Consider the following 57,671-nt stretch of genomic DNA (forward strand, 5'->3'; position numbering starts at 1 on the left):
GGACGGGATGGATTCCGTATGTGTCTCGCACGGGCCGTGTCGTGCACCGCCGCGCTGCGTGCTCCTTTTGCGAGCACCGGCCGGATCCTTCGAGACCGAATGACCGGGGCCGGACGTCGTCAGTCTATCGGCTCGCGCGGGCGCGGCCCGGTCGCCGACGGGGCACGACGGCGGGCCAGAACATCACCGTCGTGATCACGAGCGATGCGCAGACGTAGGCGGCGATCAGCACGGGCCCGAGATGCGGGGAGCGGCCCGCGGTGAGGTCGAGCAGCATCCCGCAGATGAGGGCGGCCAGCAGCACCGCGTGCAGCGCGATGCCGACGATGAGCGAGCGTCGCTGGTGCATTGACCCGTCCTCTCCGACAGGGGATCACGCGAGCCTAGCGGCCGGCCGGCCTCGTGACGAGGCATCCTTCGCCCCCGGGCAAGTGGGGCGCGCTCGGGGTCAAGTCGATCTGCGTGACCGGACTCAGACTGGGAGAAACGACGAAGGAGACACCGATGTCCGATTCCACCCTTGACGTCCAGGCCACGGGTCTGGACGAGGCGGCGCTGCTGGCCCGCATCCAGGCCCCGGAGGGCGAGGGACGCGAGATCCCGGATGCTGCGACCCGCGAGATCATCGGGCGTGCCCCGGTCGACGGCGTGGCGGCGCTCGACGACGCGATCGCCCGCGCGAAGGCCGCGCAGCCGGCGTGGGAGGCGCTCGGGCACGACGAGCGCAGCGCGCTGCTGCTGAAGGCCGCCGACGCGATCGACGCGAATGCCGAGGGCCTCGCCCGCCTGCTCTCGCGCGAGCAGGGCAAGCCCCTGGGCGGCCCGAACGCCCGATTCGAGCTCGGCGCGTGCGGCGCGTGGCTGCGCACGGCCGCGACGACTCCGCTCGAGCCCGAGGTGATCGTCGACGACGGCCAGGTGCACGCCGAGCTGCACTACCGAGCCGTCGGCGTCGTCGGCGCGATCGGTCCGTGGAACTGGCCCCTCATGATCGCGATCTGGCAGATCGCCCCGTCGCTGCGCATGGGCAACACCGTCGTCGTGAAGCCGAGCGAGTTCACGCCGCTCAGCGTCCTGGCGCTCCTGTCGGTCATGAACGACGTGCTGCCGCCCGACGTGCTGATCGGCATCTCCGGCGACCGCGAGGTCGGCGCGCGACTGGCCTCCCACCCCGACATCGACAAGGTCATGTTCACCGGGTCGACGGCCACCGGCCGCAGGATCATCGAGGCCTCCGCAGGCAACCTCGCCCGCCTCACCCTCGAGCTCGGCGGCAACGACGCCGGGATCGTCCTGCCGGGCACCGACCCGCAGGCGATCGCGCAGGACCTCTTCTGGGGCGCGTTCATCAACACCGGGCAGACGTGCGCGGCGCTCAAGCGCCTGTACGTGCACGACTCGATCTACGACGAGGTCGTGGACGCGCTCGCCGGTGTCGCGGAGCAGATGCCGATGGGCAACGGCCTCGACGAGGGCAACGTGCTCGGCCCGCTGCAGAACCGCCAGCAGTTCGACATCGTCAGCCGCCTGGTCGACGATGCCAGGGCCCACGGCGGCCGGGTCGTCACCGGCGGCGCGCCCGCCTCGGAGCTCGGCGAGCTGTTCTACCCGATCACCCTCGTCGCCGACGTCGCCGACGGCATGGCGATCGTCGACGAGGAGCAGTTCGGGCCGGCCCTGCCGATCATCCGCTACTCGGACGTCGAGGATGCGATCGCCAGCGCGAACCGTCTGGACGTCGGTCTCGGCGCCTCGGTGTGGGGCGATCAGGATGCGGCGCGGGCCGTGGCCGCCCGCATCCAAGCCGGCACCGTCTGGATCAACTCGCACGGCGGCGTGCACCCGATGATCCCCTTCGGCGGCGTGAAGGGCTCCGGCTACGGCCTGGAGTTCGGCGTCGAGGGGCTGAAGTCGGTCGCGGTACCGCAGGTCGTGAGCGGACCGGGCCGCCGGTAGGCCGGTGCGGCGAGGGCCGGTGGGCGCGTCGCTCCACCGGCTCTGGCTCGCCTCAGTGACGGACCGGCACTCGGAAGCCGTCGAGCAGGGCGTCGAGTCCACGGGCGATGCGCCCGTCGCCTGCGACGTCGGGCAGCAGCACCGAGATCATCTGCCATCCCGCGTTGCGGGACGCCACCTCGCCGACGGCCGTGTCGATGTCCACGTCGTCGGCGAGCTCGCCGTCCTCGCGAGCCTCGATGAGGAAGCGACGGAACATGTCGCGCCAGCGCATGTTGTTCACGCGGTGGATCGCGCGCACCTCGTCGTCCTGCGAGGCGTGGTCCCAGAACGAGATCACCAGACGCGCGTGCAGGGGGCCGGCCTCGCCGAACGGCAGGATCTCCTCGCACATCTGACGCAGGCCGTGGAGTCCGCGCACGCCCCGGGTCCGTTCGGTGATCCGGTCGTTGGTGATCTGATACGACCGCAGGAACGCCGCGGTGAGCAGGCTCTTCTTGTCGGGGAAATAGCGGGCGATCGCGCCGTGGGCATAGCCGGCCTCGGTGGCGATCTCGCGCATGGTGACGCGGTCGAACCCGACCCGGATGATGACCTTCATCGCAGCGTCCGCGATATGCGTGCGGCGCTCGTCGTGGTCGACGATCTTCGGCATCCCTGCTCCCGTCCGGTTCGATCCTAAGTCCAGACTCTTTCGTAACCATGTGGTCAGAAAAAAGTCGGTCAGCTATTGCCTGAAATAAGGTTACGTCGTATCGTTTAAAAACACCACCTGGTGATTAAACGGTGTCCGAACCCGTCAAGGAAGACTCAACATGAACCGTTTGCTTCGACCCCGCCGCCTGATCGCGGCGCTCGCCGTCGCCACTGCGGCGGCCTCGCTCGCCGCCTGCTCCAGCGGCGGCACCTCCTCGTCGACCCCCGGCGTCGGCGGCCTCACCACGCTGAAGGTGGCGACCATCGGTCTCACGTCCGACGGCGGGCTCATGACCGGCATCGAGAAGGGCTTCTTCGCGGATGAGGGGCTCAAGATCGAGACATCCATCGTCGCCAACCCGCCCGCCGGCCTGGCCGCCGTGCAGAGCGGTCAGGTCGACATCGCGTACGCGCCCAGCATCCCGCTCCTGAACGCGCTCAGCCACGGCGTCCAGCTGAAGGTGGTGGGCGCCGCCGACGGCTATGCGCCGGGCGCTGCGCAGGGCTCGGACCCGGCCCAGTCCGACGACACCGGACTGTTCGCGAGCGCGAAGAGCGGCGTCACCTCCGTCGCCGAGCTCAAAGGCAAGACGATCGCCGTCCCCGCCCGCAAGGCGCAGATGGAGGTCGTGATCGCCCAGGCGCTCAAGAAGGCGGGCATCGATCCGTCGACGGGCGTCAACTGGGTCGTCCTCGACTTCACCTCCGCCGTCGCCGCGCTCAAGAGCGGGACGGTGGATGCGGCGGGCCTGGTCAGCCCCTTCACCGCGCAGGCCAAGGCCGAGGGAGCGAGGCAGATCTCGGCGCCCTCGATCGGGTTCTTCCAGGACGGCGCCGTCGGTCTGTGGACCAGCGGCACCTCGACGGTCGCAGCGAAGAAGTCCGTGATCGCGGCCTTCCAGCGTGCCATCGCGAAGACCAACGCGTACGCCGACGCCCACCCCCAGGAGGCGATCAAGGCCGGTCTCGCGTATACCAAGTCGACGCTGGCCGCCGATCAGGTGATCACCCCCTACTGGCCGACGAAGGTGGCTGCGGCGGACCTGCAGCGCGTCGACGACAGCATGGTGCAGCTCGGCTTCCTGCCCAAGGCCGTCGCCCTCGACGGCGTGATCGTCTCGGACTGACGATGCGCACCCGTCTGCTGCAGTACGGGATCGGCGCGGCCGGCGTCGTGGCGGCGCTCTGCGTCTGGCAGATCGCCGCCACGGTGGGCCCCCTGGCCGGGTCGCCGCTGCCCTCGGCGACGAGTGCGATCGCCGCGATGCTCCAGCTGACCACGACGTCGGCGATGTGGCAGGCGACGGCGGTGACGGTGGCGATGGCGCTCGGGGGGCTCGTGATCGCGATCCTCGTCGGAGTGCCCCTCGGCGTCGGGATCGGCACATCCCCCCTGGCGATGCATGCGACGCGGGTGCCGCTGGAGTTCCTGAAGCCCATTCCGCCGATCGTGATCCTCCCGATCGTGGTCCTGGTGCTCGGCCCGACGGCGGGGATGGGGGTCTTCCTGGTGTTCTTCGGAAGCTTCGTCGCCATCGCCGTTCAGGCGGCCGCGGGCGTCTTCGACACGGATCCCGTCGCGCGGGCGACCGCGCGCTCGTACGGCATGGGGCGTGGCGAGACGGTGTGGCGGATCGTCGTGCCCAGCGCACTCCCGTACATCGGCACGGCGGTGCGCGTCGCGGCGCCGACCGCCCTCATCATCGCGGTGGTCGCCGGCCTCCTCGGCGGCGGCCCCGGGCTCGGCCAGAGCCTTCTGCTCGCCCAGATCGGCGGCAACCGAGACGACCTGTTCGGATACGTGCTGATCCTCGGCATCCTCGGCCTCGTCATCCAGGGGCTCAGCCAGTGGGGCGAGCGTCGCCTGCTCAGCTGGCACCCGCAGTACCGGAAGGCGGTCGTCTGATGACCCTCACCTCGTCGATCCCGTCGCGCACCGCCGTCGCCCGCCGGCACGCTGGCCGCGCAACGCCGCGATGGGTGCTGGTGGCCGCCGAGATCGTGGTCCCGGTGCTGCTGGTCGCCTGGTGGTGGGTCGCGTCGGCCGACTCGACCAACCCGTTCTTCCCGCCGTTGCAGTCCATCCTCGCGCGGCTGGTGGAGCTCGCGCCGACGCCGGCCTTCCTCCGCGATGTGGGCTCGTCGGTGGGCAACCTCGTGCTGTCGTTCGTCCTCGCCTGCGTCATCGGCGTCGTGCTGGGGGCGGCTCTCGGCCTCGTCCGCGGCCTCGCATGGTTCGTCGAGCCGACGGTCCACTTCTTCCGGGCCATCCCGCCGGTGGCGCTCGTGCCGATCTTCGTCTCGCTGATCGGGTTCGGCAACGAGACGCGCATCCTGTCGATCACGATCGCCGCCGTCTTCCCGGTGCTGATCTCGACCATGGACGGCATCCGCGCGACCGAGCCGACCCTCGGCATGGTGTCGCGCGTGTACCGGCTCGGCCGGGCCGACCGGCTGTTCTCGGTGACGCTGCCGGCGGCGAGCCCCCGCATCCTGTCGGGCATGCAGGTGAGCCTCATGACGGCGTTCGTCGTCATGATCGCCAGCGAGATGCTCGGGTCGTCCACGGGACTGGGCGCCGCGACGCTGCTCGCGCAGCAGTCGTTCGCCATCACCGACATGTGGGTGGGGATCATCGTGCTCGGCATCCTCGGGTACGTCTCGACCGCCCTGTTCACCCTCTTCCGGCGCCGGGTGCTGCGCTGGTACATCGCCTCGCAACAGCAGGAGAAGAACTCATGATCGCCCAGACCGCCACCGAGGCCCCCGTCCGGCTCAACGTCCAGGGTCTCGCCAAGACGTACGACACGAAGAAGGGCTCCGTCCCGGTCATCGCGGACCTCACCTTCGACGTCCGCGTCGGCGAGGTCGCCTGCATCGTCGGCCCGTCCGGCATCGGCAAGACCACACTGCTGAAGTGCCTCACCGGCCTGCAGGGGCTCTCGTCCGGGGTGGCGATGATCGACGGACGTCCGATCGACGGCCCGCCGAAGGAGATGGCGCTCGTCTTCCAGGAGTACACCCGGTCGCTCATGCCGTGGCTCACCGTCGAGAAGAACGTGCGGCTGCCGCTGAAGCACCTGCACCTGCCGAAGGGCGAGCGCGAGGACCGCATCTCGGCTGCGCTGGCCGCGGTCGGCCTGACGGGCGCGGAGGCGAAGTATCCGTGGCAGCTCTCCGGCGGGATGCAGCAGCGCGTGGCGATCGCGCGAGCCATCGCCTATCGGCCCGAGGTGCTCGTCATGGACGAGCCGTTCGCGTCCGTGGACGCCCAGACGCGGTTCGAGCTCGAAGACCTGTGCCTCAAGATCCGCGACGAGTTCGGAATGACGATCGTGGTGGTCACCCACGACATCGACGAGGCGGTGTACCTCTCCGACCGGGTCATCGTGCTCGGCGAGCGTCCGGCGCGGGTCACCCGCACCCTCGACATCGACTTCACCGACCGCGACCAGCTGCGCACGCGTGCGCTCCCCGAGTTCGCCGAGCTGCGCACCGAGATCCTGGAGCTCATCCGGAGGGCGCACTGACGTGGCCGAGCGACGGGGGTACGAGGGGTTCGGCGGCCGCGCCGAGGAGTTCGTCTCGGACTCCATGCCGTGGTGGCCGGAGCGGTCGACCGCGCCCGCCGGCGCGCCGAACGTGGTCGTCATGCTCATCGACGACCTGGGGTTCAGCGATCTCGGACCCTTCGGCGGTGAGATCGACACACCCCACATCGATCGGCTCGCGGAGACGGGCTGGGTGTTCACGAACTACCGCACGGCGCCGATGTGCTCGCCGTCGCGCGCATCCCTGCTGACCGGGCTCAACCCGCACCGTGCGGGCTTCGGGTTCGTCGCGCACACCGACCCCGGGTACCCCGGGTTCACATGCGAACTGCCCGCGGATGCGCCGACGCTCGCCGAGTCGCTTCGCGCCGGCGGGTACGCGACCTTCCACGTCGGCAAGTGGCACCTCACCCTCGAATCACGTCTGCACGACGCGGCCGACAAGTCGTCCTGGCCGTTGCAGCGCGGCTTCGATCGCTATTACGGGAGCATGGACGGCTTCACCTCGCTGCATCACCCGCACCGTCTCGTGCGGGACAACTCGGTCGTCGACGTGCGCGAGTTCCCGGACGGGTACTTCCTCACAGACGACCTCACCGACCAGGCGCTCGCGATGATCGACGAGCTGCGGGCCAACGACGCGGACAAGCCGTTCCTTCTCTATTACGCGCACACCTCCGTGCACGGGCCGATCCAGGCGAAGGATGCGGACATCCGCAAGTACCGCGGACGATACGAAGCCGGATGGAACCGGCTGCGCGACGAGCGCTTCGCGCGGCAGGTCGAGCACGGCATCCTGGCCGCGGACGCGGTCCTCCCGCCGGATGCGATCGCCGACGGCGACCGCATCCCGCACTGGGACGACCTCACCGCCGACGAGCGCGCGCTGTTCGCACGCCATATGGAGGTGTACGCCGCCGCCGTCGACGAGATCGACCAGAGCCTCGGCCGGATCCTCGACCACCTCGACCGGCTGGGGGAGCGGGACAACACGATCATCCTCGTGCTCAGCGACAACGGCGGCACCGCCGAGGGCGGCCCGGCCGGCACCCGCAGCTACTTCGCGCAGTTCGGCCAGCACGGCGAGCTGCCCGACGACTGGGTCGGCGACGTCCCGCGCCCGATCGACGACATCGGCGGACCGCGGCTGTTCAGCCAGTACCCGACGGGGTGGGCGCGGGTGTCCAACACGCCGTTCCGCTCGTTCAAGTCCTCCGTTTACGAGGGTGGCGTGCACGCACCGCTCGTCGTCGCGTGGCCGGCAGCCGTCGCGCAAGGCCGGGCTCCCGGCATCCGGGATCAGTTCGTCTTCGTGGCCGATCTCGCGCCGACGATCCTCGACCTCGCGGGGGTGCCGCCGCTCGCCACTCGCGACGGCGCGCCCGCCCAGGAACCGGACGGCCGCAGCCTGGCCGCCGTCCTGGCCGATCCTCGCGCGCCGGGACGCGAGGCGCAGTACTTCGAGTGCGTCGGGCGACGGGCGATGGTGCTCGACGGCTTCAAGGCCGTCGCGCCACCGCCGCGGAAATGGGAGGGGGCCGCGGGCGGCACGTGGGAGGTGTACGACCTCGTCGCCGATCCGACCGAGACGCAGGACGTGGCGGCGGAACTGCCCGGTCTCGCCGCCGAGCTCGCCGAGCGGTGGCGTGTCGAGGCCTGGCGGAACACGGTGTTCCCGCTGGACGACGACGGCACCCTGCACGCGACCCGTCCGGCGACGGAGGCACGATTGGCGCGACCGGTGGATCTGCCGCCGTTCCGGCCGCCGCTCGAGCGCTTCCGGTCGGCCGCGCTGACGGTGCTGCGCTCGTTCGTCGTCGAGATCGACATCGTGGTGGGGGCGGACCCCGCCGGCGTGCTCGTCGCCCACGGCGACCAGGGCGGCGGCTATCTCGTTGCGATCGACCGCCGGGGACTGCTCGTCTCCTACAACGCGTACGGGGCCATGCGTCGGGCGCGGGGACGGATGCCGGCACCGGGCGCGCACCGGATCGTGCTGCGCGCCGACGAGCTGCCCGAGCTGCGATGGCAGCTCACGGCAGAGGTCGACGGAGTCGTCGAGGCGCTGATCGACGCGGTGCCGATGCTTCTCGGGATGGCACCGTTCACGGGCATCAGCGTGGGGTACGACTACGGCGGACCCGTCGACTGGAACCTCTACGAGCATCACCGGTCGTTCCCCTTCGCGGGCGGCGACCTCCGGGGCGTGCGCTACATCCCCGGGCCGCGGTCGGAGTACGACCAGACGATCCTCCGATCGATCGGAGACGCCGTGGCCGCCCTCGCCGATTGACGAGAGCGGCCACGGCGGCTGCGGGCGGGCGTCAGATGACGTTGAGACGGTTCGGGATGTCGTTGAGCTCCTCGGGACCGTTCTCGGTCAGCAGCACGGTGCCGCCGACGCAGACGCGCTGGCCGTCGCGCAGGGCGTTCGGCTCGAACGCGAACGCGTGGCCGACCTCGATGGTGAAGTCGCCGTCGAGGCCCACGCCGATCGGCAGGCGGTCGAGGTGCGCGAGCGCCGGGTCGACCTCCGGGTGCAGCCGGGTCGCGCTGTTGTAGATCGGCGACACGGTCTGGACCATCGGGCCGGTGTTCCACGTGCGCGAGCGGTGCAGGGGCTGCTCCATGATCTCGGCGAGCTCGGAGAACCGCATCCCCGGCTTCAGCGCCGAGAGCCCCGCCTGGTAGGAGTCGACGCAGACCTGCTCGAGCTCGCGCAGCAGCGCGCCGGGCTCGCCGACGGAGACGTCGATCTGCTGCTGCGACTCCTGACCCCCGTAGAACGCGAAGATCTCGGCGGCGATCGTGTCGCCCTGCTGGAGGACATGGGGTGCGCCGCCCATCTCGAACCACTCGGGCACACCCCACGCGAACATGCTCGCGCCGGCGCGCTCGAGCAGGAAGGGCGCGCGCACCCAGCCGCCCCCGGCGATGATCGCCTGGAACGCGGCGGCAGACACCTCGTGCTCGTTGCCGCCCGCTCGTGCGGTCTCGACGAAGGCGCGGCACGCGTCCTCGCCGAGGGATGCCGCCTTTCGCAGCAGCACCTGCTCCTCGCGGCTCTTGACGATGGCGATCGACTCGTAGACCCCGGCGACGTCGACCCACTCCACGCGGGGGAGCAGGTCGAGCACGCGCGTCCAGGTCGTGTACGAGATCGTGCCCGAGCCTTCGCCGACGAATCGGCCGGTGAGCCCGACGACACCGACGCGCGCGGTCGCCAGGCCCCGGTCGCGGATCGTGGCCGCGAGGTTCGCGATCGGGTCGCCATGCACCCAGTCGGTCACCCAGCGCTCCCAGCGGGCTCCCTGCGCATCCAGCCGGCCGAGCGGGACGTCGCCCAGGAAGAGCGCGGGGTCTTCGGTCGGAGTGAGGAGCGTGATGGCTCCCCTGCCCTCGTTGGTGAGGTAGGTGTCGGCCATGTCGCGGCCGGTGCCGAAGACGACGATGCCGTCGAGGCCCTGCTCCACGAGCATGGCTCGGATCGCGGCCCAGCGTCGATCCCGCTCCGCGAGGCTCAGCGTCGGGTACGCGAGAGGGGTGAGTATGTCGGTCATGCGAGGGTTCCTGCCTTCTCGATCGGTCGTGCGCTCGCCGGTCGGGCGAGCAGGTCGCGCAGCGCGCGGGCGCTGCGGAGGATGAAGTCGAGCGACTCGCCGTCGCCGACGGGAGCGTGCAGCTCCTGCCAGCCCGGAGCGTCGCCCGCGGCGACGCGGGCCTCGTAGGAGCTCGTGAGCCGGACGACCTCGAACGCCTCGGCGAGGTCGAGATCGGGATGCCCGTCCTGCCACCGCCGGTCGTAGATCTGCAGCGTCATCTCGGCACGGGTGTCCTCGACGATGCCCTCGATCGACAGCATGAGGTCGTGATCGCGCAGAGGCTCGAGCAGAAGCGCCCAGTCGATGACGCCCTCTCCGACGGGCTGCAGGATGCGCGCGATGCCGTCGGGGCGGAAGAACAGGGCGGCGTCGCGGATGTGCGTCGAGCGGACGTACGGAGCTGCGCGTCGCGCGGCGGCTGTCGGGTCCTCCCCGCGCACGAGCACGTTGGCCGTGTCGAGCGTGATGCCCAGCACGTCGGGTCCGACCGATTCGACGAGCCGCACGAGCTCGAACGTCGTGATCTCCTCGTGCGTCTCGAGGTTCAGGTGGACGCCGCTGTCCCGCAGGATCGGTGCGAGCCGATGCAGGAAGCGCTCCGTCGCCGCGAGCTGCTCGCCCCATTCGACGTCCGTGCGGAATCGGTCGAACGCGGAGAGACCGCGGAGGCGGAACTGGTAGTTCGCGGTCGCCGACCACAGCTCCGTGATCCCCACCGACCCGGCGGCCTCGATCATCATCCGCATCGCGCGCAGGTAGTCGCCGCCGCCGAGGGCCCGGATGCCGGGCGCCTCCGGCGTCGCGAACGGGTTGACCTTGCCCGCGCCGGCCTCGACGCGCTGGCCGAGCTCGCGCGCGGCCGCCATGGCCGCCTCCAGCTCGCCGCGGTCGAGAGTCGGGGAGAGCTCCAGGATCGACCGGAAGAAGACGCCTTCGAGCCCGAGCTCTGCGGCGCGCGCGAGAAGGTCCTCTCCGCGCGCGCCGCGGGAGTCTGCGAGTTTCGTGCTGTCTACGCCGATGCGCAGCATCCGGTCATTCCCCCGCCCAGTCGGTACCCGAGCTCGCCAGCGCCAGGTCGACCAGCCCGTGATCGAAGACGTTCTCGGGGTCGTACTCGGCCTTCACGCGGGCCAGTCGCTCGAACTTCGCGCCGTAGATCTCGCGCGCCGACGCGGCGTCGCCGTGCTCGGACGCGAAATTGATGTAGGTGCCGTGCTCCCACTCGCTGACCGCAGCCGAGAACCGCTTCACCCAGGCGACGAGCTCGGCGCGTTCGTCCGCATACTCCCAGTCGGCGCCGATGTTGCCGGACCAGCGGGAATGGATGTCGGTGGTCGAGTCGTTGCTGTGGTCGCGCGGCGTGACCTTGCCCGCGATGAGCTCGAACGGGCACATCACCTGGTGGGAGATGAACGCGCTGGAGTTGAGCGAGCGGCCAGGGTATGCGTCCGCGTGGGCGATGGCGATGTCCAGGAGCTCGTCCGGCAGGTCGCGGAAGGCCACATGGCGCCAGTAGTGCGAGATGCCGTAGCGGAACTCGTCGTCGGTCGCGTGCTGCAGCGTGACATGGGGGATGCTGCGCACGCTCTCGTAGATGGGGGTGCCGACCTCGAACATCGAGGCGCTCAGCTCGGGCTCGTCGGCGGGGTCGCCGTACGTGACGGTGGCGACCGAGATGACCGGCCTGCCGCGCTGCTCGCGCGGCAGCTGCGACCAGTACGCCGGCGCGCGGTACAGGCGGACGAAGGTCCCCACGTTGTCGGGCATCGCCGGCGCGAGGTCGCGGAAGCGCTGCAGGATCTCCTTGCGGTGCTTCGCGGGGTAAAGAGCGAGGCGGACGGTGGCGAGGCCGGGCAGGTCGACGTAGTCGAACACGAACTGCGTGGCGATGCCGAAGTTGTGCCCGGCGCCCTTCAGCGCCCAGAACAACTCGGGCTCGTTGTCGGCGTTCACCCGGCGGATCTCGCCGTCGGCGGTGACGAGCTCGACCTCGCGCAGGAAGTCGACCGTCGAGCCGAACATGCGCGACAGGTATCCCTGGCCGCCGCCGAGCGTGAGGCCGGCGACGCCGGTGTGCGAGACGACGCCGGCGGGAAGCGCCACGTCGTATGGCTCGGCGGCGCGGTCGACGTCGCCCCAGCGGCATCCCGCCCCCACCGTCAGCGTGCGGCTCTCGGTGTCGACGGTCACGTCGCGCATCAACGAGGTGTCGATCATGACGCAGCCGTCGGAGACGGCGGTGCCGGCGAGGTTGTGACCGCCGCCGCGGACGGTCAGCGGGGTGCGCGTGCTCAGGCACCACCGCAGGGCGGCAGCGGCGTCGTGGGCGGTGCGGCAGCGGACGATGGCGAGCGGGTGCTGGTCGATGTCCGCGTTCCACACGCGGCGCAGCGACTCGTAGCCGGGCTCACCGGGCAGGACGACGTCGCAGTCGACGGCGTCGGCGAGGGTCGAGAGGTCGGTGATCACGGATGCTTCATTCATTTCGAGTACTCCAGAAGGGATGGCTGTCGGGCGGCGATCGCGGCGCGAAGGGCGTCGCGCGACCGCTGCAGGAAATCGATGTAGTCCTCGCGTGCCGGCGGCCGGGCACGCAGCACGTCGACGCACTCGACGGTGCCGCGGTCGGCCTGCGCCGGGTACAGGTCGACGAGCCGCTCCAGCTCGGTGACATCGGACTCGGTCATGTCGGGATGCATCGATCGCCAGAACGCATCTCGAGGGTCCAGCGTCATCTCCGCCCGCGACCCCCCGATGCCCTCGATCGCGAGGTCGATCTCCGGCTGGGCGGCGAGCAGGATGCCGACCAGCTCGTCCCAGTCCGTCACCCCCGCCCCGATGGGGGCCAGGAAGCGCGCGATCCCCTCCTCGGAGCGTACGAGCACGGCGTCGCGGAGGTGGGTCATGTGGGTGAAGGGCGCGACGCGGCGCACCGCATCCATGACGGGCTCGCCGCGCACCATGAGATTGCCGGGGTCGAGGCACACGCCGACCACGTCCGCGCCGATCTCGTCGATCAGCCGCAGGATCTCGAAGGTCGTGATCTCCTCGTGCGTCTCGAGGTTCAGCCGCACGCCGTTCGCGCGGAGCGCGGGAGCGAGGAGCCTCAGGAATCGTGCGATCGCGACGAGCTGGTCGCTCCAGTCGACGTCGGTGCGGAACCGGTCGACGCAGAACGGCGCCGGAAGGTCGTGCTTGAAGCCGCCGGTCGCGGTCCAGGCCTCGGTCCAGCCGTGCTCGGCGCACAGCTCGATCATGCGGACCATGCCGTCGAGGTAGCTCCCGTCGCCGAGGTCCCGCACGCGCGGGAGCTCGGCGGTCATGTAGGGGTTGACCTTGCCGAGGCCGAGCTGCACGAACATCCCGTGCCGCCGTGCCTCCTGTGCGAACTCCCGCACGGCTCCCGCGTCGAGCGTCGGGAACGCCTCATCCACCGTTCGCACGAGGATGCCCTCGAACCCGAGCTCGCGCACGGCGGCCAGCGTCGAGAACGGGTCGTCGGCGAGCAGCGTCGCACCGTCGTGGAACTTCACGTCCGATCCGATGCGGGTCATGACATCGCCGCCAGCTTCTCGAGGCGCAGGGCGCGCCGTGCGCGCTCCTGCCCGGGGTCGGGGACGGGCACCGCTTCGAGCAGCGCCTTCGTGTAGTCGTCCTGCGGGTGTCCGTAGATGTCCGCGACACTGCCCGCCTCGGCGATCACGCCCTTGTTCAGCACGACGATGCGCGAGCAGAGGTACTTGACCACCGCGAGGTCGTGGGAGACGAACAGGACCGTGAGATCGAGCTGCCGCTGCATGTCCTTGAGGAGGTTCAGCACCTGCGCCTGCACCGACACGTCCAACGCGGACACGGGCTCGTCGCACAGCAGCACGCGGGGACCGACGACCAGTGCCCGCACGATGGCTATGCGCTGGCGCTGACCGCCGGAGAAATGCCGGGGATTGCGGTCGAGGTGCTCGGGCAGGAGGCCGACCGTATGCATGAGCTCGTCGACCCGCGCGCGACGCTCCCGCGCCGAGAACCCGCCGATGACGAGCATCGGCTCCTCGACGATCTGTCGCACCGTCATGCGCGGGTCGAGGCTCGAGTACGGGTCCTGGAACACCATCTGGACCTCGCGCCGGTAGCGCTCGAGCTCGCCGTGCCGAGGATGCGCCGGGTCGATGCCGTCGTACCGGATCGAGCCGGACGTCTCCTTCTCGAGCCCGACGACGCAGCGGATGATGGTGGACTTGCCCGAGCCGGACTCGCCCACGAGCCCGAGGATCTCACCCTGACGCACCTCGAACGTGACGTCCTCCAGGGCTTGATGGGCGCGACGGCCGCGGCCGAACCGCTTGGAGAGGCCGTCTACGCGGAGCAGCACATCGCCGTTCATGCGGCGCTTCCTTCCTGCAGATAGTCGGCGACGGTCATCAGCCGCACAGCGGGGTCGGCATCCAGCCGCGGCACGGAGCCGATGAGGCCCCGCGTGTACGGGTGCTGCGGGCGGGCGAACAGGTCGTCGACCGGCTGTTCCTCGACCACCCGGCCGCGGAACATGACGGCGACGCGCTGCGCGAGGCCCGCCACGATCGCCAGGTCGTGCGTGATGAACAGCACGGCGAGATTCAGCTCGCGGGACTGCTCCTCGAGAAGGTCGAGCACCTGCTCCTGCACGCGCACGTCGAGTGCGGTCGTCGGCTCGTCGGCGATCAGCAGCTTCGGCTCGGCGATGAGCGCGGCCGCCATGACCACGCGCTGCCGCATGCCGCCGGAGAACTGGCCCGGGTACGCCTTCAGCCGCTCCGCCGCCTTCGGCACCCGCAGTCCGTCGAGCATCTCGGCCGCCCGCTGGTAGGCGTCCTTCTTGGAGACGCCGCGCACGAGCAACGGCTCGGCCACCTGCTCGCCGATCGTCAGCACCGGGTTGAGTGCCGTCATCGGGTCCTGGAAGATCATCGAGATCTCCGCTCCGCGGAGGGCGCGGATGACGTGGCGCGGTGCGCCGATCAGCTCCCGCCCCTCCCACTCGATCGAGCCGCCCAGGCGGAGGTGCGGGTCGAGCCGAAGGATGGCGCGGGCGGTGATCGACTTGCCGGAGCCGGACTCGCCCACGAGCGCCACACGCTCGCCGGGCCGGATCGAGAGGCAGAGGTCGTCGACGAGCGTCAGGTCGCCGAGCCCTCCGCCGATGCGCTCCTTCTCGGGGACGTGGACAGTGAGCGCGTCGATCGACAGCAGCGGAGCCGTCGACGGGGATGTCACGGACATCAGGACCTCCTCGAGGCGGGGTCGGCGAGGGTGCGCACCGCGTCGCCGACCAGTCCGAACGCGATGGCGCCGATCGTGATCGCGATGCCGGGGAAGAGCGAGATCCACCAGGCGGTCGTGATGTACTGCTGGCCCTGCGCGATCATCGACCCCCAGTCGGGGCTCGGCGGCGGGGCGCCCACGCCGAGGAACGCGAGACCCGAGATCATGACGATCGTTCCGGAGATCTCCATGCTCGCCTGCACGTAGATGGCGTCGAGCGAGTTCGGCAGCGCGTGACGGACCATGAGCCGCAGACGCGACACCCCGAGGATGCGGGCGGCCTCCACGAAAGAGGACGCCATGGTCTCGCGCAGGATGCCGCGCGTGAGTCGGGCGGTGCTCGGCCACGACGCCGCGACCATCGCGATGATGATCGACGTCATCGAGGGGCCGAGGGCCGCGGCGAGACCGAGCGCGAGCACGAGGGACGGGATCGACATGAAGATGTCGCAGACGCGCATCAGGATCTCGTCCGCCCATCGCGGCAGAAGGGCCGCGACGCACGCCACGAGCACGCCGATGACCGCGGAGATGACGACGATCGCGGCTGCCGAGAGCAGAGTCAGCGCGGCGCCCGCGAGGATGCGGGACAGCACGTCGCGTCCGACGTCGTCCGTGCCGAGCCAGTGCGCGGCGCCCGGCGGCAGCATGGCGGCGCGGGTGTCCACGTCGAACGGGTCCCACGGCTGGTAGAAGAGGCCGACGATCGCGAACACGACGAGCGTCCCGACGAGGACGAACGCGAGCTTGTCGAGCATCGCGGTGTGCCGGTGGAACACGCGGCGGATCGGCCGCGCGAGGCCGGTCCCGATCGCCGACGTCCACGTCGGCACCGGTGGTGCCGGCTCGAACGGCACCGCGGGTGTCGCACCGGCCGGCCCACCCACCGCGATGCCGGGCTCGATGTGGTTCATGCGGGCGCTCCCACCTGGGCGTGACGGATGCGCGGATCGAGCACGATCTGGAACAGATCGACCACGAGCGCGGTGATGACGAAGACGGCGCCGATCACGAACACGGCCGCGAGCACCGAGAACGTGTCGTGATTGAAGATCGCCTGGTACAGGTAGCTGCCGACGCCGGGAAGTCCGAACACGGCCTCGACGAGTACCGCGGCGCTGAACATCCAGCCGAACTGCATGCCGAAGATCGTGAGCACGGACCCGAGACACGAGCGCAGCGCATGGTGCAGGATGACCCGACGTCGCGGGACGCCCTTCGAGATGGCGAAGGTGACATAGTCCGACTTCAGCGCGGTCATCATGTTCGAGCGGATGATGCGCGCCAGCGTCGCGATGAACGGAGTGCTGAGCGCCAGAGCCGGCAGGAACAGGTGGTCGACCGAGTCGACGACGTTGCCGACGTTCCCGAACAGCAACGAGTCGACGACGGTGAAGCCCGTCACGTCGGGCGGCGCCATCCCGACGCTGTTGGTGCCCGAGATGGGGAACCAGCCGAGCAGCGAGCCGAGCACCCACCGCATCATGATCGCAAGCCAGAAGACGGGGACGCCGCCGGCGAGCACCATGATGATCCTGCCGGCGACATCGCCCGCCTTCCCCTCGTTGGCGGCCGCGACGATGCCGAGCGGCGCTGCGATGACGACGGTGATGAGCATGCCGAGCACCACCAGCTGGACGGTCGTCGGCAGGACGGCCCGGAGATCCGCGACGACATTCTGGTGCGTGATGACGGACGTGCCCAGATCGCCGTGGATCAGGCGTCCGAGGTACTGGAAGTACTGGACGATGAGCGGCTGGTCGAGCCCGAGCACCTCTCTGATGTGCGCGACCTGCTCCGGTGTCGCGAGCCGACCCGCGGCGACGCGCGCGACGTCGCCGGGGATCAGCTTCGAGATGAAGAACACGATCGTCGCGACGCCCCACAGGGAGAAGAGGGCGAGGCCGATGCGTCTGATGAGGAATCGGGTCATGGCGTGGTCCGTGATCGGTCCGTCAGCGGGACATCCGCAGGGTGCCGACGTTGAAGTCCTGCTGCGTCGGCGAGAACGGGATCGTCTGCACCTTCTTGTCGGACACCATCGCCACCGAGGGGTTCGCGATGTAGAGCAGCGCATGGTCCGCGATGACCTGCTTCTGCACGGCCGTGTAGTCCTGGCAGGCCTTGTCGGCGCTGGTGGCGGTCTGCGCGTCGGCGAGCAGCCGGTCGACCTTCGGGTTCGAGTACCACGTGAAGTTCGTCTTGCCCGCGGCGGACGAGTCCCATTCGCGCTGCAGCATGGGGCCGGCAGCCGGGAAGGCCGCGAAGTCCCACGCGAGGGCGATGTCGGGCATCGTCGCCTGGCTCGACACCATCTGCGAGTACTGCGGGAAGGTGACCGCGACGAGGTTCGCGTTCAGGCCGATCTTCTTCAGCGAGTCCTGCAGGATCGTGCCGGCCGCGTTGAACTCGGGAACCGTCGGCTGGTAGGCCACCGTGACGGTGGCGCCGCTCACGCCGGCCTGGTCGATGAGCTGCTTGGCTTTGGCGAGGTCTTGCGTGGGCTTGCCGGCGTCGACCCGGCACGAGATGCCCTCGGGGAGGATCTTCGTCGCGATCGATCCCTGGTTGCCGAGAGCGCTGGAGAGGTGGCCGGAGTAGTCGTAGGCCAGCTGGATCGCCTCGCGCACCTTCTCGTCACCGGTGATCTTGCCCTGCGTGTTCAGCCACGCGTAGGTCTCGCGCGACGCCGGGATGTTCACGATCTCGTACGCGGAGTTCTTCGAGATGCCCTCGATGTCGACCGCGTTCAGGCCCATCGTGATGTCGATGTTCCCAGCGAGCAGCTCGTCGCGAGCCGCGGTGTGGTCGCTGATCATGCGGAGGATGAGCGCCGCGGGTCGCTGATCGGTGTAGTCCCAGTACTTCTTGTAGCGCGCGAGGTCGAGCTCCTGGTTCGCCTTGTAGGTCTTGATCTCGAAGGGTCCGGAGCCCGCCTCATGCGAGCCGAGCCACCCCTGAGCGTCGTCGCTGCCCTCGTTCGCCTTCACGGTCCTCGCATCGAGGATGTAGATCGGGCTCAGGGCGCCGATGAAGTCCAGATCGGGCTTGGACAGCGTGATCACGACGTGCTTCGCATCCGGCGCTGTTGCGGACACGTAGTCGGAGAGGAACGAGGCGACGCCGGAGCCGATCTTCTTGACGCGGTCGAGCGTGTAGACGACGTCGTCCGCCGTGAACGCGTTGCCGGAGTGGAACGTGACACCGTCGCGCAGCGTCAGCGTCAGCTGGGTCGCGTCGGAGTTGAACCTCCACTCCGTCGCCAGCTTCGGGATCATCTTGCCGTCCGAGTCGTAGTCGACGAGGCGGTCGTACACACCGGCGACGTTGAAGTCGTTGTGCGCGTCCGACGCCTGCTGCGGGTCGAGCGTCTCTGCGACGTTCGAGCTGCCGACGACGATGCGAGTGGATGCGGAGGTCGAGTCGGCCGTCTGCTTCTGGCCGGTCTGCAGGCCGCAGCCGGCGAGCGCGAGGGCGGCGACTCCCGAGACGGTCACGAGCATCGTCGCTCGCAGGTGCATGCGGTTCATCGGATTCCTTTCGGGTTCACGCCGCTCCGATCGCGGAGCGGCGTCGTACGGATCAGTGGACAGGGGACAGGGGTTCGGAGAGGGATGCCGAAGGCACAGCGGGCGTGGCGCCCGTCGCGGAGGCCGTGACGCTCGACTCGACCTGGACCCGCGTGCGGGCGACCCACGTGCCGCCGCGCATCACATCGCGGGCGACCGGCGGTGCAGCGACGGCCTCGGCCGCATTGGCGGCGTTCACCACCAGGAGATCGGCGGGAGCGCCCGGGGCGAGCCCGTAGCGGGTGAGGCCGAGGGCGGATGCGGCGCGATCGGTGACGAGCTCCAGAGCGAGGCGGAGGTCCTCGTCGCGATAGAACGACGACTGGAAGGCGACGTTCCGCGCCGTCTCGAGCACGTCGCCCGTGCCGAACGGCCACCACGCATCGCGGATGTTGTCGGTGCCGACGAAGACCGGCACGCCGTGGTCGACGAGCTCGCGCACGGGTGGCATGGGGCCGGCCGGGCCGTTGGTCATGACGGCCACCTGGTTCTCGGCCAGCAGGTCGAGGATGGCCCGTCGTACGTCGTCGCTGAGCGTGCCGAGGCCGAAGGCGTGGCTCATGGTCACACGACCCGCGAGCCGACCGGCGCGATGTGCGACGGCCCGGTACTCCGCCTCGGCAGCCGCGCCGACCCCGTGGAGGTGGATGTCGACATCGGCGCCGTAGCGGCGGGCCACGTCGAAGACGATGTCCAGGTGCCCGTCGAGATCGCCGTCCAGCGAGATCGGGTCGAGCCCGCCGACGCCCGTGACACCGAGCCGGAGCGCCTCTTCGAGGAGGTCGGCCACGCCGGCCTGTCCACGGATCCCGCTCTGCGGGAACGCCACGATCTGCACGTCGAGCAGGCCCCGGAACGCCTCCTGGACAGCGAGCATCCGCTCCACTCCGCTGAGGCCGATCTCTGCGTCGACGTCGACATGGGCGCGGAGGGTGCCCGTGCCGAACTCGACCATGCGCTGGGCGAGGAGCATCGCCCGCTCGAGCGCGGTCTCGTCGAGCAGGCGGCGCTGCCGCTTCTCGACTTCGATCCGCTCGCGCACCGTCGATCCCGCCGCATGCGGCTGCCAGGGGCCCCCGAGGAACGTCTTGTCCAGATGTGCGTGCCCGTTGACGAGCAGGGGCAGGACGGCTCGCCCGCCCAGGTCTTCGTCGCCGTCGCCGAGGCATCCCGCGGCGGGGGTGATCGAGTCGATCCGGCCGGCCGAGATCGCGATGTCGACCATCGCACCCTCCCGGCTGCGACCGTTCCGCAGCATCAGTGTCACTGAGACTCCCAACGTCGTCGTTTGGTATACACGATTACATAGAAGGAGGGGATTTGGAACCCATAGCCGAAACAAAATCGTCGGCTGGTATTCCAGATTGATAACGCCGCGCCCTGGAGGAACACCGCGGACCCGGCTTCGCGGCCCTACAATGACTCCACCCGGACGCGACCACGCGCCGGCCGCGGACGTCGTACGACCCCCTCTTGCCAGGCGGCGGACGTCAGATGGGAGGGCGACGGTGTCGCAGAACGAGGAGTCGACCGCGCGGGATGCCTCGCTGGCGCCGTCCGGCGAGGCGCTGGACCTGCGGGTGTACGAGCTCGTGCGGGAGCGCATCATCGACGGCACGCTGCAGCCGGGTGCGCGCATCCGCGAACGCGAGCTCGCCGAGGAGCTGCAGATCTCGCGCATCCCGATCCGCGAGGCGTTTCCGCGTCTGGAGTCCGAGGGGTTCATCAAGACCCTCCACCGCCGCGGGGCCGTCGTCGCCCAGATGACGGTGCGCGATGTCGAGGAGCTGTTCGCGGTGCGTCTGTCGCTGGAGGTGCTCGCCGCGCGCCTGGCGGCCGAGGAGTGCGCGCGTGGCGCGTCACCGGATCGTCTCATCGCGAGCCTCGACGCCGCGGGCGCCGCCGTGCACGGCGGGGCGACCGCGCACGGCGGGGGCCACGCGGCCATCGCGGCGCTGACCTCCTCGTTCCACGACGAGATCCTCGTGCTCTCGAGCAACCAGCTGCTGCAGAACCTCATGATCCCGGTGGAAGGTCGCATCCGCCGGCTGTTCCACCTCGTGGCGGACCGGGACGAGGAGCAGCTGCACCGGGAGCACCGCGACCTGTGCCTCGCGATCGGCAACGGGCAGACAGAGCTGGCAGGCTCGCTCGCCTTCGCACATGTGGAACGGTCGCGCTTCGAGACGATGCCGGTCATCGAATCACTCCTCGCACGCTGAGCGGCCGCGGTCCGGTCTCAGGGAACGAGGTGGTCCTCGGCGGTGCCGTTGTAGCGCCTGAGCGCGGGGACGGCGACGCCGATGACGACGAGGGCGGCTGCCAGCAGGGATGCCGTCAGGAACGTCGTCCACGCGATGCCGAGCAGCTGTGCGACAAGGCCCACGCCGATCGCGGCCAGCGGCGTGATGCCGATCGCGAGCTCCTGCAGGCCCATCGCGCGCCCCTGCAGGCGGTGCGGCGTCGCCGCCAGCATGAGGGTCGTCTGCAGGACGCCGAAGACGGATGACGCGAGCCCCGCGCACATCAGCAGAGCGCACGACAGCCAGAACCACTGCGAGAGGGCGAACAGCGCCCAGCAGACCGCCATCGTTCCCGTGCCGACGAGGAAGACGACGCCCTTGCGGCGGAAGTCCCCGAGCGCCGCGACAACCAGCGAACCGGCCATGCCGCCGAGGCCGAAGCACGTGAGGAGCGCACCGAGGCCGGCGGCATCGAGGTCGAGCACCTGACCTGCGAAGACGGGCATGAATCCCTGGTAGATCGAGAAGACGAGCGCGTTCGTGAGGATCGTGATCGCGAGCACGGCCGCGACGATGCGGTTGCGCAGGAGTGCGGCGGCCCCATGCGTCAGCATCCGCCATGCCGAGTCGTGGTGCCCCAGGCTGCGGACGCGATTCGCGGGCACCCCGAGCAGCGCGATCAAGGAGATGGCATACCAGCCCGTCGTGAGCCACAGGGCGGTGGAGGCGCCGAACGCCGTCAGGAGGGCGCCACCGATCGCCGGGCCGACCAGGAGGGTCGTGCTCAGCACCAGCGCATTGAGTGCGTTCGCGTTGCTCAGTCGTGCGCGCGAGACGAGCTCGACGGTCAGGGCCGAGCGCGCGGGCTGAGAGGGGGAGTGTGCGAGCCCGATCGCCAGGCCCGCGGCGAGCAGCACGAGGGAAGGGGAGCGCCCCCACGACGCCAGTGCGGCCATCGTCGCCGCCGCGACCAGCACCCAGGTGCAGGCGATGAGCAGGACGCGCCGCCGGTCGAAGCGGTCCGAGAGAACCCCGGCCAGGGGGCCGAGCAGCAGCGGTGCCATCCGCAGCGCGGTGAAGACGGCGAGGGCGACCTCGGAGCGCGTCTGCTCGTAGACCATCCAGCCGAGGATGAAGCTGTGGCTCCAGACACCGCTGAAGAAGCACACGTTCGAGACCAGCAGGGCTCGGAATCCGACGCTCTCCTGCACCGCGCCGAACGGGCGCACGAGCGGACGAGCGACCGGGACGGCGGCGCTCCGAGCGGAATTCGCGGCAGGGTTGACGGCATCCTTCGACGGCACGAGCCCGATGGTATACCAACTCCGCTGTCTTACCCCGCGGTGAAGACCCGCCGGCCCGCGAACCACGTCTCGAGCACGCGGGTGTCGATGATCGCGTCGGCAGGACCGGTGACGAAATCGCGGTCGACGATCACGAAGTCCGCGGACTTTCCCGGCTCCAGCGACCCCGTCACGTCCTCGAGGCCCATCGCCCGCGCGCCGTTGATGGTGAACACCTCGAGCGCCTCGCCCGCGGTGATCGCCTGCTCGGGCCACAGCACGCCGGGGGCCCGACCGAGCGGGTCCGCGCGCGTCACGAGACCCTGCATCCCTTCGAACGGATTCGGGGACTCGCTGACCGGCCAGTCCGATCCGCCGGCGACAAGGCCGCCGGCGTCCAGGATCGTGCGGTTCGGCTGCGAGCGATACGCCCGATCACCGAGGACCGACGCCAGGGCATCCGGGATGACTCCGGGAAACCACAGGAACGGCGATATATCGGCGGCGATGCCCAGCCGCACCATCCGCTCGATGTCGTCCCCCGCGAGGAACTGACCGTGCGCCATCTGGAACCGCGTGTCGGTGTAGCCCTCGCTGCGCAGGCGCTCGACGACGTCGATGAGGACGCGCGCGGACCCGTCGCCCGTCACGTGCACCTTGGCCCCGAGTCCCCGGTCGGCGACGGCGTGCAGCCAGCCGTACAGCTCGTCGGCATCCATCGTCGTCGTGCCGTGGAAGTGCGCTCCGTGCACGTCGTCGGGCAGATACGGGTCGAGGAACAGCGCCGTGCGCGCAGGAGGCACGCCGTCGAGGAAGATCTTCACGAAATCCGGACGATGGTGCTCCGAGCGGAACTCCTCGCCACGGGCGATCAGCTCGTGCCCGACGAGCTCGTAGCCGAAGATCTCGTCGTTGACGGTGAGGGACGACACCACCCACGCATTGAGTTCGCCCGCGTCATCGAGGGACGTGAGGGCGCGAAGGATGTCGAGGGACACGGCCGCATCCTGGAACGTCGTGACCCCGTAGCCGTTGAGCAGCTCGATCCCCCGCGCGGACGCGCGCCGATGCTGGTCGGCGGTCAGCCCGCCGGCCTCGGCGTGCGCCTTGGCGACGAGGATGCCGGCGGCCTCCAGCAGCACGCCGCTCGGCTCCCCGTCGGCGGCATCCACGAGCGTCACGCCCTCTGCCGGAATCGCTTCCTTCGTGATGCCGGCCAGTCGCAGCGCCCGCGTGTTCACCCACCGGTTGTGGTGACTGTCGTCGGAGAGCATGACCGGCCGGCCCCCGGCGGCCTCGTCGAGCCGCAGCCGGGCCGCGGTCGTGTTCACCTCGTCCATGAGCGTGCTCGCCCACGATCCGCCGGTGATCCACGCGTCCTCGGGAAGGGTGGCGGCGCGCTCGCGGACGAGCTCGAGGATCTCGTCGAGCGACAGCGCAACGCCGAACGACAGCTCGAACAGGTCGGTGACGCCGGCGACGGCGTGGTGGTTGTGGACGTCCACGAAACCGGGGTACACCGCCGCGCCCGCGAGGTTGCGCACCTCGGTGTCGTCACCGCGATGCGCCAGCACATCGTCGGCGGTGCCGACGGCGAGCACCGTGCCGCCTGCGAAGGCGATCGCCTCCGCCACCGGCCGAGCGCGGTTCGCGGTGCGCACCACGGCGCCGGTCAGGATCAGATCAGCGCTCATCGCGTGCTCAGCGGACGAGCTCGCGGGCCGGGTCGTACTCGGCCGGGTGCGCGGTCATCGAGATGAGGCGGCCGTGCGCGCCGAACGTGAAGTGCGTGGGGCGAGCCGAGGGGTCCTCCGCCTCGCCGAACAGCACGCCGTGCGAGCGGATCGCCTTCTGGTCGCGGTGGTCGGCGATGGTGATCGAGCCGCACGGGATGACGCCCTCCCGCCACGTGAACACGTAGATGCCGGGGCGCATCCGGTACACGGTGTTCTCGTCGGTGTCGGCGAGACCCTGCTCGGGGCCGGCGAGGCACTGCCACGTGTACCAGTGCGGCGACAGGTAGACGTGCTCGTACGCGTGCTCGCTGGAATAGACCCACAGCACCCGACGGCCGATGAGCTCCAGGGTCGGGGCCGGCGCCTCGCCGACGCCGCCGGAGACCTCCTCGATGCGGGCCACGGTGAACGCGTGCTGCACTGCCACCTGCTCCACCGTGCGCTCGCCGAGAGTCGCGATCACCGCGAGCGCGTAGCCGCTGCGGAGGTCGAGGAACAGGGAGACCGACTCATCCGGACGGTAGTCGTCGTTGTGGTGGAACTGCGCGTAGTACAGGTCGTCATCGACCTTGATGACCTCGCATGGATCGGTCTGCTGTGCGGCCTCGATCGGGTCGCCCGCGCCGGGACGGTAGTCCCACGAGACGCCGCCGGGGCCGAACGTGTGCGCGATGCGGGTGCCGCGCTCGTCGACGAGGGTGAGGGTGCGGCCGTCGAGGTCGGTCGACAGCGGCGCCTTGCTCGCATCGAATCCGGGGGCCAGGCCGTCCAGGGGCAGCCACGTGGAGGTGTCGGAGAGATTCACATCGGTCATGTGCGGGTTCCTTTCGAACGGCGTGCGGTCAGAAGCCGGGGACGGGGTCCTTGCCCTGCTCGGCTGCGTGGACATTGAACTTCTCGAGGTCGGTGGCGAGCGCGTCGTAGACCTCGGGCTTCTTCCGCTTGAGCACGGCTCCGTAGACGATGCCGCCGATGACGGCGAGCACGAGCAGCAGCGGCAGGCTGAGGATGAGCGGGTTGGACGAGCCGGCGACGATGTCGAAGTGCACGACGGCGAGCACGACGATCGTCGTGAGGCCGAGGAAGCCGAGCCCCGGCGCGATGAACGTGCTCCACCAGCGCGGGTCGCGCTGGCGGCGGAACCACACCACGATCGAGATCGCCGCGAGAGCCTGCAGCACGAGCACGGCCAGCGTGCCGAACCCGAGCATCGCCGGCACGAGCGTGGCGATCGGGCTCAGGCCGGCGACCGCGAACAGGCCGGCGACGATCGCGCCGAAGGCTGCCTGCACGAGCCCGGCGTAGGCGGGGGAGCCGTTCGAGCGCGTGCGGGCGAGCCACTGCGGCAGGATCCGCGCCCGGCCCATCGAGTACAGGTATCGCGTCGCCGAGTTGTGGAAGGCGAGCATGGCGGCGAACAGGCTCACGAGCAGCAGGATCTCGGCGATGATCGTCATCGGCGTGCCGAGGTACTGCTGGATGAGGGAGAACAGCAGGTCGCCGCTGTCGAGGTGCTTCAGGGCCGTCGACTGCGCCTGCGCGACTCCGGTGGCGCTGACCACGGCCCAGGTCGAGACGCCGAGGATGATCCCGATCGCGACGATGGCGGTGTAGGTCGCGCGCGGGATGGTCTTCAGCGGGCGCTTGGCCTCCTCGCTGAACAGCGCGGTCGCCTCGAAGCCGAGGAAGCCGGTCGCCGCGAGGAGCAGGCCGATGGGCAGCGAGCCGGAGAACACGGCCGCCGGGCTGAAGGCCGCCCAGCTGAAGCCGGTCTGCACGAGCACCGAGATGTCGAAGACGACGAGCATCAGGGTCTCGAGCACGAGCGAGACGCCGAGGATCTTCGAGCTGAAGTCGACGCCCCGGCGGGCCATGACGAAGCAGACGGCGATCGAGAGCAGGCCCCACACGTACCAGTTCACGTCGAGGCCGGTGAGCTGGGCGATGATCGTCTGCATGAAGAAGCCGCTCGTGCCGATCGTGCCGACGACGAAGAAGTTGTAGCCGAGGGTGGCGATCAGTCCCGCGATCAGTCCGCCGGTGCGGCCGAGGCCTTTCACGACGAACGCGTAGAACCCGCCGGCGTTGGCGAGCTGCTTCGACATCTGCGCGTAGCCGACGGCGAACAGCAGCAGGATGACCGCGACGATGAAGAAGGATGCGGGGGCGCCTCCGCCGTTGCCGAGCGCGATCGCGAGCGAGGCGACCACGACCATGCCGGTCAGCGGGGCGACCGCGGCGAGGACGAGGAAGACGATGCCGGCGACGCCGAGCGTGTTCGTGCGCAGGCTCGTTCCGGTGGAGGGTTCGGTCACGTCGGCTCCTTTGCCAGGGGTGGCGGCGCGTCGGGTGCTCCGCTCCCTTCGATTGTGCGCCGGAGCTCTCGGGGCGGCTTGTCGCTGAGCGATCACGGCTGTTGCGTGCGTGCACAGAACCCCGCCCGGTGTCGCAGACGATGGATGATCGGTGCGACGGCGTTCCCTTCGTCCCAGTGGAGTGCCGGGTGGGAGATGCGATGGAGCTCGGACTGCGCGGCCGCACCGCCCCGTCACGGGCGCAGCCGGCGGCATCGGCCGTGCCGTCGCCCGCGCGCGCGGCGTCCGTGGAATTCGCGGCGGACGGCATCCGCGTCAACGCCGTGTGCCCGTCGATCGTGGACACGCCGATGAGTCGGGGCGACCTCGGACTCGACGGGTTCGCGGATGCCGGCTCTTCCCCGCCTGACAGAGCTGTCTCGATCAGACCCGAAAGGACACCCATGGGATACACAGGAGCACAGGTCGACGGCGCGGTCGTCGTGATCACGGGAGGCGGGACGGGCATCGGCGCCGCCGTCGCCGAGCGCTACGCGGCCGAGGGCGCGCACGTCGTCGTCGTGGGCCGCCGGCGCGAGCCGCTCGACGCGGTCGCCGCGCGCACCGGCGCCGCGGTCGTCGTCGCGGATGCGGCGGATGCGGCGTCGGCCCGCGCCGCCGTCCAGGCGACGCTGGACCGCTTCGGACGCATCGACGTGCTCGTGAACAACGCCGGCGGACACGGATTCTCGGCGGTGGGGGAGACGGATGACGCGTCCTGGGCGGCATCCCTCGAGGCCAACCTCGGCACGGCCTTCGTGATGTCGCGCGAGGCGCTGCCGGCGCTCATCGAGTCCACGGGGCAGATCGTCGTCATCTCGTCGCTCGCGGGTCTGTTCGCCGGGCCGTCGGTCGCCGGGTACACCGTCGGCAAGCACGCCCTCATCGGACTCACCAAGACGCTGGCGCGCGATTACGGCCGGCACGGCGTCCGCGTCAACGCCGTGTGCCCGGGGTGGGTGCAGACGCCGATGGCCGACGCCGAGATGGACGAGTTCGCGGCGCACGCGGGGCTGCGGACCAGAGCCGAGGCGTACGGAGCCGTCACCGCCGACGTTCCGCTCGCACGCGCCGCGCAGCCGCGGGAGATCGCGGCCGTCGTGCGGTTCCTCGGATCGGGCGAGTCGTCGTACATGACCGGAGCGGTGCTCGTCGTGGACGGCGGCGCGCACATCGTCGACGTGCCGACACTGGCCTTCGACCACGCCGGAATGTAGCCGCCCGAGAGGTGCCGGATCAGTCGAGGTCGAGCTCGACGCCGTTGCGCAGCGGACGCACGCGCACGGAGGTCAGGTCGGCCACCACGTGCGCGGCGCCCTGCCCCTCGGCCCGCTCGCCGACGCCGATCACCGTCATTCCGGCGGCCAGAGCCGCGGCGATGCCCGTCTCGGAGTCCTCGAACACGATGCAGTCGGCCGGATCCACGCCGAGCAGCTCGGCTGCGCGCAGGAAGCCCTCGGGGTCGGGTTTGCTGCGCGAGACGTCCTCGGCGGTGACGCGGACGATCGGCATGTCGAATCCCGCCGCACCCATACGGGCGGTGGCGAGGGGAACGTCGGCCGACGTGACGAGCGCGTGCGGGGTGTCGCCGAGGGCGTCCAGGAGCTCCGCGGCACCCGGGATCGCGACGACGCCGTCGGTCTGCTCGGCCTCGAGCTTCAGCAGCTCGGCGTTCTCGGCCGCGTTGATCGACGGATCCCGATCGGGCAGCAGGATCGCCATGCTCTCGTGGCCCTGCCGGCCGTGGACGACGTCGAGCACCGCGCCGTCGTCGACACCGTGCGACGCGGCCCACTCCAGCCAGAGCCGTTCGACGACGGCGGTGGAGTCGACGAGCGTGCCGTCCATGTCGAGAAGGACGGCGCGGGCCGTGAGGATGCGGGGCATGCCGTCCATCCTGTCAGTCCGGGCGCAGCGGCCCCGTCAGTGCGTCGCGCGGAACTCGCTCGGCGAGACCCCGAACGCCGATTTGAACGCTCGGCTGAAGTGCGCGGCATCCACGAATCCCCACCGGGCGGCGATCGCGGCGACGGGCCGGTTCGCGAGCACCGGGTCGATGAGGTCGCGACGGCACTGCTCGAGGCGGCGCGTGCGGATCCACGTCGAGACGGTCGTCGCCTGCTCCTGGAAGAGGCCGTGCAGGTGCCGGGTGGAGATGTAGTGGGCGGCGGCGATGGATGCCGGTCCCAGATCGCCCGAGGCGAGGTTGCGGTCGATGTGGCCGCGGATCTGCTGCATGAGCGCGCGGTGGGGGTCGGCGGTCTCGCCGTCGAGCCCGAGCTCCCGGGCGAACAGCGTCGTCACGAGGTCGAGCGCGGTGTGCGCGAGCCGGGCACCGGTGGTGCCCGCGAACTGGTCGAGGTTGAGGGCGAGCTGCGTGAGGTACGGCGTCACGACGGAGCCGAGCCCCTCCGACCCCGAGATGCGCACCGCGGTGAGCTGGCCGACCATGTCGGGCGGCAGTGCGACGAGGTGCCGCGGGAACATCACGACCATCGTGCGGAAGTCGTCGCCGAAGGCCAGGGTGTATGGGCGGCTCGTGTCGTAGACGGCGAGATCTCCGGGGGTGAGGACCGCCTCGCGGCCGTCCTGGATGAGCAGGCCCGAGCCGGCGATCATCAGGCTGACCTTGAAGTGCGGACGATCGCCCCGGGCGATGAGCTCGGGAGTGCGCTCGACGACGTGGTCGGTCGCACGCACGTCCGACACGTGCACCTCGTCGACGCCGGCGCCGCGGATCATCCCGCGGAATCGGTCGGGATGATCGCTCGACACCTGCAGCGGCACGAACGAATCGTTGACGGCGGTCCGGAAGTCGCTGATGTTGTGGGCGATCATCGTGGTGAGCGCGTCATCGACGAGAGTCGTGGACATGGAACCACCTCGTTCCTCGGGAGTGGGCTTGATTATATACGATCCGCCGAAGCGTGGCGATAGGCTGACGGCATGTCCGACTCGCGGTTTCCGAAGTCCGTCTACGGCGTCGGCGAGGAGCCGGACCCGCGGTTCAGCCTCGCGAACGAGCGGACGTTCCTCGCCTGGATCCGCACGTCGCTGGCGCTCGTCGCCGTCGGAGTCGCGATCGAGGCGCTGGCGGTGCCCATCCACGCGGTCCCGCGCTTCATCGCGGCGATCCTGTTCATCCTGCTCGGCCTGATCTCCGCCTGCTACGCGTGGCTGAGCTGGAGCCGCACCGAGCGGGCCCTGCGGCTCGCGCGAGCGCTGCCCGGGCTTGCGATCGGCACGATCCTCGTCGCGGGGCTCGTCCTGGCGGTCATCGTCGTGGTGATCGGGATGTTCCTGTGACGGCGCGATGACCGATTCGCCCCACAGCCGCCCGTTCGACCCGGGACTCCAGCTCGAGCGGACCCTGCTCGCCTGGCGCCGCACCTGCCTCGCGCTCGCGGTGGGAAATGCGGCCGCGATCAGGTATCTCGCCGTGCTGCTGGGGCCGTGGGCGATGATGATCGGCGTCGCAGGGCTCGTCCTCGCGCTCGTCGCGTGGGTGCTGTGCACGGTGCGATACCGGCGGGCGCACCGCCGGCTGAGCGAGGCCGCCGAGCTCGTCTCGAGCGGGAGACTGCCGCTGCTCATGGCGCTGTCGGTCGTGGCCCTCGGCGTCGCCGCCGCCGGCCTCACGATCCACATCGCCCTGCGCTGACTCACCCGGACCTCCTCAGCAGGAGCACGCCTCGCCGCCGCAGCATCCCGACTCGCCGTCGGCCCGGTGGGCCTGGATGGCCTCCGGCACGTCCATCGCGGGGTTCACGTCGAGGAAGCCGTACGGCTTGAACCAGAACCCGGCGTAGTCGACGGGCATGATGGGCCAGTCCTCGGGGCGCGGGATGTGCGTCAGCCCGAACGTGTGCCACAGCACGAAGTCGGTGCCGTCGAGCGAGCGGTCGTCGGCCGCGTAGGCGGGCAGTCCCGCCCCGCCCTGGTGGGCATTGGGGTAGCGGCCGCCCGGCCAGCGCTCGTCGCGGTCGTATGCCGTCGCCCACACGTGCTTGGTCGCGAACGCCGCGCGGGCCGCGACCGACGACTGCGGGTCGGCCAGGAGCAGTGCGGTGGGCTGGGGCAGCAGGTGGTAGGCGGTCGGCCGCCCGACGCGGTTCACCCGCGATGAGGACTGCACCTCCCACACGCGGGCGACGGATGCATCCGCCTCGCGCTGCGCCTCGAGCTCCGAGCGCAGCGGGGTCTCGGTCCACGTGAACGCGTTGCCGAACTCGTTGCCCGGTCCCATCGGGATGCGCGCCGCGTCGATCTCGACGAGGCGGTTGTCCTCGCCGTCGATCGCGACGTCGAGGCGCGCGCAGAAGAGGTGCTGGTGCACGGGCGCGAAGACGCCGGGCGCGATCTCCGGGGCGTGCCGGTTCGCCGAGCCCGGGATGCCGGCGCCCACGAACACGATTCCCGTCGCCTTCGCCTCGACCTGGATCGACCCGTCGAGGTAGAAGTACCAGAAGAAGCCGTAGTCGTAGTTGCCGATCGTCGCGAAGTACGAGACGACGAGGCGTCGCGAACGGCGCACCTGCGCGCCGACCGGCCCCATCTCGGTGTGCTTCCACAGCACGCCGTAGTCCTCCTCGTGCATGCACACGACGTTCGGGATCTTGACGGCGTGGCCGCGGTCGTCGGCGACGTAGCCGTCGAAGTAGCGGATGACGCCGAGGCAGTCGCAGCCGAGCTGCAGCGGATTGGCGTTCTTGCCGAGGAGGTACTCGCCGGCGTCGAAGTAGCTGATCCAGAAGCGCGTCGGCGACGTGTCGCCGTACGGCACCACCATCTCGGGCACGCTGGCGCGGGCGAGCACCGAGCGGTCGTCGAACGAGACGTCGCTGAGCACCAGGCCCTCGCGCGCGTTGAAGCCCACGCGCAGCGACCACTTCTCCCACTCCACCCGTGAGCCGTCCACGCGGAAGCTGGGCCCCTCGGGCTGTGTGATCTCGATCGGCTTGAGGGAGGTGCGCGCGGGACCGACCGCATCCGGCGTGTACTTGCCGCTGCCGGCCGGAACGGGGATGTCGCCCTCGTCCTCGATGCCGATCACCTCGTTCGTCACGAGGTCGATGTGCACGATGAGCCCCTCCACGGGGTGGGCCCACGGGATGTCGTCCTCGGAGTCGCGCAGGAACGTCAGCGAGCGGATGATCCGGCGCCCGACCTCGTTCTCGCGGCCGACGAAGCCCGGCGCGAGCGGGCTGCAGAAGGCGAGCTCCCTGCGGTCGTCGAGGCCGCGACGGCGCATCGCCGCCTGCCACTGCGGCGAGGCCTTGACGATCGACTCTGCGCGCTCGTACTCCTCGAAGAGGTACTGCGGCTGACCGTAGGGCGCCTCGGAGGCGCGGTGCGACCGCTGCGACACGACCTCGCCGCGGGTCACCGACACGACGGCCTCGACGACCTCGCCGGTCGCGGCATCCATGAGCGTCACGTCGACACGGCGGTCGATCGGCGCGCCGGGGACCCACGCCGCCAGCTCCTGCTTGGTCGGCTCGTCGGGCAGGAGCATCGGCACGCGCGTCGTCTCGGTGAGCAGCCCTGCGGACACGAGGATCGCGCGGGCGGCGTCGATCTCGGCGCCGGTCAGCGGGTCGTGCGGATGCGGGGCCCCCGACATCTCGGCCTGCACGGTGGCGGTGGCGGCGGCGGCGGTGGCGGCGGGATGGTGCTCGTGCGACATTGCAGACTCCTCGGTGGACAGGCCACTTGTTTGAGCGATCGCTCAATAATAGGGTGGGACAGCGCCGGATGTCCAGTGATCCCGTGCGAGAGGGGATGATCGGAGGATGCCGAGACTGGTCGACCGCGACGAGCGCCGTGCGCTGATCGTCGACGCATACCTGCGGATCGTGTCGCGCTCGGGCGTCGCGGCCGCCACGAGCCGCGCCCTCGCGGCCGAGGCGGGGATCTCGACCGGCGCGCTGTGGCACTACTTCGACGGGTACGGAGATGTCGTGCGGGCCGCGTTCCAGCGCGTGTACACCCAGACCAACGAGCGCATCGCGGCCGCCGGCGTGGGTCGACGCGGCCTCGCCGCGCTCGACGCGATGGCGTTCGACATCCTTCCCCACGATCCCGCCACCCGCGACGAGGCCGTCGTCGTCGTGAGCTTCTGGGGGCTGCTGCCCGCACACGGAGAGTTCCGCGAGCAGGCGCGGACGGTCGAGGCCGACTGGGGGAGGCAGGTGTCGACCCACCTGCGCGAGGCGATCGACGACCGCGAGCTGGTGCCGTCGACACCGGTGCCGGTGCTGACCGATGCGCTGCTCGCCGTCTACGAGGCGCTGCAGCTGCGCGAGGTCCAGGGCTCCCCGACGGCGCGGCCCGAGCGTCAGCGCGCACTGCTCGACCATCTCATCGCGCCCTGGCGGGCATCATGACGGCGCTGTACGTCCGTCGCGTCGCCGCGGCGGCGCCCGCATCCGGGCCGCCGGTGCTGCTCGTGCACGGGCTCGCCTCGCGTGGGCGCGTCGACTGGCCGGACGCCGAGTGGGCGCGACCTGTCTCGGCGGCGGGCCGCGACGTCCTCGTCGTCGACCTCCCCGCGCACGGCAGGTCGGACCGGCCGCCGGCCCCGCTGTCGGCGGCGGACATCGTCGATCTCCTCTCCGAGGTCGTGGACGACGCGGGCGGCGGCGTGGACGTCGTCGGCTACTCGCTCGGGGCCCGGCTCGCATGGTCGCTCGCCGCGCGCGGAGCCGTTCGTCGGGCGGTGCTCGGCGGGCTCGAGCCCGTCGACCTGCTGCGGCGGGTGGATCTGGAGGCGGCGCGCACGGCGATCGCGGGCGGGCCGGAGCCCACGGACCCCCTCACGCAGGCCGTCGCACGGATGGTGCGGCTTCCCGGCCTGGACCCGGAGGCGGTCCTCGACCTCGTGCAGGGCATCGCCGCCGACCCGTTCGACCCGCGCGCCGACCCGCCGCAGATCCCCGTGCTGCTGCTCGCCGGGGTGGACGACCCGGTCGTGCGCGGGCTCGAGGGGCTCGCCGCGGTGCTCCCGGATGCGCGCATCCTCCGCGTGCCCGGTGACCACCTGACGGCCCTCCACACCCCGCAGTTCCGCGCGGCGGCGTGCGAATTCCTGGGTCTGTGAGGCGCCCGCCGATGTCGTGACCTCCTGCCATCATGGGCGGGTGGACCTCGCGACCCTCCGAGCGGAGCGCCTGCGCTCGCAGCGGCTGACCGCCCCGGCGGCGACGATCGTGGATGCGGCCGCGCACATGCTCGCCGTGCAGAGCCAGGAGTTCTGGGGCGGCCGCTGGGCGCTCGCCATCCGCACCCAGGGCGATCCGACGATGCGCGACATCGACGCCGCGTTCGATTCCGGCGCGATCGTGCGCACGTGGACCATGCGCGGCACGCTGCACACCATCCCCGCGCGGGATCTCGCGTGGGTGCTGCAGGTGACGGGGGAGCGGCAGCTGAGGCAGGCGGCATCCCGACATCGCGCCCTCGGTCTCGACGCCGAGACGATGCTGCGCGCCGAGGGTGTCGTGCTCTCCGTCCTGGCCGGAGGCGGGCAGGCGAGCCGGCCGGAGCTGTTCGCCGAGCTCGAGCGGCAGGCGGGCATCGATCCGACCGGGCAGCGGGGCATCCACATCCTCTACGCGCTCGCGGTGCGAGGGCTCATCTGCCAGGGACCGGTGATCGAGCGCGCCACGGGCATCGCGCGCGAGCAGCGGTTCGTCCTCGTCGAGGACTGGGTGAGGGATGCCGCTCTCCCCGCCGATCCGCTCGCCGAGCTGTTCCGCCGCTACATCGACGGCCACGGTCCGGCCGGCGCCGAGGACTTCGCGTGGTGGTCGGGGCTGCCGGTCACCGTCGCCCGACAGGCGGCGGCCGCATCCGGTCTCGACACGGTCGAGGTGCCCGGCGGCGCGGTCGGCTGGGTGTCGACGCCGCGCCCGCGGCGATCGGGGCAGACCGAGGTCTTCGCGCTGCCGCCGTTCGAGGAGTACTTCATCTCGTACGCCGACCGCACGGTGCCGTGCGCACCGGAGTTCCTCGCGCCCGTCGGACCGGGGTCGAACGGGATGGTGCGGCCGATCCTCGTGGCGCGCGGCGAGATCGTCGGGGTGTGGACGCACTCGCTCGCCGTGGGCCGCCACCGCGACGACCCCGTGCCTCAGCTGCTCGCTCCGGGCGCGGCGACGGATGCGGAGATCGCCGCCGCGTTGGAGCGGTACGCCGCCTTCGTCGCGGGCTGACCCGCGCGCCGGATCGAGGGGTGCCGGCCCGCACCGACATGGCATTTCTCGGCCTCGGCTATGCGCGCACCATGTGCGCCCTCTGCGATTGCCTTCAGGGCGGCGTCCCCGCCCGCCCGGAAATCCGGCGGACGGGGCCGCACTGACGCCGGGACGTGCGCATTCCGCAATCGGCATGTCGCGCGTGACCTTCGGAATTCCGCGGCCGAGCGCGACGCGAACGGTTCGGGAATTTATGTATCAGGGGTCTTGACGGGTGTTCTTCAGGGGCGTAAACCTGCCATCTGTATCCGCGTGCAGGGCGCGGATGACGCTGGTGGTACTGGGCTAGGGGAGGCCTTGGTGCACACGAAGTCGGCTGGAGCGGCGTCGCGCGCCGCGAAGAGGTCGCGGGGCCCACGGGCCTACGGCCTGATCGTGCGTGCGACTTCGCTCTTCGCTGCGTTCGTCACCGCCTTCGCCCTGTCGCTTCCGTCGACGGCTCAGGCGGCAGAGCCCGCGGCGGTGCCCGCGGCAGCGCATCCGGCATCCACCTCCACGGCGACGCTCGCCGCGCAGGACCAGCAGTTCGTCCAGTACGTCGACGCGTCGATCGCCGTGAAGCAGGCCATCGCGAACCGCGCGGCCTACGAGGCGGCGTACAAGCAGTACCTCGCCGCGAAGGCCACGTACGACGCCGCTGTGCGGCGTGCGCAGGCCGATGCATCCCGGCGCGGCGTGGGCTCCCGGCAGACGTCCCGGTCGACGAAGAGCACGTTCGTGCTCTCTCCGACCACGACGGTCGTGACGAAAACGACGCCGACCACCACGCCCACGACGTCGACCACCTCGCAGATGAACTGCACCCGATCCGCGGACGGGAACTCCGTCACGTGCACATCGGGGACCAGCTCGAATGCGGGAAGCGGCTCGTCGGGCTCCGGTTCGACGGGGTCGGGCGGCTCGTCCGGATCGACGGGGTCCACCGGCTCCACCGGATCGGAGGGTTCCACAGGATCGACCGGATCGACCGGCTCCACGGGCACCGGCTCGACGGGTACGACCGGATCCACCGACACGGGTTCGACCGGCACCGGCTCGACCGGATCGACCGGCACTCCGGCCCCGACACCGTCGCCTCTCATGGCGGACTCGTCGCCCGCTACCCCGGTGGACGCATCCGCGGCCCTGACGCAGGCGCAGCTCGATGCCGCGGTCGCGCAGGCGAAGTCCGAGTGGCTCGCCGTCGACCCGGGTGCGAGCTTCGCCGGGTTCAGCGCATCGGTCGGGAGCCTCGGCACGGGATGGCTCGGCAGCGAGGCCTCCGGCGCCGTCGTCATCGATGCGACAGCCGCAGGCTGGGGCTGGGACGTCTCGTTCCCGTCCGCCCCGTCGGCGCACATGAGCCTGCTGACGGTCGTCCGTCACGAGCTCGGCCACGTGCTCGGCCTGGCGCACACCGGCGGCACCGTCATGACGCCGACGCTCTCGGTCGGGCAGAGCTACCCGGTCGATGCGGCACTGCTCCCGAAGCCGGCTCCGGCTCCGGCACCCGCTCCGGCTCCCGCTCCGGCTCCCGCGCCGGTCACGGCGACCGCCGCGACGACCACCTCCGACCCGGCGCCCGCACCGACGGACACGACGACTCCCGCGCCGACGACGACCACGGCTCCCACCGACCCGACGGCACCGACGGACACGACCACGGCTCCCAGCGACCCGACGACCACGACGTCTCCGGCACCGACGACGACCACGACCCCCACCGACCCGACGGCCCCCACCGATCCGGCCGCGCCGACGGCCCCCGCCGACCCGACGACCAGCGCTGCGGCAGGCACGACCAGCGCCCCGGCGGCTCCCGCGGCTGCCCCGGCGCCGTGGGTGCTCCAGCTGGCGACCGGAACCGGCACCCTCGCGTTCCACGCCGACGGCACCGTGACGTTCACGACCGCCGCAGGCACGCAGTCCACGACGCTCGCCGCGGTCAGCGAGATCGACGTCCTCGGCGGCCACGACGACACGCTCGTCGTGGACCGCGGCACGGTGGACCCGGCGATCACGATCCGCTTCGACGGCGGCACCGGCTACAACTCGCTCGACTTCGCCGGCACGACCTCGGGCATGAGGTCGGTGCCGATCGACCACCACTCCGGCACGATCGTCCTCGACCGCACGACCGTGCAGTACGCGGACATCGCGCCCATGAACTCCGGGACGGCGGCGGCAGCGCTCTTCGACTTCGGCACCGCCGACAACACGTGCACGCTGAACTCGCCGTCCAGCGGCCAGCTGCAGCTGGCCTGCGACAACATGGAGACGACGAGCTTCGCCGACCCGACCACGTCGCTGACGATCCAGGGCACGGGCGACGACATCCTGCACATCGCGGGTCAGGTCGACTTGGCCGCCGCCGCCCTGACCGTCGCGTTCCGCCAGATCTTCCTCGACAGCGGGGCGGACCTCACTGCCGGTGATGTGTCGCTGACGGCATCGCAGACGGTGACCGGGGGCGTGAAGAACGTGATCGGATGCCTCGGCAACGGCACGATCGCCACCCACTGCGCCGATACGGCCGTCACTCTGACGGACGCGGCGGTGCACGCCGCGAGCCTCACGATCGCCGCGACTTCGAGCGTGACACCGGACTCGTTCTACGGGATCGTCGTCCACGACCACGCGGCCGTATCGATCACGGACGGCTCGATCGACACCGGCACCGGCGCCATCGCCATCACGGCCAGCGCCACCGTGCCGACCTTCACGGCGAACGAGAAGTACACCGACAACCTCGTCTTCGACGACTCCGCGACGATCACGATCGGCGGGGCGGCCCGGCTCACGGGCAACGGGATGACGTTCACGTCGACGTCGAACCTCACCGGCACGGCGAATCCGGGCGCCGACGCGAGCAAGGACGAGAGCGGCAACGGCGCGGACGGCAGTGCGCAGAAGGATGCCGCGGTCGCCACCGTGACGGTCTTCAGCACGTCGATCACGAAGCTCACCGACACCGCGAGCCTCGGTGCGACCGGCGACGCGACGCTCGCCGCCGTCAACGACGTCACGGTGAACGCGACGGCCGATGCGAGCGCGGCGACCGCCGGAGCCGGCATCGCCGTCATCTACGTGAACCAGGACACCCAGTCGTTCATCGACTCCCACTCGCCGACCGCCATCACGGCGAAGGACCTCGCCGTCAACGCGGACAGCACGCTGGGCGCGGCATCCACCGCCAACACCAGCGCCAAGGGCTCGACCCAGAACGACAAGACGGCGAACGACCCCAGCCGCGCGAACGGCAACTCGAAGACCGCCGACGGCAACGTCGATCTGACAGCGGCGCTCGCAGTGGTCGTGCTCACCGGCGGCACGCACGCGTACATCGCGCCGGCCTCCGGCACCGTCACGATCACCACGACGGGCGGCACCCAGAAGATCCACGCGGGCGCGGTCAACACCGACGCGGCCAGCGCCTCCGGCGGCAACGCGGACGGCACGGGCGGGGCGGGCGCCGTCGGCGTCGGCGTCGCCGTTGACGTGGGCGTCTTCACGACCGAGGCCTACCTCGGCACCGGGGCGACCCTCCACGCGACGACCGTCACCGTCGAAGCCGTGCAGCCCACGAGCAGCGGTCAGTCGGCGTACAGCGCGACCGCCGTCTCCGGTGCGGCCGGCAGCAGCGGCGATTCGGTGAGCGTGGCCGGCTCCGTCGCCGTGAACGTCGTGGTGCTGAAGACCCTCGCCGAGGTGCGCGGCGACGCCACGGTCGACTCCGGCCTGAACCTGACCGCCGGCTCGGATGTCAAGGACACCGTGACGACGACCTCGAAGAAGGACGGCACCGGCAACTCGGTCGGCGTCGGCGCGTCGGTCTCGATCGACATCGTCAACGACACCACCAACGCCGGCGTCACGTCCAGCGGCATGCTGACGGGCGTCGGCGCCCTCACCATCCGCTCGAAGGGCAACAGCGTCAGCGACACGGAGGCCACGAGCGGCGCCTCGGGCGGCAGCAGCCTCGTCTTCACCGCCGTCGTCGCGCTCGGCGTCGACAACATCACGACGTCCGCCGGGTTCGCGGACGGCTCCGCCATCACCACCGCCGGCAACATCGACGCGCAGGCCGACCAGACCGCCAAGGCGACGACCAAGGCGACGGGTGCGACGGATGGCGGCAACCTCGCCATCGGCGCGGCCGTGGCCATCACGCTCGCCGACCACGAGGCCGACTCCTCGACCGGACGCACGCTCACGGCGAACAGCGGCGATGTGTCGTTCACGGCAAACGGCTCCAGCGACAGCGACACCGAGGCGAAGGCCAGCGCGAAGGGCGCGAAGGGCGAGAAGTCCGGGTCCGACCCGAGCGGCGATACGTCGTCGGTGAACGACAAGGGCGACAAGCAGGCATCCTTCGCCAACAGCTCGTCGACCGCGAAGGGCGGCAAAGGCACCAAGACCTCGACGCCGTCGGCGTCGACCGGAGACGGCGGCGGCTCCAAGATCACGGTCGCGGCCGCCGTGGCCTTCAACCTGATCGACTCGTCGTCCACCGCGCGGCTCGCGGACGGCCAGAGCATCACGTCGACCGGCGGCCAGGTGACCCTCGCGACGACGAACACGACCCACGCGAAGTCCATCGCGAACGGCACCGCGAGCACCGGCTCGTCGCTGACGATCGGCGCGGCCGTCGCGATCAACCTCGTCGACATCACCAACGACGCCTCGATCGGCGTGGGCAGCACGGTCAGGGCATCCACCGGGGTCACCCTCTCGGCGATCTTGAACACCGTGCCCGACGGAAAGCACACGATCGACGCCGAAGCCACCTCCGGTGCGTCCAGCTCCGACGGCACGCTCGGCCTCGCCGGCTCCTTCGCCATGAACCTCGAGAACGCGACGACGACGGCGCAGGTGCACGCCGACCCGCTGGGCGGCGGCGGTGTCGTCATCACCGGCACCGGCGACCTCGCCATGACGGCCACCTCCAACGGCAGCAGCAAGACCGCCGCCACCGCGAACCAGTCCGGCGGCGCGACCGTCGGCATCGGCGCTTCGGTCGCCCTCAACCTCGTCAACAACGACGTCTTCACCGGATTCGACCTCACGGGGACCCCCGCGAACGGACCCCCGGTCACCGGAGCCCGCAACATCACTCTCACGTCCTCCAACACCGATGCGCTGACGAACGAGACCGATGCGGGTGGCCAGGGTGGCAAAGTCACCATCACGCCCTCCGTTGCGGTATCGATCGCGAACGAATCGTCTGTAGCCGCTTTCGGCGCCGGTCCGCTGGTGACCGCCACCGGCGCCATCACCGCGGGCGCGACCTTCGCGGGCGCCGTCACCACCACCGCCAAGGGTGACACCACCGTCGGCAGCACCGCGGGCATCGGCCTGTCGCTGGCCCTCGCGATCGTGAACCACACCGTCGACGCCCACACCGCGCGCAGCCTGCACGCCACCGGTGCGATCGGGTTCACCGCGACCGGCAGCTCGCAGACGACGAGCGAGGCGACGGCCGCGACCTCCGGTGCCAAGGACGACGGCAGCGGCGAGGACTCGAACAAGAAGGCCGACAACAACCTCAAGAACGCGAACAAGGAGCAGAAGGACAACAACGCGGCCGGCAAGGACTCGGGCAAGACCTCGACCCCGAAGGACGGCACCGCCGACGGGCAGGACAACAGCAGCTCCAGCTCGCCGTCCCTCTCTCTCGCCGCGGCCGTCGCGATCAACATCGTCACGACGATCAGCACGGCGAACGTCGCGGACGGGCTCACGATCACCTCGGACACCGGCGTCCTGACCCTCAAGAGCCTCGCGCACACGGATGCCTCGGCCCACGGCAAGGGCGACAGCACCGCCAAGGCGGCCGTCGGGGTCGGTGTCGGCGTCGCCGTGAACTCGGTCGACATCACGAACCGCGCCACCACCGGCGCGTCGACCATCGTCGCGACCGGGCTCGACGCCCAAGCGGGCATCACCGACATCAACGACCCGAACAACCACGATGTGCTGCGCCACTGGAACGGCACGAGCTGGGACGTCATCGACCGCGGCAAGGACCTGCCCGGTCCGTACGCCGACCAGTACTTCCGGCTGACCGCCGACGACGGCTCGAACGGCAAGGGCGTCTACAAGTACTCGTCGGGCGGCAGCTGGGGCAGCGCGGTGGTCAGCGGCGACGTGCAGGAGAAGGACAAGCTGACCGACTGCGACCACTCGACGAGCCCGGCCTTCTGCGTGCTGAGCGTCCCGAACGCGGGCCACCCGCAGGGCAGCATGTACATGTGGGACGGCTCGACGTGGAAGTTCGTCGGCGACCAGAACGGCGACAAGCTGCCCACCGGCGGCCCGAAGGACAAGGACTACTACCAGCTCACGGCCGACGACGGCCTCGGTCACGCGGCGGGTCTCTACCGCTTCTCGTCGAGCGGGCACGCGTGGAACGCGGTCGCCGGTCCGTTCGCGCACGGCATCGACCTGCCCGCGTCGCCGACGACCGACGAGATCTTCCGGCTCGACGAGCACGAGATCCAGGCGCAGGCCGAGTCCGGCGCGGGCGACTCCACGTCCGTCGGCGTGGCCGGAGCCGTGTCGATCAACATCATCCACAACATCACCGAGGCGGTCATCCCGGCGGGCGCCTCCGTCACCCTCAGCACGGCGGACCTGACGCTCAAGAGCCGCAGCAACGAGCGCGACACGTCGAAGGCGACGAGCAAGGCCGAGGTCGGCGACAGCGTCGGGATCGGCGCATCCGTCGCCATGAACCTCATCCTCGGGCAGGACGGGGGAACCCTCCTCTCCGACAACCGGGTGCGCTCCGAGGTCGAGAACGGGGCCACGGTCACCGGCGGCGTGAACGTCGACATCGAGGCGAAGGGCTGGCGCCAGCTCGTGACCGAGACGGAGGCGGGTACGAAGACCTCGGGCGACAACCCGGCGATCACGCCCGCGGTCGCGCTGCTGGTCGACAACCACGACAACGTCACCGCGCGCCTGGGAACCGGCACCGGTCTCACGGCGACCGGGGCTGTCACGATCTCGGCCGAGCACACGAACGAGATCGAGACCTCGGGCAAGGCGGAGGCCGCGAGCAAGGACGTCGCGATCGGCGCCATCGTCGCGCTGAACGTCGTCCTCGACTGGGGAACGCTCGCGGCCACCGACCGGTCGGTCTCCGGCACCTCCGTCGAGATCACGGCCACGTCCGAGATGGCCGACACCGCGAAGGCGACGGCGAGCGCGCGCGGCAGCAGTGACAGCGACAACAGCGGCGACAAGAAGTCCGACCAGCAGATCAAGGACAGCCCGAACTCCTCGGGCGGCACGAACGGCAAGACCACGCCGAAGTCCAACGACCAGACGTCGTCGGCGAACAGCAGCTCGAGCGGCAAGACCGGCCAGAGCGGCGGCGGCACGGGCATCGCGGCATCCATCGCCTGGAACTGGATCGAGACGACCAACGAGGCCCGCATCGGCTCCGGCATCACCGTCACGGCCACCGGCGGTGACGTCAAGGTGAGCGCATCGAACATCACCGGCAACACCGCCCAGGCGATCAGCACCGCGTTCGACCTGACCTCCGGCAGCACCGAGATCGGCGCGGCGATCGGCTTCAACTACCTGAACATGACCAACCGGGCCCACATCCAGACCGGCACGACGGTGTCGGGCGCGGGCATCACGGTCGAGGCCATCACGCCGTCCGGCAAGCACGACGACTTCATCATCTGGGCGTTCGCCGCCGCCGGCGGTAAGTCGGGCACGAGCTTCGCGGCCTCGGCCGGCATCAACGTGCTGAACCTGAACACCGAGGCGCGCGTCGGCCAGGGTGCGTCGCTCACTTCGACGCAGGGCATCACGGTCAACGCCACGACCGACATGCGCCTGCTGAACCTGGCGCTGTCCGGAGCCCTCTCGACGAGCGGCAAGGGCATCGGCGGTGCGTTCGCGGTCAACATCCTGCCGAACATCACCACGGTCGCCGCGATCTGCTCGGGCAGCGACGCCTCGACCGACCCCGACTGCAACAGCGTCACGACGGCCACGACGCTGCAGGCGGCGGGCGCGATCGGCGTGACCGCGACCGACACCTACGCGCCCCTCGCGCCGACGACCGGCAACAGCACGATCGACAACCACCTGCCCGCGCTCTCGTCGTTCGCGCTCGGCGGTGCCGTCGGCGGCGACGGTCTCGCGGTCAGCGCGACCATCGTGGTCGACGTGCTCCTGTACGACACCGAGGCGTACATCGGCAACAGCGCGAAGGTGAACCAGACGACGACCGGCGGCTCCGGGCAGTCGGTGAACGTCGCGGCCGAGGACGACACGAACATCGTCGACGTCTCGGGCGGTCTGGCCCTCAGCGGCGGATCGTCCTCGGTCGCGGGGTCGATCATCGTGCTCGTCATGACGAAGACCGTGAACGCCTCCATCGGCTCCAGCGCCAAGGTCAACGCGGGCGGCGGCGTCTCGGTGAGCGCGACCTCGACCGAGCAGCTGCTCGAGATCGTCGTCGGCGGCAGCGCCTCCGACTCCAGCGCAGCGGTCGCGGGCACGTTCGCGGTCATCATCGTCAACCCGGGCGACCAGGCGACGGCGGCGTCGATCGGCAGCAGCGCGGTCGTGCACGCGAACGGTGCCGTGTCGGTCACCGCCTCCGACACGTCGGACAAGATCAGCATCATCAGCGGCAACGTCGCCATCTCGACCTCGAGCGCCGGGGTCGGCGCATCCCTCGCCCTCCTCGTGCGCAACGGCACGGTCACGGCGACGATCGGCAACAACGCGAGCGTGGAGGGGGATGCCGCGGCCGGCGTCTCCGTGAACGCCACGCAGGAGCTGAACCTGCTCATCACCGCGATCGCGGGCGCGGGCGGCGACTCGGCCGGCGTCGGCGGATCCGTGGTCGTCGACGTCAACACCGACGTGACGACGGCATCCATCGGCTCGTCTGCGAGCGTGAACTGCAGCGGTGTCGGCTGCACGAACTCCAGCGTCGACAACACCCAGGCGGTGGGCGTCAAGGCGAAGGACACCACGACGATCCTCGCCCTCGCGGGCGCGCTCGCGGTGGGCGGCACGGCCGGCGTCGGCATCGGCGTCGACGTCGAGGACATCCACAAGACCACGACCGCCTCCATCGGCGACTCGGCGACGGTCCACGCCAACGGCGACGTCGTGACGACCTCGCAGTCCTCCGAGGACATCAAGTCGATCTCGGTGGGCGGCTCGGGCGGCGGCACGGCCGCAGTGTCGGTGAACGCCGCGATCCCGGTCGTCAGCGTGTGCACGGATGCGTCGATCGGCAACTCGGCGAACGTCCGGGCAGGCGGCAACGTCATCGTGTCGGCCGACGAGTCCCTGAACCTCATCGTCCTCGCCGGCAACATCTCGGTCGGCGGCACAGCCGCGGTCGGCGCGGGTGTCGCCGTGCCCGTCGTCACGAAGAACACGGACGCCACGATCGGGTCGAGCGCGACGGTGACGGCGCTCGGCATCGGCAGCCACATCTCCGGAACCGACGGCACCGTCAACGCCGGCTCCTACGCGACCAACGGCCAGGACATCCGTTTCGACCCGCGCGGCCTCCAGGGCGGCTGGCCGACGGCGCCGCCGAACGCGCCGATCAACCAGGGCCTCGAGGCGAACGGCTACATCATCAACCTCGGCTACAAGCACGGCTTCCAGCTCGGCCAGCAGGTCGTCTACGACAACGGCGGCGGAGCCTCCATCGGTGGGCTCACGAGCGGCACCAGCTACTACGTCATCCCGGTGTCCGACACCGAGATCGAGCTGTACACGCAGCGCGGGCCCCCGTCGAACCCGACCTGCGCAGACCCCAACCTCGTGTGCGGCATGTCGATGCCGGCCGGCGCCCTCATGGGCGAGAACCAGCGCTTCGTGCCCACCGACCAGCCCGGCGTCGCCTCCGACACCTCGCTCCGGTTCTCGGCCGCGAACGACGTGGCCTCCAACTTCATCGTCCTCCCGTACGCCTGGCCCAGCGGCAAGACCCCGCACATCGGCGACCCGGTCGTCTACAGCGCGGGCGGCGGCACCCCGATCGGCGGACTCGTCGACGGAGCGACCTACTACGTCGTCGACAACAACCCGCAGCACCTCCAGCTCGCGGCCACCTACTGCGACGCGGTCGGCGTCGACAAGGGCGCGGACGGCATCTGCCAGAGCTCCCCGAAGAACGGCGGCGGCGTCAGCCTCGGCGGCGACGACCAGACCGGCGGCCCGGGCTTCGTCCACATCATCAGCTTCACCTCGACCGGCGCCGGACGCTCCCAGAGCATCGTCCCGGCGGGCATGCTCCCCGCGGGCAACGCCTCCGAAGAGGGCGCCCAGACCGTCACCCCGCCGACGCGCTCGGGCTTCCAGGGCGTCGCGGTCACCGCCTCCAACAGCGACGTGATCTCCACGATCGGCATCGCGGCCGGCGGCGCCGGCACCGCGGCCGTGAGCATCTCCGGCTCGATCGCCGTCGTGACCGTCCACACCGTCGCCTCGATCGGCAACAGCGCCCACATCGACTGCGGCGCTCTCGACTCGGCGTGCGCGGCGAACGACCCGAGCGCCGACGGCGGCCAGTCGGTGCTCGTCTCCGCCGTCAACGACTTCCACACGGTCGGGGTCGCGGCATCCATCGCCGTCGCCGGCACGGCGGGGGTCGGCGCATCCGCCGCGGTCCGCGTCGAGGAGCTCCACACCGACGCATCCATCGGCAGCAGCGCCGTCGTCAACGCGAAGAACAACGTCGAGGTCCGCGCGACCGCGAGCGACGCGGTCATCTCCGTCAACGCGGCGGCCGCCGGCGGCACGGTCGGCGTCGCCGGCACGGTGGGCGTCTCGGTCATCAACGAGTTCACGAACGCCTACACGGGCACCGGCACGACGGTCCGGGCGAACGGCAGCATCGGCGTCGTCGCGAACAGCGACAGCGAGCTGCTGCTCATCACGGCGACCATCGCCGCCGGCTACGTCGGCGTCGGGGTGGGCGTGGATGTCGCGGTCGTGTCCAAGCAGACGCGCGCCTACCTCGGCTCCAGCGACGTCATCGTCACGCTCGGCAACGGCGGCGGCATCGACGGCGCCGACACCGGGCAGCTCGGCGACTCGTCGTTCCCGACGCAGACCGAGTACGGACTCGTCGTCCAGGCCGGCTCGCACGAGAAGCTGTTCGGCCTCGTGGCGGGCATCGCGGCCGGCATGGTCGGGGTCACGGGCAACGTCGGCGTCACGATCTTCTCCGTCGACACGCAGGCGTTCATCGCCTCCGGCACGTTCGTCAACCGCAAGGACTCGACCCACATCGTCGACAACACGAACACCCTGCAGGGCGTCGACGTGTCCGGCAGCGACATCTTCGACTCGCTGACCTTCGCGGGCGGCGTCGCGGGCGGCTTCGTCGGCGTCGCGGGCGGCGTCGACATCGGCGTCGCGAACATCAGCGTGCTCGGCCAGATCGGGTCGGGGACGGATGTGTGGGCCCGCGGCACGGTGCAGGTCAACGCCCTCTCGATCAAGCACGTGCAGACCTACGCGGTGAGCGTCGGCGGCGGCTTCGTCGGCGTCGCCGGTGCGGTCTCGGTGTGGTCGGTCGGCACGGCGCCCAACGCCACCTACTCGGCCGACGACCACGGCCCCAACCGCCACGCCTGGAGCGGTACCGCGAACTACGCGAGCGGCGACGTCGTCACGGGCTCCGACAGCCACACCTACATCGCGCAGCAGAACAACAAGGGCCAGGACCCGACGACCACCTCGGGCTACTGGAAGCTCGACACGCCCCAGGACTCCACGCAGGGCCAGGGCACCGACTCGAAGTCGCAGGCCGACTCCATGGCCTCGGGCAGCAGCAGCGGTTCCGGCGCGCCCGCGTTCAACCCCGGCGCGAACTACACCAAGGGCGACTACGTCACCTACAAGGGCCAGACGTACCAGGCGACGGACAACATCTCGGCGGGCGGCCCGAACCCCGACGCGGTCGACGGCAGCGGACACGTCGCCACCGGCAACCTCTGGTACGGCGTGGCCGACGGCTGGAAGGGCGCCCTCAACGGAGCGCCCCAGGACCCGTCGACCCCGTTCACCACGGCGCACCTGTACCACCACGGCGACCTCGTGAGCTTCGGCGGCCACGACTACGAGGCGCAGGGCACGTTCACCTCCACCACCAACCCCACCGTCGACACGACCGACTGGCAGCTCGCCGACGACAACTACCAGCTGCAGGTCTCGGGTGCGGGGGCGAACGGCACGTCGAGCCTGAACAGCTCGTACTCCGGCACGAGCCCGACGCAGGACGCGTTCACCGCGACCACGCCCTCTCCCGTCGCCTGCGATCCGTCGCACGCCCCGGTGGGCACGGCATCCGTCGTGTGCGGCACGATCCACTCGCTCGGCGGTGACGTGCAGGTGCGGGCGAGCGAGAACGTCGACACCGTGGCCCTGGCCGGCGCGGTGGCGGGCGGCGCGGGGGCCCTCGGCGCAGGCATCACGGTCATGTCGATCGGCGACGTCGTCGACGCGGGCATCTACGGCGGGGCATCGGTCAGCGCGGCCGGCACGGTCGGCGTCCACACGCTGTACAACGAGCACGTGCTCGACATCGGCGTCGCGGGAGCGGTCGGCGGCATCGCGATCGGCGCCCAGGTGGTCGTGCTCAACGACTCGAGCTCGCAGAAGGCGCACATCGACGACGGCGCCTCGATCCCGACGGCGGGCACTCTGCTCCAGGTCGACGCGACGGCGAACCGCACGCTGCGCGCGTACGCGATCGGCATCACCCTCGCCGCCCTGGGCACCGGCGCCGCGGTCTCGGTGATCAACCTCAGCGGTGACACGCAGGCCCTCATCGGCGACGTCGCGATCGGCTCGGGCGGAGCGATCGGCGGCATCGACGTCGAGGCCACCGACAACGTCACCTCGACGATCCTCTCGGTCGGCGTCGTGGCCGGCGTGGGCCTCGCCCTCAGCGGCATCGTCGCGGTCGTCGACTACAGCGGCACGACCCGAGCGGTCTCCTTCGCCCACGGCACCGTGTCGATCGGCGGAGCGGGAGTGACGGTCAAGGCGACCGGCGCCCGCGGCTCGCTGGCCCCGACGGCGGTGAACATCGCCGTCGGCGGCGGCCTCTCGGTCGGCTTCACCCTCGTCGTGGCGACGCAGGAGCGCAACGCCGAGGCCGAGCTGGGCGGCAACGTGACGACCTCGGGAGCCGTCGATGTCGAATCGACCGCGACCGATGTCGCGTCCGCCTTCACGCCGGGCGCGGTGATCGGCGCGGCCGCCATCGCCGCGATGATCCCGATGGCCACCGTCAGCGGCCACACGACCGCGACGATCAGCGGGACCGTCGGCGGTGCGTCGGGCGTCACTGCCAAGGCCGCGGGCGTGAAGAAGGCGGATGCCGAGGTCGACATCCTGAACATCTCCGGCACCATCGGCGTGAGCGTCGGCGTGGCGATCGCGACCGTCTCGGACGGGGCCGACATCCAGGCCACCGTGTCGGGCAGCGTGACGACGTCCGGTGCGCTGAACGTCACGGCCCAGACGACCCTGGGCGATCGCAACGAGGCCATCGCCATCGGCAGGTCGCTCACCGCGGCGCTCCTGGGTTCGGGCGCGGTCTTCGCCGCCATGGCGAACATGGGCGGCGCCGTGCGCGCAGAGCTCGACGGCGCCGTCACGAGCTCCACGAGCGTGGACGTGAGCGCGACCGGCACGAACCGCGCCGACTCCGAGCTGCTGGTCGTCGACGCGGGTGGCCTCGCGGGTGTCGCAGTGAGCATCGCGGATGCCGAGATCCACTCGGCGGCGAAGGTCGAGGCGCTGTCGGTCTACGGCAGCAGCGTCCAGACGATCACGAGCTCGGGCCCCGTCACCTTCGACGCGGAGTCGCACAACACGGCGATCACCCACACGCAGATGGGTGCCGGCGGGGGCCTGTTCGGCGTCGGCGTGAGCGTGCCGACGGCCGACATCGCCGGCGCGACGACCGCCTCCGTCGACAACAGCGTGAACGCGCCGTCGCTCTCGATCACCGCGAACGGGGAGAACAGCGCGACGACGAACACCGACATGCTGAGCATCGGCGGTCTGGCGGGCGTCGGCGCGGACGACTCGCACGCGACCGTCGAGTCGTCGGCCCTCGTGAGCGCCGTGGTCGGCTCGCACAGCACTCTGACGCTCACCGGTGCCGCGATGGTCAGCGCGACCAAGGGCAACACGGTCCAGTCCACGACCGGCAGCGTCAACGCCTCGCTCGGCGCCAGCGTCGGCGCGATCGGGTCGGAGGCGCAGGATCACGGCGGCAGCACCGCATCCTTCGGCGGCGAGATGGCGAGCGGCAGCCAGCTGACGGTCCAGACCGGGGCGACCGACTCCGCCACGACGGCCCTGTTCGTCGTCTCCGTGGCGCTCGGGGTCGGCGCATCCGTCGTGTCCGCCACCGGCAACATCGACGGGACGGATGCCGCGTCCCTCGCCGGCACCACGAACATCCACAGCGCGGCCACCGCGATCACGGTGCACGCCACGCGCGGAGCGATCGCCCTCACGAACGTCACGGGCGGCGCGGGGGGCATCCTCGGCTCCGGCACCGACATGAAGGCCATCGGCACGGTCGGCGGCACGGTCCAGGCCTACGTCGACAACGGCGCGACCGTGGGAACGACGAACGGCAGGCCCGCGTCCCTCGCCGTCAACGCCGACGACTCCGCGGTCGCGGGCGGCGGCGCCAAGGCGGGCGCGGGATCGCTCGGCCTCACGATCGGCTCTGCGATCGGCTCGGCCACGGCGAACCCGACCGTCCAGGCCACCCTCGGCACGAACGTCCACGTCGTGCTGGGCACAGCGGCGACGAACGGGCTGACCGTGCAGGCGATCTCGCACCGCGCGCAGGCCGTCGGAACGGCGAAGGTCGTGGGCGGCGGCATCGCGAACGTGGGCCTCCCGGCCGCCGACGCCACGTCCGACCCGACTGTCGACGCGCACTTCGGCGCCGGCACGACGATCCTCGTCGGCGGGACGGTGATCCTGGATGCCGAGTCCCTGCAGGACCCGCAGGGCGCCGCGCTGACGGACGACATCGTCGGCCTGAACGTCAACGGCGGGGCGGCGCCGGACGACACGGTACTGTTCCCGCAGCACGGACTGTCCACGGGCGACCAGGTGCTCTACCAGTCGAACGCTCCGATCGGCGGCCTGCGCAACAACCACACCTACTCGGTCATCATCCCGACCGCTGTCGACGGCACGCCCGACCCCGACCACGTCGGCTTCGGCGTGACGTGGGCCGGCGCATCCATCGACGCCCTCAGCCTCACGCCCACGCAGTCCGGCTCCGACACGGCGCGCGGACTCCTGCGCTTCAGCGGCCCGCACCACTTCGAGAACGGCGACGCGCTCATCTACCGGTACGACCCGGCCCACGCCACCTCGATCGGCCTCACGGACGGCGGCATCTACTACGTCCGCGTCATCGACCCGAACACCGTGGCGCTGTACACGTCGCAGGCCGACGCCGTGCAGGCCGCGAGCGTCTTCCACACGTCGGACGTCAGCGGCAACCTCATCGGCGGCACGCCGTTCACGGCCGGCCAGCAGGTCACCTACCGCTCCGCGCCCCAGAGCACGTTCGTGCACGGCCCGGGAACACCGGCGGTCAACGGCCACCCGGCCTGCTCGTACTGCAACCACGCGGTGGACGTGAACGTCGACGGCAGCGGCAACGTCACGGGCGACAACAGCGGCGCCTACAACGTGTACCTGCCGACGGTGAACGTGAACCCGGTCACCCACGCGGTGACGCTCTCCGACCACAACCTCCACTCGGGCCAGGCCGTCACCTACCGCATCAGCGACGCGTCGCAGAAGATCCCGGAGCTCACGGTCGGCGCCGTCTACTACGTGATCCGCGTCGACGCCTACACGATCAAGGTCGCTGCGACGTACTGCGACTCGGTCGGCCACGTCGGCGACCCGGGGACGTGCCCGGTCAGCTCGGTCGTGACCCCCATCCACATCTCGGCGCCGCCCGAGTCGAGCGCGGTCGAGGCCTTCGCCCCGGTCGGCATCGGCCTGACCGACGGCGCGACCTACACGGTGGCCAGCCGCAACGGCTCCGGCCAGATCACGCTCAGCGGGCAGAGCCTCTCCACCGATCACGTGTACGGCGACCAGACGCTGTTCCTCGCCGGCCACTCGCTCACCGCGGGCACCGGCGCGCAGGAGCTCATCATCGAGCTCACCGGCTCGCTCACCGGAACCCAGAAGCTGCTCGCCGCGGACGGCACCTCGCTCCGCTCCGCATCGCCGCCCCCGGGCAACGGCGTCACGACGGCCGCGGCCAGCGGCGGCGGCGGCGGCGCCGGCTCCTTCACGTCGCAGACCTCCCAGACGAACGTCAACCCGACCGTCCGCGCGTACGATGCGGCGACGTCGATCACCGCGGGCGGCAACGTCGGCATCACCGCGACGACCCACACCCACGACGAGGCGACCACGAGCAACGGCTCGGGCGGCCTGATCTCCGGCGCCGGAGTGTCCTCGCACGTCGACGGCACGGCGAACACCTCCGCATTCGTCGGCAGCGGGCCCGACGGCATCCAGGGGAACACGGCGGCGACGCAGGTCACCGCGGGCGGCGTGAGCATCACGGCGGGCGGCATGGTGCGGGTCGAATCCACCTCGCAGTTCATCGCGAATGCGGACGCCGACACGGAGAGCGGCGGCCTCGCCGGCGGCTCGATCTCGCACGCCGAGGTGCACCTGACCGACAACAACGTCTCGGCGGTCGGAGCCGGCGCCCACGTGGTGGGCGGCTCCGTGAAGATCCTCGCCACGACCACCGGGTCGAACATCACGAGCCACTCGCGGTCGATCTTCATCGCCTTCGCCGGCTTTGCGACGGCCAAGGCCGTCTCCGAGCTGAAGAGCCACGACACGGCGCTGATCGACGGCCAGGAGGGCGACGGCACGTGGGTCGAGGGCGACAGCGGCGTCGACGTGCGCGCCCTCCACATCGGCAACACGCGCTCGCAGGACGACGACCCCGAGTGCTGGTGCATCGGCCCGTCGTACAGCGACGGCTTCAACAACTTCCAGTTCTCCGAGACGGCGGCCGCGCACTCGGGCGCGACGGTGACGGCGGGCACCCGCATCCAGTACGGCGTGAACACCAACGACCAGAGCCTCGACCCGGCCGACCCGTCGCCGTGGCACCTGGCCCACCCGTCGGGGCAGAACCACCTGGCTCTGTACGTGCAGGCCGAGACGAACGCGGGCGACCAGATCGACAACACCGATACGCGGGTCGCGGACTGGAACGCCGACGTCGTCATCCACGAGGGCCCGAGTCCGCTGCTCATCATCGGTGCGGACGGTCATGTGGTGACGGCCGTCAACATCATGGTCAACGGCGTCCACAACCCGGCGCCGGGCACGGACTTCAGCGGCGGACCCGTCATCGAGGTGAACGACCTCATCAACCACGACACCGGCGACGTCCTGATGAGCTCGACGAACGGCACGATCGAGAACAGCCTGAGCGGCGGGTCGAACACGGCCGCGCACTACTGGGGAACCTTCTACTACCGCGACAACTGGCAGAAGGTCACGATCCTCAACCACTCGACGGTGCGGCTCGTCGTCGACGACATCAACGTGCTCAACATCGGGTCGCCCGTCGTCACGCTGAGCGCCTCCGGGGGGACGACGCATCCGCTGTTCGCCATCGTGCGCCAGGTCGATCCGACGCTCGTGACGATCACGAACGACGCTCCCGCACTCGGCCCCGATCTGCTGGTCAACGGCACGATCACGAACCCGATCGGCGAGACCGACATCTCGAGCACCGGCTCGATCTCGTCGTCGACCGTCCGCGACGGCTCGAGCTCCGCCTTCAGCGGCCCGCACACCGACCTCGTGCAGTCGAACATCGTGCACCTCGTCGCGGGAACGTCGATCGGCGCGAGCGGCACCTACCTGAACGTCGACCTCGTCCAGTGGGCAGGTCACACCCTCGAGTTCACGACCTCCTCCGGCACGAGCCAGTACATCGACCTGCTGACGCGGCTGCGCGACCCGGCGATCACCGACCCGCAGACGCCGGCCTACGTGATCGCCATCGACCACATGGTCGCGGGCGACAGCATCTACGTGCGTCTGCAGGCCACGCAGTACCAGACAAGCGTGCCCGCCATCCCGGGCATCACGGTGACCGCGACGAATCCGAACGGCGTGTCCGGGACGTTCGCGAAGTTCTACAACCCGGACAGCGCGCATTGCTACTACGCGGTCGGCTGCCCGAACCCGACCGAGGAGCCGGGAGCCTTCGCCACGGGCGGGCACGCGACCGCGAGCACGTACGACTTCAGCCTGCTGGATGCCGGCTCCAACGGGGCCAACGGCCTGATCGACGTCTTCGCCGCCAACGACTCCGCCGGCGCCACGCGCATCAACATCATCGGGCTCGTCCAGATCGAGCAGCCGGCCTCCGGCGTCACGGCCTCGACCTACGGCACCGTCAACGCCGACACCAACGGCTTCATCACGCTCACCGAGAAGCTCGGCGACCTGCGCGCGGGGCTCATCAGAAGCACCGATGACGACGTGACGCTGACCGCGCCCGGATCGATCTACGATGCTCCGCAGCCGTCGCCGAACCCGCCGGCGACCGGTCACCCGCAGGGCACGCCCACCCCGGAGGTGGTCGGCGACAACATCACCCTCACGGCGCAGACCGGCACGATCGGCCTCGACAGCAACTTCCTCGAGATCCAGTCGTCCTACGACACCTTCGGTGTGCTGAACGCGCAGGCCCCGGGCGTCATCCGCATCTCGCAGACCACCGGCGACCTGCACGTCGACACCGTCACCACCTGCTACGGGTCGAGCCTGACCACCTGCGCGAACATCACGCTGACCAACGACAACGGCTCGATCACCGACGGCCACAACGCCGGCGCCGGCGGCACCGCGGCCAACGTCATCGGCGACACGATCAACCTGTGGGCGCAGTACGGCAGCATCGGCGCGGCCGACGGCAGCAACGACCTGAAGCTCGACTCGGCGGCGGGCAGCGGATGCACGAGTCAGTACACGCTGCTGTACCAGGGGGCGAACTACCAGAACACGACGGATGCGAACCGCGCCGTCACCGCCACCTGCTGGGTCGCGGCGCAGGCCGGCGGCAGCATCGACCTGACCGAGGTGTCCGGCTCCATGAATGTGCTTCTCGCTCACGCGGGCGAGGCCGCCGGACACGTCGCCGGACCCGACAGCGTGCGCCTGACCACCACCGAGACCGGTGTCGAGGGCAACGACATCATCCTCATCCACTCGGGCTCCACGCTCGTCGTCGAGAACGCGCCGCAGACCGTGCCGTGGGGCCTCATCGAGGCCGACGGCGGCAATGTCGTCCTGCGCTCCGCCGACGACATCGTCACCGATCCGTCGAGCCGGATCATCGCGACGATCATGAGCGGCGACCCGGGCGTCGTCACGACCGACCCCAACCAGTCGAAGAAGACCACGGGCAACATCGACGTCTACGGCGACTGCCACAACGGGACGGGCACCTGCGCGATGCCGACGCTGGACACCACGAAGCCCGACCCGACGCAGGGCGACGGCACCGTGATCGTCCTGCGCAGCGGGCAACCGGCATCCGGAATGCTGCCCGGCGAGATCGCCAACGGCGGCTCGGGCACCCTGACACGGGTCTTCGGCAACTCCGAGGCCGACACGTTCATCTTCGACCGCACGATCCTCGTCGGGCAGACGCGGGCGTACGGCGACCAGCTGCCGACGCAGGCGGGCGTGTACGCGCCGCTGTGCAACGGGCCTCCGAACATGTGCGTCGACAGCTTCGTCGTCAACCGCCTCCAGTCGATGGTCGCGGTCGGCTCGGACGTGGCACTCGCCTCGACCCTCACCCTCGACGGCCAGGGCGGCAGCAACGTCTACTCGGTCTTCACGAGCGGCAGCAAGGCGGCCGGCGCGAACAACTACGAGGTGAACGTCCTGGGCTCGCACGCTCCCGCCGACGGCACCGACACCCTCAACATCTACGGCTACGACACCTACACGGGCAGCACCCCGGACAACACCGGCATCGATCCGAGCACGCAGGCCGACTACGCCACGAACGACATCTTCCTGCTCCGCGGCACCCCCTCCGGCATCGTCGGCGAGACGGCGGCCCGCCCGAGCATCTACCAGGGCACGGGCGCGAACCCGGCCGGCGGCCAGGACCCGTTCTCGGGCGGCTCCGGCTTCGTGGCGCAGCTGCACACGTCCCTCGCGAACTCCCAGGCGAACATCGGCGGCACGCAGACCACCGGCGTGAACGGCCAGTTCGCGGTCGAGCGGATCAACTACGACTCCGCGATCAACGGCGGCCTGCACGTCTACTCGCTCGGCGGCAACGACTACTTCGCCGTCGACGACAACGCGGCCTCCACTTACCTCGACGGCGGCTCGGGCGACAACCAGTTCCAGATCGGCCAGCTCTACGGCCTGCGCCGCAACGCCGGTCCGGTGGCGCAGAACCCGCCCCCGAGCTTCAACGGATCCGGCAACCTGGCCGCCGAGAACGTCTTCGACGTCGCCACCGTCGCGACCACACGCGGCTGGCTGTCGCGCGGCACGAGCGCACCGCTCGTCGCCCAGGGCGGCACAGGCAACAACACCTTCACGGTGTACTCGAACCACGCGGTGCTGCACCTCGAGGGCGACGGCGGCAACAACCTCTTCATCGTCCGGGGCTTCGCGCTCGCCAAGGTCGACAACAGCGGCAACATCGTTCTGCCCGGCGGCTGCACGACGATCGAGGCGCCGGCCTGCATCCCGATCCCGATCACGACGAACGGATACTCGACAGCAGCGCAGACCGACGTGCGCACCGGCGCGGGCAACAACCAGGTCGAGTACAACATGAACGCGCCGGTGTCGGTGGACGGCGGCACGGGCTTCAACAAGCTGATCATCCTGGGCACGGAGTTCGCCGACCACATCGTGGTGACCGACCACGGCATCTTCGGCGCGGGCATGTCGGTGACCTTCCGCAACATCCAGGTGATCGAGGTCGACGCGCTCGAGGGCGACGACGTCATCGACGTCCTCTCCACGCCACCGGGCGTGGCGGTGCGCGTCATCGGCGGCCTGGGCAGCAACCAGGTCAACGTCGCCGGCGACGTGAGCGGCAACGTCTACTCGAAGGACATCAACGGCACGAGCGGCACGATCAACCTCTCCGTGATCACGAACGACCAGCTGTACCAGGACGTCGTGATCCCGGGTGTCGCGCTGAGCGTCGCACAGGGCTCGCAGGGCGCGGTCATCGTGACCGAGCACGGCGGCGGCACGGTCGTCTCCGAGACGCAGAACGGCCAGGTCACCAGACCGCCCATCGGCACGATCGACTCGTACACCGTGCGGCTCGCGCAGGCCCCGACGTCGAACGTCTACATCGCGGTGAACGCCGAGCCCGACATCCGGCTCAACCAGCAGGCGAACCCCGCGGGCGACTCGATCCTGCTCGCCACGGCGCCGCTCGGCACGGTCCCGAACGTGGGCACGACGACGGCGAACAGCGACTTCTACCAGCACGTCATCATGGATGCGACGGCCACCGACCTGCCGCAGCGCGCGCTCGTGCTGGTCTTCACACCGACGAACTGGCAGATCCCGCAGGTCGTGTGGGCCGGCGCCATCAACGACGGGCTGGATGACGGCATCCGTCACTACGAGATCAGCCACAGCGTGCTGAGCGCCGACCCGTTCTACGACAACGCCGTCGTGCGCAACGTCGAGGTCGAGAAGATCGACCCGGGCAGCCCGGCGATCCTCGTGACCGACCTCGGCAACACGAACACGACCGGCACGTCGATCGACTCGCGCTTCTCGGACGGCGTCGGAAACGGTACGAGCACCTTCACCTCTGCGACCGCGGACTTCACGCTCAACGACGTCGGCCAGCCGATCAGCGAGATCGACGGCGGTGCGAAGATCCCGGCGAACACCGTCATCCTCGCGGTCGTCGACGCGCACACCGTGACGCTCTCGGCAGGCGTCGCCGCCGGCACCGGCATCGCATTCGCCCTCCCGGCCCGTCTCTCGTCCGTGCAGCAGTACCGCGACGGCGTGACGAGCGGCTCGACGATCACCTCGGCCAGCGCCGGCTTCAACCAGGGCGACATCGGACGGGCGATCATCGAGGCCGACACCGGCAGCGCCATCCCGGTCGGCGACACGATCCAGTCCGTGTCCGCGGACGGCACCACGGCGACCCTGTCGCTCGGCGTGTCGGCGGCCTCCGGCGTCGTCTTCGCCATCCCGGACCGCAACGCGAGCAACCTGATCCTGGGGGGCAGTGGCAACGCGACGACCGGCATCTCGGGCTTCTCGTCCGTGGTGCTGGCCGCCGCGCCCACCGCATCGGTCACCGTGAGCATCACGGCCGCCAATGACCCGCGCATCCAGCTGTCGAGCACCGACCCGCGGTTCCACGTCGTCTCGAACCCCGACGGCATCCACGCGGGCGTCTACACGATCACCTTCTCGACGTCCGACTGGTCGAAGCCGGTCGTCGTGCGCGAGGATGCCGCGCTCTGGTTCAGCACGGCGGACCCGCACAACTCCTACCTGACCGCCACGGTCACGAGCACGGCCGACCCGCGCTACATCGGCGTCGACAACAGCTCCACGCCATGGGACGTGCTGGTGATGAACGACCTCACCGCCGCCGGCATCGTGCAGGCGCCGGACAACATGGTCGTCACCAAGTGCGCCGACGTGGCGTGCACGACACCGGGCCCCGGCTCGAGCTTCAGCCTGCGCCTCGCGTCGGCTCCGACGCAGAACGTCACGGTCGCCATGGTCACCGACGGCCAGACCGACATCGTCACCGGCGGCGGTATCACGAACGCGGCGTTCGGCGCCAAGAAGGCCGTCACCTTCTTCACCGGCAACGTCACCGTCGCGGGCACCGTCATCACGCTCGGCGCCGCGGAGCTCGGCAGCTTCATCGCAGACGGCTTCAAGCAAGGTCAGCTGGTCCAGGTCACGGGCGACGGTGCCACCTTCACCGCGACGACCACCGCGGTCACCGCGACCACGATCACTCTGAGCACCACACCCGGAAGCGGTTCCCACTCTGTGACGATCG

Annotated in this window: 33 protein-coding genes (1 of these 33 cut by a window edge); 14 read left to right on the forward strand and 19 right to left on the reverse strand. The window is 70.4% G+C overall.

Annotated elements, in window-relative coordinates; all coding sequences use genetic code 11:
- Positions 1–124 precede the first annotated feature (124 nt).
- On the reverse strand, positions 125–349 hold the full coding sequence (locus tag SM116_RS05285; RefSeq protein WP_320943410.1) for a hypothetical protein: 225 nt from the start codon (positions 347–349) through the stop codon (positions 125–127).
- Positions 350–504: 155 nt separating this feature from the next.
- On the opposite strand from SM116_RS05285, the gene SM116_RS05290 reads away from it, so the two are divergent.
- Positions 505–1,956: an aldehyde dehydrogenase family protein gene (locus SM116_RS05290; RefSeq protein ID WP_320943411.1), complete on the forward strand. Its 1,452-nt coding sequence runs from the start codon at positions 505–507 to the stop codon at positions 1,954–1,956.
- Positions 1,957–2,008: 52 nt separating this feature from the next.
- Here the strand turns inward: SM116_RS05290 and SM116_RS05295 are convergent, their stop codons facing one another.
- Entirely contained in the window at positions 2,009–2,611 is a 603-nt protein-coding gene (locus tag SM116_RS05295) for a TetR/AcrR family transcriptional regulator (protein WP_320943412.1), read from the reverse strand.
- 160 nt (positions 2,612–2,771) lie between these two features.
- Here SM116_RS05295 and SM116_RS05300 point away from each other — a divergent pair, with 160 nt between their 5' ends.
- The 5 genes from SM116_RS05300 to SM116_RS05320 are packed head-to-tail and all read left to right on the forward strand — an operon-like array spanning position 2,772 to position 8,496.
- Positions 2,772–3,779 (forward strand): ABC transporter substrate-binding protein, encoded by a 1,008-nt coding sequence (locus SM116_RS05300; protein WP_320943413.1) that lies wholly within the window; start codon positions 2,772–2,774, stop codon positions 3,777–3,779.
- 2 nt (positions 3,780–3,781) lie between these two features.
- Positions 3,782–4,558 carry an ABC transporter permease gene (locus SM116_RS05305; RefSeq protein ID WP_320943414.1) on the forward strand — a complete coding sequence of 259 codons (777 nt, stop codon included), beginning with the start codon at positions 3,782–3,784 and terminating at the stop codon, positions 4,556–4,558.
- Positions 4,558–5,394, forward strand: coding sequence for an ABC transporter permease (locus tag SM116_RS05310; protein ID WP_320943415.1), 837 nt, complete (start codon positions 4,558–4,560; stop codon positions 5,392–5,394). Before SM116_RS05305 ends, SM116_RS05310 begins: the two co-directional genes overlap by 1 nt.
- The gene (locus tag SM116_RS05315) at positions 5,391–6,182 is read left to right on the forward strand and encodes an ABC transporter ATP-binding protein (RefSeq protein ID WP_320943416.1); all 792 of its coding nucleotides are present in this window, start codon (positions 5,391–5,393) and stop codon (positions 6,180–6,182) included. The genes SM116_RS05310 and SM116_RS05315 overlap by 4 nt, the downstream gene beginning before the upstream one ends.
- A 1-nt stretch (position 6,183) precedes the next feature.
- Positions 6,184–8,496, forward strand: coding sequence for an arylsulfatase (locus SM116_RS05320; RefSeq protein ID WP_320943417.1), 2,313 nt, complete (start codon positions 6,184–6,186; stop codon positions 8,494–8,496).
- Positions 8,497–8,527: 31 nt separating this feature from the next.
- Here SM116_RS05320 and SM116_RS05325 read toward each other — a convergent pair whose 3' ends face one another.
- From SM116_RS05325 to SM116_RS05370, 10 genes are read right to left on the reverse strand one after another with little or no spacing between them, the layout of a single operon-like run.
- A complete protein-coding gene (locus SM116_RS05325; RefSeq protein WP_320943418.1) occupies positions 8,528–9,763 on the reverse strand; it encodes a M24 family metallopeptidase in 1,236 nt (411 codons plus the stop codon).
- Positions 9,760–10,833, reverse strand: a complete 1,074-nt coding sequence (locus tag SM116_RS05330; RefSeq protein WP_320943419.1) for a sugar phosphate isomerase/epimerase family protein — start codon at positions 10,831–10,833, stop codon at positions 9,760–9,762. Before SM116_RS05330 ends, SM116_RS05325 begins: the two co-directional genes overlap by 4 nt.
- Before the next feature lie 4 nt (positions 10,834–10,837).
- On the reverse strand, positions 10,838–12,289 hold the full coding sequence (locus SM116_RS05335; RefSeq protein ID WP_320943420.1) for an FAD-binding oxidoreductase: 1,452 nt from the start codon (positions 12,287–12,289) through the stop codon (positions 10,838–10,840).
- The gene (locus SM116_RS05340; protein ID WP_320943421.1) at positions 12,286–13,359 is read right to left on the reverse strand and encodes a sugar phosphate isomerase/epimerase family protein; all 1,074 of its coding nucleotides are present in this window, start codon (positions 13,357–13,359) and stop codon (positions 12,286–12,288) included. Before SM116_RS05340 ends, SM116_RS05335 begins: the two co-directional genes overlap by 4 nt.
- Positions 13,356–14,186: an ATP-binding cassette domain-containing protein gene (locus SM116_RS05345; protein ID WP_320943422.1), complete on the reverse strand. Its 831-nt coding sequence runs from the start codon at positions 14,184–14,186 to the stop codon at positions 13,356–13,358. Before SM116_RS05345 ends, SM116_RS05340 begins: the two co-directional genes overlap by 4 nt.
- Entirely contained in the window at positions 14,183–15,061 is an 879-nt protein-coding gene (locus tag SM116_RS05350) for an ABC transporter ATP-binding protein (protein ID WP_320943423.1), read from the reverse strand. Before SM116_RS05350 ends, SM116_RS05345 begins: the two co-directional genes overlap by 4 nt.
- A complete protein-coding gene (locus SM116_RS05355) occupies positions 15,061–16,017 on the reverse strand; it encodes an ABC transporter permease (RefSeq protein ID WP_320943424.1) in 957 nt (318 codons plus the stop codon). The genes SM116_RS05350 and SM116_RS05355 overlap by 1 nt, the downstream gene beginning before the upstream one ends.
- Positions 16,014–17,036 (reverse strand): ABC transporter permease, encoded by a 1,023-nt coding sequence (locus tag SM116_RS05360; RefSeq protein ID WP_320943425.1) that lies wholly within the window; start codon positions 17,034–17,036, stop codon positions 16,014–16,016. The genes SM116_RS05355 and SM116_RS05360 overlap by 4 nt, the downstream gene beginning before the upstream one ends.
- A gap of 22 nt (positions 17,037–17,058) precedes the next feature.
- Positions 17,059–18,633, reverse strand: coding sequence for an ABC transporter substrate-binding protein (locus tag SM116_RS05365; protein WP_320943426.1), 1,575 nt, complete (start codon positions 18,631–18,633; stop codon positions 17,059–17,061).
- Positions 18,634–18,685: 52 nt separating this feature from the next.
- Positions 18,686–20,281, reverse strand: coding sequence for an amidohydrolase (locus SM116_RS05370; RefSeq protein WP_320943427.1), 1,596 nt, complete (start codon positions 20,279–20,281; stop codon positions 18,686–18,688).
- On the opposite strand from SM116_RS05370, the gene SM116_RS05375 reads away from it, so the two are divergent.
- Positions 20,181–20,894, forward strand: a complete 714-nt coding sequence (locus SM116_RS05375; protein ID WP_320943428.1) for a GntR family transcriptional regulator — start codon at positions 20,181–20,183, stop codon at positions 20,892–20,894. The two genes, SM116_RS05370 and SM116_RS05375, sit on opposite strands and share 101 nt — an antisense overlap.
- 17 nt (positions 20,895–20,911) lie before the next feature.
- On the opposite strand, the gene SM116_RS05380 is transcribed toward SM116_RS05375, so the two are convergent.
- Genes SM116_RS05380 through SM116_RS05395 form a run of 4 tightly spaced genes read right to left on the reverse strand, consistent with a single transcriptional unit; the run spans position 20,912 to position 26,249 of the window.
- Positions 20,912–22,219 (reverse strand): MFS transporter, encoded by a 1,308-nt coding sequence (locus SM116_RS05380; RefSeq protein ID WP_320943429.1) that lies wholly within the window; start codon positions 22,217–22,219, stop codon positions 20,912–20,914.
- 29 nt (positions 22,220–22,248) lie between these two features.
- Positions 22,249–23,892, reverse strand: coding sequence for an amidohydrolase (locus SM116_RS05385; RefSeq protein WP_320943430.1), 1,644 nt, complete (start codon positions 23,890–23,892; stop codon positions 22,249–22,251).
- Between the two features lie 7 nt (positions 23,893–23,899).
- A complete protein-coding gene (locus SM116_RS05390; RefSeq protein ID WP_320943431.1) occupies positions 23,900–24,748 on the reverse strand; it encodes a molybdenum cofactor biosynthesis F family protein in 849 nt (282 codons plus the stop codon).
- A gap of 28 nt (positions 24,749–24,776) precedes the next feature.
- Complete coding sequence (locus tag SM116_RS05395) at positions 24,777–26,249, reverse strand: APC family permease (RefSeq protein WP_320943432.1); 1,473 nt, start codon at positions 26,247–26,249, stop codon at positions 24,777–24,779.
- A gap of 188 nt (positions 26,250–26,437) precedes the next feature.
- On the opposite strand from SM116_RS05395, the gene SM116_RS05400 reads away from it, so the two are divergent.
- Positions 26,438–27,505, forward strand: coding sequence for an SDR family NAD(P)-dependent oxidoreductase (locus tag SM116_RS05400; protein ID WP_320943433.1), 1,068 nt, complete (start codon positions 26,438–26,440; stop codon positions 27,503–27,505).
- A 19-nt stretch (positions 27,506–27,524) separates the two neighbouring features.
- On the opposite strand, the gene SM116_RS05405 is transcribed toward SM116_RS05400, so the two are convergent.
- Together SM116_RS05405 and SM116_RS05410 are read right to left on the reverse strand one after the other, a co-directional pair.
- Complete coding sequence (locus SM116_RS05405) at positions 27,525–28,175, reverse strand: HAD-IA family hydrolase (protein ID WP_320943434.1); 651 nt, start codon at positions 28,173–28,175, stop codon at positions 27,525–27,527.
- A 36-nt stretch (positions 28,176–28,211) separates the two neighbouring features.
- Positions 28,212–29,162, reverse strand: coding sequence for an AraC-like ligand-binding domain-containing protein (locus tag SM116_RS05410; protein WP_320943435.1), 951 nt, complete (start codon positions 29,160–29,162; stop codon positions 28,212–28,214).
- 72 nt (positions 29,163–29,234) lie between these two features.
- On the opposite strand from SM116_RS05410, the gene SM116_RS05415 reads away from it, so the two are divergent.
- Both SM116_RS05415 and SM116_RS05420 read left to right on the forward strand, forming a co-directional pair.
- Entirely contained in the window at positions 29,235–29,594 is a 360-nt protein-coding gene (locus tag SM116_RS05415; RefSeq protein WP_320943436.1) for a YidH family protein, read from the forward strand.
- A gap of 7 nt (positions 29,595–29,601) precedes the next feature.
- The gene (locus tag SM116_RS05420) at positions 29,602–29,949 is read left to right on the forward strand and encodes a DUF202 domain-containing protein (RefSeq protein ID WP_320943437.1); all 348 of its coding nucleotides are present in this window, start codon (positions 29,602–29,604) and stop codon (positions 29,947–29,949) included.
- Positions 29,950–29,964: 15 nt separating this feature from the next.
- Here SM116_RS05420 and SM116_RS05425 read toward each other — a convergent pair whose 3' ends face one another.
- A complete protein-coding gene (locus SM116_RS05425; RefSeq protein ID WP_320943438.1) occupies positions 29,965–31,974 on the reverse strand; it encodes a primary-amine oxidase in 2,010 nt (669 codons plus the stop codon).
- Positions 31,975–32,080: 106 nt separating this feature from the next.
- Between SM116_RS05425 and SM116_RS05430 the strand changes: the two genes are divergently transcribed.
- The 4 genes from SM116_RS05430 to SM116_RS05445 all read left to right on the forward strand — a co-directional run.
- Positions 32,081–32,674, forward strand: coding sequence for a TetR family transcriptional regulator C-terminal domain-containing protein (locus SM116_RS05430; RefSeq protein ID WP_320943439.1), 594 nt, complete (start codon positions 32,081–32,083; stop codon positions 32,672–32,674).
- Positions 32,671–33,387 carry an alpha/beta fold hydrolase gene (locus SM116_RS05435; RefSeq protein WP_320943440.1) on the forward strand — a complete coding sequence of 239 codons (717 nt, stop codon included), beginning with the start codon at positions 32,671–32,673 and terminating at the stop codon, positions 33,385–33,387. Before SM116_RS05430 ends, SM116_RS05435 begins: the two co-directional genes overlap by 4 nt.
- A gap of 40 nt (positions 33,388–33,427) precedes the next feature.
- Positions 33,428–34,501 (forward strand): winged helix DNA-binding domain-containing protein, encoded by a 1,074-nt coding sequence (locus tag SM116_RS05440; protein ID WP_320943441.1) that lies wholly within the window; start codon positions 33,428–33,430, stop codon positions 34,499–34,501.
- A 417-nt stretch (positions 34,502–34,918) separates the two neighbouring features.
- Positions 34,919–57,671: the 5' portion of an Ig-like domain-containing protein gene (locus SM116_RS05445; RefSeq protein ID WP_320943442.1), read on the forward strand. It continues 7,673 nt past the right edge of the window; 22,753 of the gene's 30,426 nt are visible here — the first part of the coding sequence; the start codon lies at positions 34,919–34,921; its stop codon lies beyond the right edge, outside the window.

Origin of the sequence: Microbacterium rhizosphaerae, assembly GCF_034120055.1 — a bacterium.
Lineage (GTDB): Bacteria > Actinomycetota > Actinomycetes > Actinomycetales > Microbacteriaceae > Microbacterium > Microbacterium rhizosphaerae.

Bases quoted from the DNA above. Each gene is read 5' to 3' on its own strand.
- SM116_RS05310 (WP_320943415.1), top strand. From the start codon at position 4,558: ATGACCCTCACCTCGTCGATCCCGTCGCGCACCGCCGTCGCCCGCCGG.
- SM116_RS05390 (WP_320943431.1), bottom strand. From the start codon at position 24,748: ATGACCGATGTGAATCTCTCCGACACCTCCACGTGGCTGCCCCTGGAC.
- SM116_RS05435 (WP_320943440.1), top strand. From the start codon at position 32,671: ATGACGGCGCTGTACGTCCGTCGCGTCGCCGCGGCGGCGCCCGCATCC.
- SM116_RS05305 (WP_320943414.1), top strand. From the start codon at position 3,782: ATGCGCACCCGTCTGCTGCAGTACGGGATCGGCGCGGCCGGCGTCGTG.
- SM116_RS05425 (WP_320943438.1), bottom strand. From the start codon at position 31,974: ATGTCGCACGAGCACCATCCCGCCGCCACCGCCGCCGCCGCCACCGCC.
- SM116_RS05420 (WP_320943437.1), top strand. From the start codon at position 29,602: ATGACCGATTCGCCCCACAGCCGCCCGTTCGACCCGGGACTCCAGCTC.
- SM116_RS05370 (WP_320943427.1), bottom strand. From the start codon at position 20,281: ATGATGCGCTCCCGCACGAGCTCGTACACCCGCAGGTCCAGCGCCTCG.
- SM116_RS05350 (WP_320943423.1), bottom strand. From the start codon at position 15,061: ATGTCCGTGACATCCCCGTCGACGGCTCCGCTGCTGTCGATCGACGCG.
- SM116_RS05405 (WP_320943434.1), bottom strand. From the start codon at position 28,175: ATGCCCCGCATCCTCACGGCCCGCGCCGTCCTTCTCGACATGGACGGC.
- SM116_RS05295 (WP_320943412.1), bottom strand. From the start codon at position 2,611: ATGCCGAAGATCGTCGACCACGACGAGCGCCGCACGCATATCGCGGAC.
- SM116_RS05415 (WP_320943436.1), top strand. From the start codon at position 29,235: ATGTCCGACTCGCGGTTTCCGAAGTCCGTCTACGGCGTCGGCGAGGAG.
- SM116_RS05360 (WP_320943425.1), bottom strand. From the start codon at position 17,036: ATGACCCGATTCCTCATCAGACGCATCGGCCTCGCCCTCTTCTCCCTG.
- SM116_RS05430 (WP_320943439.1), top strand. From the start codon at position 32,081: ATGCCGAGACTGGTCGACCGCGACGAGCGCCGTGCGCTGATCGTCGAC.
- SM116_RS05385 (WP_320943430.1), bottom strand. From the start codon at position 23,892: ATGAGCGCTGATCTGATCCTGACCGGCGCCGTGGTGCGCACCGCGAAC.
- SM116_RS05365 (WP_320943426.1), bottom strand. From the start codon at position 18,633: ATGAACCGCATGCACCTGCGAGCGACGATGCTCGTGACCGTCTCGGGA.
- SM116_RS05300 (WP_320943413.1), top strand. From the start codon at position 2,772: ATGAACCGTTTGCTTCGACCCCGCCGCCTGATCGCGGCGCTCGCCGTC.
- SM116_RS05330 (WP_320943419.1), bottom strand. From the start codon at position 10,833: ATGCTGCGCATCGGCGTAGACAGCACGAAACTCGCAGACTCCCGCGGC.
- SM116_RS05345 (WP_320943422.1), bottom strand. From the start codon at position 14,186: ATGAACGGCGATGTGCTGCTCCGCGTAGACGGCCTCTCCAAGCGGTTC.
- SM116_RS05315 (WP_320943416.1), top strand. From the start codon at position 5,391: ATGATCGCCCAGACCGCCACCGAGGCCCCCGTCCGGCTCAACGTCCAG.
- SM116_RS05325 (WP_320943418.1), bottom strand. From the start codon at position 9,763: ATGACCGACATACTCACCCCTCTCGCGTACCCGACGCTGAGCCTCGCG.
- SM116_RS05355 (WP_320943424.1), bottom strand. From the start codon at position 16,017: ATGAACCACATCGAGCCCGGCATCGCGGTGGGTGGGCCGGCCGGTGCG.
- SM116_RS05285 (WP_320943410.1), bottom strand. From the start codon at position 349: ATGCACCAGCGACGCTCGCTCATCGTCGGCATCGCGCTGCACGCGGTG.
- SM116_RS05340 (WP_320943421.1), bottom strand. From the start codon at position 13,359: ATGACCCGCATCGGATCGGACGTGAAGTTCCACGACGGTGCGACGCTG.
- SM116_RS05290 (WP_320943411.1), top strand. From the start codon at position 505: ATGTCCGATTCCACCCTTGACGTCCAGGCCACGGGTCTGGACGAGGCG.
- SM116_RS05335 (WP_320943420.1), bottom strand. From the start codon at position 12,289: ATGAATGAAGCATCCGTGATCACCGACCTCTCGACCCTCGCCGACGCC.
- SM116_RS05410 (WP_320943435.1), bottom strand. From the start codon at position 29,162: ATGTCCACGACTCTCGTCGATGACGCGCTCACCACGATGATCGCCCAC.